Origin of the sequence: Flavobacterium cauense R2A-7, from assembly GCF_000498475.1 — a bacterium.
Taxonomy (GTDB): domain Bacteria; phylum Bacteroidota; class Bacteroidia; order Flavobacteriales; family Flavobacteriaceae; genus Flavobacterium; species Flavobacterium cauense.
In genome coordinates this window covers 1-57,671 of the sequence record NZ_AVBI01000012.1, presented here as the reverse complement: position 1 = coordinate 57,671, position 57,671 = coordinate 1, and the positions used below count along the sequence as shown (strand labels likewise).

Annotated in this window: 47 protein-coding genes (1 of these 47 running past the window's edge); 19 read left to right on the top strand and 28 right to left on the bottom strand. The window is 38.6% G+C overall.

Annotated elements, in window-relative coordinates:
• The 19 genes from FCR2A7T_RS04045 to FCR2A7T_RS03955 all read right to left on the bottom strand — a co-directional run.
• Positions 1–116 carry the 5' portion of an aspartate aminotransferase family protein gene (locus tag FCR2A7T_RS04045; protein ID WP_023570008.1) on the bottom strand. 1,081 nt of this gene lie to the left of the window's left edge, so only the first 116 of its 1,197 coding nucleotides appear in the window; it begins with the start codon at positions 114–116; the stop codon falls past the left edge of the window.
• Between the two features lie 197 nt (positions 117–313).
• Positions 314–1,960 (bottom strand): OstA-like protein, encoded by a 1,647-nt coding sequence (locus FCR2A7T_RS04040; protein WP_023570007.1) that lies wholly within the window; start codon positions 1,958–1,960, stop codon positions 314–316.
• 115 nt (positions 1,961–2,075) lie between these two features.
• A complete protein-coding gene (locus FCR2A7T_RS04035; protein ID WP_023570006.1) occupies positions 2,076–3,347 on the bottom strand; it encodes an adenylosuccinate synthase in 1,272 nt (423 codons plus the stop codon).
• Positions 3,348–3,401: 54 nt separating this feature from the next.
• Positions 3,402–3,842, bottom strand: a complete 441-nt coding sequence (locus FCR2A7T_RS04030; protein ID WP_023570005.1) for a Fur family transcriptional regulator — start codon at positions 3,840–3,842, stop codon at positions 3,402–3,404.
• An 84-nt stretch (positions 3,843–3,926) separates the two neighbouring features.
• Positions 3,927–6,149 (bottom strand): RelA/SpoT family protein, encoded by a 2,223-nt coding sequence (locus FCR2A7T_RS04025; protein WP_023570004.1) that lies wholly within the window; start codon positions 6,147–6,149, stop codon positions 3,927–3,929.
• Positions 6,150–6,319: 170 nt separating this feature from the next.
• Positions 6,320–7,096, bottom strand: a complete 777-nt coding sequence (locus tag FCR2A7T_RS14670; protein WP_023570003.1) for a T9SS type A sorting domain-containing protein — start codon at positions 7,094–7,096, stop codon at positions 6,320–6,322.
• Positions 7,097–7,114: 18 nt separating this feature from the next.
• Positions 7,115–8,302, bottom strand: coding sequence for a hypothetical protein (locus tag FCR2A7T_RS04015; protein ID WP_023570002.1), 1,188 nt, complete (start codon positions 8,300–8,302; stop codon positions 7,115–7,117).
• A 372-nt stretch (positions 8,303–8,674) separates the two neighbouring features.
• A complete protein-coding gene (locus FCR2A7T_RS04010; RefSeq protein WP_023570001.1) occupies positions 8,675–9,787 on the bottom strand; it encodes a hypothetical protein in 1,113 nt (370 codons plus the stop codon).
• A gap of 142 nt (positions 9,788–9,929) precedes the next feature.
• A complete protein-coding gene (locus tag FCR2A7T_RS04005; protein ID WP_023570000.1) occupies positions 9,930–10,685 on the bottom strand; it encodes a LytR/AlgR family response regulator transcription factor in 756 nt (251 codons plus the stop codon).
• 6 nt (positions 10,686–10,691) lie between these two features.
• Entirely contained in the window at positions 10,692–12,863 is a 2,172-nt protein-coding gene (locus FCR2A7T_RS04000) for a histidine kinase (RefSeq protein ID WP_035117288.1), read from the bottom strand.
• A gap of 388 nt (positions 12,864–13,251) precedes the next feature.
• On the bottom strand, positions 13,252–14,793 hold the full coding sequence (locus FCR2A7T_RS03995) for a serine hydrolase (RefSeq protein ID WP_023569998.1): 1,542 nt from the start codon (positions 14,791–14,793) through the stop codon (positions 13,252–13,254).
• A 52-nt stretch (positions 14,794–14,845) separates the two neighbouring features.
• On the bottom strand, positions 14,846–15,634 hold the full coding sequence (locus FCR2A7T_RS03990) for a TrmH family RNA methyltransferase (protein ID WP_023569997.1): 789 nt from the start codon (positions 15,632–15,634) through the stop codon (positions 14,846–14,848).
• Between the two features lie 53 nt (positions 15,635–15,687).
• Entirely contained in the window at positions 15,688–16,248 is a 561-nt protein-coding gene (locus FCR2A7T_RS03985) for a hypothetical protein (protein ID WP_023569996.1), read from the bottom strand.
• Positions 16,249–17,580, bottom strand: a complete 1,332-nt coding sequence (locus FCR2A7T_RS03980; protein ID WP_035117284.1) for a DUF58 domain-containing protein — start codon at positions 17,578–17,580, stop codon at positions 16,249–16,251.
• On the bottom strand, positions 17,580–18,647 hold the full coding sequence (locus tag FCR2A7T_RS03975) for an AAA family ATPase (protein ID WP_023569994.1): 1,068 nt from the start codon (positions 18,645–18,647) through the stop codon (positions 17,580–17,582). The genes FCR2A7T_RS03980 and FCR2A7T_RS03975 overlap by 1 nt, the downstream gene beginning before the upstream one ends.
• A 2-nt stretch (positions 18,648–18,649) precedes the next feature.
• Entirely contained in the window at positions 18,650–19,840 is a 1,191-nt protein-coding gene (locus FCR2A7T_RS03970; protein WP_023569993.1) for a DUF4350 domain-containing protein, read from the bottom strand.
• Positions 19,841–20,629 carry a hypothetical protein gene (locus FCR2A7T_RS03965; protein ID WP_051369499.1) on the bottom strand — a complete coding sequence of 263 codons (789 nt, stop codon included), beginning with the start codon at positions 20,627–20,629 and terminating at the stop codon, positions 19,841–19,843. It abuts the gene before it with no gap.
• Entirely contained in the window at positions 20,622–21,575 is a 954-nt protein-coding gene (locus FCR2A7T_RS03960; protein ID WP_035117282.1) for a hypothetical protein, read from the bottom strand. Before FCR2A7T_RS03960 ends, FCR2A7T_RS03965 begins: the two co-directional genes overlap by 8 nt.
• A complete protein-coding gene (locus FCR2A7T_RS03955) occupies positions 21,559–22,539 on the bottom strand; it encodes a stage II sporulation protein M (protein ID WP_023569991.1) in 981 nt (326 codons plus the stop codon). Before FCR2A7T_RS03955 ends, FCR2A7T_RS03960 begins: the two co-directional genes overlap by 17 nt.
• A gap of 20 nt (positions 22,540–22,559) precedes the next feature.
• On the opposite strand from FCR2A7T_RS03955, the gene FCR2A7T_RS03950 reads away from it, so the two are divergent.
• Together FCR2A7T_RS03950 and FCR2A7T_RS03945 are read left to right on the top strand one after the other, a co-directional pair.
• Positions 22,560–23,303 (top strand): RDD family protein, encoded by a 744-nt coding sequence (locus tag FCR2A7T_RS03950; protein ID WP_023569990.1) that lies wholly within the window; start codon positions 22,560–22,562, stop codon positions 23,301–23,303.
• 2 nt (positions 23,304–23,305) lie between these two features.
• Complete coding sequence (locus FCR2A7T_RS03945) at positions 23,306–23,908, top strand: trimeric intracellular cation channel family protein (RefSeq protein ID WP_023569989.1); 603 nt, start codon at positions 23,306–23,308, stop codon at positions 23,906–23,908.
• On the opposite strand, the gene FCR2A7T_RS03940 is transcribed toward FCR2A7T_RS03945, so the two are convergent.
• Complete coding sequence (locus FCR2A7T_RS03940; RefSeq protein ID WP_023569988.1) at positions 23,905–25,689, bottom strand: T9SS type B sorting domain-containing protein; 1,785 nt, start codon at positions 25,687–25,689, stop codon at positions 23,905–23,907. The two genes, FCR2A7T_RS03945 and FCR2A7T_RS03940, sit on opposite strands and share 4 nt — an antisense overlap.
• 122 nt (positions 25,690–25,811) lie before the next feature.
• On the opposite strand from FCR2A7T_RS03940, the gene FCR2A7T_RS03935 reads away from it, so the two are divergent.
• From FCR2A7T_RS03935 to FCR2A7T_RS03920, 4 genes are read left to right on the top strand one after another with little or no spacing between them, the layout of a single operon-like run.
• Entirely contained in the window at positions 25,812–26,777 is a 966-nt protein-coding gene (locus FCR2A7T_RS03935) for a GNAT family N-acetyltransferase (protein WP_023569987.1), read from the top strand.
• Position 26,778: 1 nt separating this feature from the next.
• Positions 26,779–27,858, top strand: coding sequence for a DegT/DnrJ/EryC1/StrS family aminotransferase (locus tag FCR2A7T_RS03930; RefSeq protein WP_023569986.1), 1,080 nt, complete (start codon positions 26,779–26,781; stop codon positions 27,856–27,858).
• A complete protein-coding gene (locus FCR2A7T_RS03925; RefSeq protein WP_035117280.1) occupies positions 27,858–28,427 on the top strand; it encodes an acyltransferase in 570 nt (189 codons plus the stop codon). Before FCR2A7T_RS03930 ends, FCR2A7T_RS03925 begins: the two co-directional genes overlap by 1 nt.
• A 43-nt stretch (positions 28,428–28,470) precedes the next feature.
• The gene (locus FCR2A7T_RS03920) at positions 28,471–29,706 is read left to right on the top strand and encodes an O-antigen translocase (protein ID WP_023569984.1); all 1,236 of its coding nucleotides are present in this window, start codon (positions 28,471–28,473) and stop codon (positions 29,704–29,706) included.
• Positions 29,707–29,719: 13 nt separating this feature from the next.
• On the opposite strand, the gene FCR2A7T_RS03915 is transcribed toward FCR2A7T_RS03920, so the two are convergent.
• A complete protein-coding gene (locus FCR2A7T_RS03915; RefSeq protein WP_023569983.1) occupies positions 29,720–30,598 on the bottom strand; it encodes a glycosyltransferase family 2 protein in 879 nt (292 codons plus the stop codon).
• A 54-nt stretch (positions 30,599–30,652) separates the two neighbouring features.
• Between FCR2A7T_RS03915 and FCR2A7T_RS03910 the strand changes: the two genes are divergently transcribed.
• On the top strand, positions 30,653–31,732 hold the full coding sequence (locus FCR2A7T_RS03910) for a glycosyltransferase (RefSeq protein ID WP_023569982.1): 1,080 nt from the start codon (positions 30,653–30,655) through the stop codon (positions 31,730–31,732).
• A complete protein-coding gene (locus FCR2A7T_RS03905; protein WP_035117278.1) occupies positions 31,722–32,114 on the top strand; it encodes a sugar 3,4-ketoisomerase in 393 nt (130 codons plus the stop codon). Before FCR2A7T_RS03910 ends, FCR2A7T_RS03905 begins: the two co-directional genes overlap by 11 nt.
• On the opposite strand, the gene FCR2A7T_RS03900 is transcribed toward FCR2A7T_RS03905, so the two are convergent.
• Genes FCR2A7T_RS03900 through FCR2A7T_RS03890 form a run of 3 tightly spaced genes read right to left on the bottom strand, consistent with a single transcriptional unit; the run spans position 32,111 to position 34,841 of the window.
• A complete protein-coding gene (locus FCR2A7T_RS03900; protein WP_035117276.1) occupies positions 32,111–33,262 on the bottom strand; it encodes a glycosyltransferase family 4 protein in 1,152 nt (383 codons plus the stop codon). The two genes, FCR2A7T_RS03905 and FCR2A7T_RS03900, sit on opposite strands and share 4 nt — an antisense overlap.
• Entirely contained in the window at positions 33,259–34,158 is a 900-nt protein-coding gene (locus FCR2A7T_RS03895; protein WP_035117274.1) for a glycosyltransferase, read from the bottom strand. Before FCR2A7T_RS03895 ends, FCR2A7T_RS03900 begins: the two co-directional genes overlap by 4 nt.
• Complete coding sequence (locus FCR2A7T_RS03890) at positions 34,158–34,841, bottom strand: cell division ATP-binding protein FtsE (protein ID WP_023569979.1); 684 nt, start codon at positions 34,839–34,841, stop codon at positions 34,158–34,160. Before FCR2A7T_RS03890 ends, FCR2A7T_RS03895 begins: the two co-directional genes overlap by 1 nt.
• Positions 34,842–35,093: 252 nt before the next feature.
• Here FCR2A7T_RS03890 and FCR2A7T_RS03885 point away from each other — a divergent pair, with 252 nt between their 5' ends.
• The 9 genes from FCR2A7T_RS03885 to secDF all read left to right on the top strand — a co-directional run bounded on the left by FCR2A7T_RS03885 (position 35,094) and on the right by secDF (position 51,625).
• Complete coding sequence (locus FCR2A7T_RS03885) at positions 35,094–38,108, top strand: tetratricopeptide repeat protein (protein WP_023569977.1); 3,015 nt, start codon at positions 35,094–35,096, stop codon at positions 38,106–38,108.
• 38 nt (positions 38,109–38,146) lie between these two features.
• The gene (locus FCR2A7T_RS03880; RefSeq protein ID WP_035117466.1) at positions 38,147–39,898 is read left to right on the top strand and encodes a TonB-dependent receptor; all 1,752 of its coding nucleotides are present in this window, start codon (positions 38,147–38,149) and stop codon (positions 39,896–39,898) included.
• A 99-nt stretch (positions 39,899–39,997) separates the two neighbouring features.
• Positions 39,998–40,447, top strand: coding sequence for a hypothetical protein (locus FCR2A7T_RS03875; protein ID WP_023569975.1), 450 nt, complete (start codon positions 39,998–40,000; stop codon positions 40,445–40,447).
• A 33-nt stretch (positions 40,448–40,480) separates the two neighbouring features.
• A complete protein-coding gene (locus tag FCR2A7T_RS03870) occupies positions 40,481–42,106 on the top strand; it encodes an amidohydrolase (protein WP_023569974.1) in 1,626 nt (541 codons plus the stop codon).
• A gap of 492 nt (positions 42,107–42,598) precedes the next feature.
• A complete protein-coding gene (asnB, locus tag FCR2A7T_RS03865; RefSeq protein ID WP_023569973.1) occupies positions 42,599–44,206 on the top strand; it encodes an asparagine synthase B in 1,608 nt (535 codons plus the stop codon).
• A 391-nt stretch (positions 44,207–44,597) separates the two neighbouring features.
• A complete protein-coding gene (gene gyrB, locus FCR2A7T_RS03860; protein WP_023569972.1) occupies positions 44,598–46,538 on the top strand; it encodes a DNA topoisomerase (ATP-hydrolyzing) subunit B in 1,941 nt (646 codons plus the stop codon).
• Positions 46,531–47,541 (top strand): DUF6588 family protein, encoded by a 1,011-nt coding sequence (locus FCR2A7T_RS03855; protein WP_035117271.1) that lies wholly within the window; start codon positions 46,531–46,533, stop codon positions 47,539–47,541. The genes gyrB and FCR2A7T_RS03855 overlap by 8 nt, the downstream gene beginning before the upstream one ends.
• Before the next feature lie 54 nt (positions 47,542–47,595).
• On the top strand, positions 47,596–48,531 hold the full coding sequence (locus FCR2A7T_RS03850) for a malate dehydrogenase (protein WP_023569970.1): 936 nt from the start codon (positions 47,596–47,598) through the stop codon (positions 48,529–48,531).
• A 139-nt stretch (positions 48,532–48,670) separates the two neighbouring features.
• Entirely contained in the window at positions 48,671–51,625 is a 2,955-nt protein-coding gene (gene secDF / locus FCR2A7T_RS03845) for a protein translocase subunit SecDF (protein WP_023569969.1), read from the top strand.
• A gap of 349 nt (positions 51,626–51,974) precedes the next feature.
• On the opposite strand, the gene lgt is transcribed toward secDF, so the two are convergent.
• The 4 genes from lgt to folE all read right to left on the bottom strand — a co-directional run bounded on the left by lgt (position 51,975) and on the right by folE (position 55,455).
• Positions 51,975–52,898, bottom strand: coding sequence for a prolipoprotein diacylglyceryl transferase (gene lgt, locus FCR2A7T_RS03840; protein WP_035117269.1), 924 nt, complete (start codon positions 52,896–52,898; stop codon positions 51,975–51,977).
• A gap of 85 nt (positions 52,899–52,983) precedes the next feature.
• On the bottom strand, positions 52,984–53,208 hold the full coding sequence (gene yidD, locus FCR2A7T_RS14950; protein WP_035119036.1) for a membrane protein insertion efficiency factor YidD: 225 nt from the start codon (positions 53,206–53,208) through the stop codon (positions 52,984–52,986).
• Positions 53,209–53,272: 64 nt separating this feature from the next.
• The gene (gene cysS, locus FCR2A7T_RS03835; RefSeq protein ID WP_035117267.1) at positions 53,273–54,754 is read right to left on the bottom strand and encodes a cysteine--tRNA ligase; all 1,482 of its coding nucleotides are present in this window, start codon (positions 54,752–54,754) and stop codon (positions 53,273–53,275) included.
• A gap of 29 nt (positions 54,755–54,783) precedes the next feature.
• The gene (gene folE / locus FCR2A7T_RS03830) at positions 54,784–55,455 is read right to left on the bottom strand and encodes a GTP cyclohydrolase I FolE (protein WP_023569965.1); all 672 of its coding nucleotides are present in this window, start codon (positions 55,453–55,455) and stop codon (positions 54,784–54,786) included.
• Between the two features lie 442 nt (positions 55,456–55,897).
• On the opposite strand from folE, the gene FCR2A7T_RS03825 reads away from it, so the two are divergent.
• Together FCR2A7T_RS03825 and FCR2A7T_RS03820 are read left to right on the top strand one after the other, a co-directional pair.
• Entirely contained in the window at positions 55,898–56,266 is a 369-nt protein-coding gene (locus FCR2A7T_RS03825) for a hypothetical protein (protein WP_131473118.1), read from the top strand.
• A 5-nt stretch (positions 56,267–56,271) separates the two neighbouring features.
• Positions 56,272–57,671: PKD-like domain-containing protein (locus tag FCR2A7T_RS03820; RefSeq protein ID WP_035117260.1), on the top strand; the 1,400-nt coding region annotated here is incomplete at its 3' end.

Genomic DNA, 57,671 nt, shown 5'->3' with positions numbered 1-57,671 from the left:
TCCAAATAGGCTTTTCCATTAGTGTCGTAGATATAAGAACCTTTGGCGTGGGAAACTTCCATGCCTAAAGGATAAGGGGAAGTTTGGGCTTGGTATTTATAGAAATCTTTTAACATGGTGGTAGGTATTCGTGTATTCGATAATTGGGTTGTTTGTAAACTCGCTATTGAAATATTATAACGGATTCTTAATTGTTGACTTCATGAAATTCTTCGACAAGCTCAGAATGACAAACGGGATGTCTGTATTTTCAATTTGTTATCTTCAATCTGCCTCATCTGCCTTCTGCAATCTGATTACTGAACACTGATTACTATTTCTTCTTCTTTTTGGCAACAGCTTTCTTAACGGGCTTGCCGTATTCCAGTGTTTCTTTTTTAATCTCCATCGGTTTTTCGTCTGCAATAGCATCTTTTTTGCTCTGAATCTGAGCCTTCTCGTCAAGGGCTAATTCTTCGGCTGAAAAAATATCTTCGAGTCGTTTTATTTCTTCATCGCCGCGCCAAACGAAACCGCGCAGTTTCCGTGCGTTTTCAGGCAACTCGGTTTCCGGATAGATTTGTCCTTCTGCATTAACCAATTTAGTTACCGTTTGTATCTGATTGTCTTGTAATTCGAGATGAATGTTACTGCAAACACCCTTGTCGATTCCAATCAATTCGTTTTTGTCGTTGTACATATAGTAAATCATCTCGGCATTTTTTACCATATCAACTTCGTACAATTTATTGTCCCGAAACTTTCCGTACAGGTTTTGTCCTTTTACCTGATTGTAGCCGTTGCCGATAGTGTCTTTTTGAACAATAAAAGCATTGTTCAGTACTTTTAAGGAATCCATTTTTTCGGTTTTATTATTACCGATAAGATGCATAATGTCGCCGGTTAATTGACTTTTCTGACTCCACAGCACGGGTTTTCCGATCAGTTGCGTCAGTCCTTTTTGTTGGTCGGAATGAATGGAATCACATTTTCCGCTCATGTCTGATTTGAAAATTCTGGCATTCTTAAAACCGCGTACGATGCGTTCTCCTTGTTTTCCGGTTACCAAGAGTTTTTCTGCGTGGATGTAAACAGAATCATTTTCCACAAAACTGGCAATCAACGCTTTTTTGGTGATGAACATTGAATCTTTCGCTCGGTGCATTTCCGCATAATGACCGGTAACGACCATACGATTGATGGTGTCGGTAATTTTTACATTATTGGTGGCTGACGAGAAATTCCGTTTCCCGTCGTAATAAATTTTATCGCCTTTTATTTTCCGATTCTGATAGTCAATAGTGGAGTTTTTCGATAGATTGGACGTTTGGTTCTTAGTGTCGTAAAACCCATTTTCAGTATAAATTATATTGCCTTTGTTGTTGATGGTGGAAGGTCCGAAAACATAGGCGTGACCTGAATCTTCATAATAATCCAGATGATTGGTTTTAATGGTGGATTCCGGACTGGTAACCGTAACAGCCGTTTTAAACTGGTATTTTTTTTCATTCAGAAAATAACGTCCCGATTTGCTTCGCAATGTATTTTCCTTATTGATAATGGTTCCGTAAGTGTTGTAATAGGCTTGTTGGATGCTTCGGTCGAAGTTAATCGTGTCGGTTGTTAAGGTAGATTCCGGTGAACGTAAAACCACATCTCCAGTTGCAAACGCAAACTTCTGATTTCCGTTGTATTCGGCATATTTACTGGTCATGGTAATGGAATCGCCCTGATTTAAACGTACGTTACCAAAAGCTTTTACGTAATTTTCATCTTTAAAATGATATGCTTTGTTGCAATTGATGATTACGCCATCGTGTTCCACCTGTACATTTCCGGTGAACAGAATCGCGCCGGGAATTTCGGTCTGATTCATATCAATGAAATCTGAGTTGATGATTCTGATGACTTTCTTTTCCTGAGCCAATGAATGGAAACCGATGAAAAGAACACTTATTATGAATAGAAAATAGTTTTTCAATGTCTGAAATTTTGTCCAAATTTAAGTAAAATCTGTGAAAGCCGATTTTTATTAAGAATTATTTATAACTGACTAATAATCAAAAAAAACGCCTTCCGAAGAAAGCGTTTTCATGTTATTTAAGAATTGTCTGTGTTCTGTCCGGTCCAACGGAGACCACTTTGATCGGCACTTCCACTTCTTTTTCGATGAATTCAATGTATTCTTTCAATTCTACCGGTAATTCGTCGTATTTCGTCATTCCGGTTAAATCAGCTTGCCATCCTTTTTTCTCTATGAAAATCGGAGTCACATTTTCTTCTTCAATGTTGTAAGGCAAATGAGAGATAACTTCGCCTTTGTATTTATATCCGGTGCATACTTTTAAGGTGTCGAAACCGGAAAGTACGTCGCCTTTCATCATGAACAATTGGGTCACACCATTTACCTGAACGGCATATTTCAATGCTACCAAATCCAACCATCCGCAACGTCTTGGGCGTCCTGTAACGGCACCGAATTCATTTCCGACTCTTGCCATCGTTTGTCCGTCTTCGTCGAACAATTCTGTTGGGAAAGGTCCGCTACCTACGCGAGTGGTGTACGCTTTGAAAATTCCGAAAACGTCTTTCACTTTGTTAGGAGCGATTCCTAATCCTGTACAAGCTCCGGCAGCAGTAGTATTAGAGGAAGTTACGAACGGATACGTTCCGAAATCGATGTCCAATAAAGATCCTTGAGCACCTTCTGCAAGAATTGATTTTCCTGCTTTCATGGCATTGTTCAGGTATTCTTCGCTGTCAATGAATTGTAATGTTTTTAAAACGTCCACCGCTTCAAAGAATTCGGCTTCCATTTCCTGTAAATTGTATTGCATATCAACATCATAGAATGCAATCATCGCTTCGTGTTTGTCGGCTAATGCTCTATAACGCTCTTTAAAATCAGCCAATTCGATATCCCCTACACGAATTCCGTTTCTTCCGGTTTTGTCCATATATGTTGGACCAATACCTTTTAAGGTTGAACCGATTTTCGCTTTTCCTTTAGAAGCTTCCGAAGCAGCATCTAATAAACGGTGTGTTGGTAAAATTAAGTGTGCTTTTCTGGAAATCAATAATTTGGATTTTACATCCATGTTGAATTTTTCCAAACCTTCCAATTCTTTTTGGAAAACCACTGGATCAATTACCACACCGTTTCCGATGATGTTGATAGCCGTTTTGTGGAAAATCCCTGAAGGAATGGTTCTTAAAACGTGTTTGATTCCGTCAAATTCTAAGGTGTGTCCGGCGTTTGGTCCGCCTTGAAAACGAGCAATAATGTCGTATTTTGAAGTAAGTACGTCAACGATTTTTCCTTTGCCTTCGTCGCCCCACTGTAAGCCTAGCAGTAAATCTACTGTCATTGTGTTGTTGTTTGAGTTGTTGTTTATTGTTGTAACGGTCTTTTGGACGGTTGTTTAATCCTGTTTTTTTGTAGCGTAGAAGTACAACGAATGGTTGTGAATGTTAATGCCGAAAATCTCTTCGATGGTTTGTTTGATCGTTTGAATTCTCGGGTCACAAAATTCGATTACTTCGCCGGTGTCGCTCATAATGATGTGATCGTGTTGTTTGTCAAAGTAGGATTTTTCATAATGTGCCTGATTTTGTCCAAACTGATGACGTCTTACCAAACCGCATTCCAATAATAATTCTATCGTATTGTAAAGCGTAGCACGGCTTACACGATAGTTTTTATTTTTCATTTTAATGTACAGCGATTCAATGTCAAAATGCTCCTGACTCTCGTAAATTTCCTGAAGAATGGCGTAGCGTTCCGGAGTTTTTCGGTGCCCTTTTTCTTCAAGGTATTTGGTGAATACATTTTTTACAATTTCCTGATTTTTATTATTTTCCATTGAGGTTTGCTATGAAAGACCGGCAAAGATAAGTTTAATTTTTGTGAGGTGAAAGTTTAATTTTGATAGTTTTAAATTTACGAATTATATATTGTTAACTCGTATTACCTTGTCCACTCCGTCAATTTTCTTGATATTGTCCATCAGTTTTTTCAGGATAACATTGTTCTGAACAATTACTGTTACCTGACCGTTAAACAAACCGGCTTCTCCGCTAAGGGAAATACTCTGTATGTTTACGTTCATTTGGTTGGAGATTACTTTGGTCAATTCATTGGTTAATCCAAGGGTGTCCATTCCGGTAATTTTCAGTGTGGCTTTGAATTCTTCCTGAGACGAGTCAATCCATTTGGCCTGAATAATCCGATATGCGAAATTCGACTGTAAGCTAATGGCATTCGGACAGTCTTTTCGGTGTACTTTAATGCCTTCGGTAATCGTTACGAAACCGAAAACATCGTCTCCCGGAATCGGATTGCAACACGTTGATAATTTATAATCCAGTTTGTCCTGTTCCGCACCGAAAACCAATAAGTCGTAGTTTTTGCTGAGTTCGTTTTTATGAATGTGCTCAGGTTGAACCGATGGCGAACGCTTCATGGTTTTCTTGAAGAAATTTACCAACGAATTGCTTTTCTGTGCTGCAAAATCTTTTAACTGCTGATTGTCAATAGTCCCCAATCCGGCGCGGTAAAACAAATCCAGACTGGTTTGCAGTTTGAAAAAGTTTACCAATTCGTTTACCGTTTGTTCGTTAAGTGCCACTTTTAAATGGCGTAATTTTCGGGTTAGGATTTCTTTACCGTCTTCGGCAATTTTCTTGGTACTTTCGTTCAGTACGTTTTTGATTTTATTTTTCGCTCTGGAGGTGGTTACATAATCCAGCCAGTGTGCGGTGGGTTTTTGGTTTGGTGAGGTAATAATTTCAACTTGGTCCCCGCTGTTTAAAACGTGATTCAGCGGAACCAATTTTCCGTTCACTCGTGTACCACGTGTTTTTACACCAATTTCCGAGTGAATACTGAAGGCAAAATCCAAAGAAGTGGCACCTTTTGGCAACGACTTTATTTCTCCTTTCGGGGTGAAAACGTAAATTTCTTTCGCATACAAATTCAGCTTGAAATCTTCTACAAAATCAACAGCGTTGCTTTCAGAATTTTCCAAGGCTTCTTTTAATTGGTTCAGCCAAACGTCCAGGCTGTTTTCTTCCGTGGCGCCTTGTTTGTATTTGTAATGGGCAGCATATCCTTTTTCGGCAATTTCGTCCATGCGTTCACTTCGCACCTGAATTTCCACCCAGCGGCCTTTCGGCCCCATAACGGTAATGTGTAACGCTTCGTATCCGGTTGACTTTGGCGAAGAAATCCAGTCGCGCAAACGACTTGGCGATGGACGGTAATGATCGGTTACAATCGAATAAATTTTCCAGGCCAGAAACTTCTCTTCATGAGGGTCGTCTGATTTGTAAATGATGCGCAGCGCAAATTTGTCGTATACTTCATCAAAAGTAACTCCTTGAGCCAACATTTTTCTGCGGATGGAATACACCGATTTTGGTCGTCCTTTCATCGTATACTCGATGTGTTCTTCGTCCAAAGAGCTTTTAAGAACATCGGCAATCGATTTAATGTAGGCTTGTTGTTCTTCTTTGCTTTCCTTCATCTTGCTTACAATGTCGTTGTAAACATCAGGCTCAGTATATTTCAACCCTAAATCTTCCAACTGGGTTTTGATATTGTACAGCCCTAAACGATGGGCAAGGGGCGCATAAATGTATAAGGTTTCCGAAGCAATTTTGGCCTGTTTGTAATCCACCATGCTTTCCATGGTTTGCATATTGTGCAGTCGATCGGCTATTTTAATGAGGATTACGCGAACATCATCGTTCAAAGTCAACAGCATTTTACGGAAATTTTCCGCCTGCATCGAAATTTCCTGATCCGTTTTTACCTTGGCCATTTTGGTTAGGCCGTCCACAATACGCGCTATTTTCGGGTTGAACATCTTTTCGATGTCTTCCACGGTAATGTCTGTGTCTTCCACCACATCGTGCATTAAGGCTGCTGCAATGGAAGTAGCGCCCAAACCGATTTCGGATGCTACAATTTTAGCAACGGCAATAGGATGGAAAATATAGGCTTCACCGGATTTTCGGCGTTGGTCTTTATGGGCATCAACAGCCACATCAAAGGCTTTTCGAATGAGTTTTTTATCGTCTTCGGAAAGGGTTTGATAACTGATGCGGAGCAGTTCTTTGTATTCTTTGGCAATAGCTTTGTTTTCAGCTTCTAAATCAATCTCGGTCATAGTAATTCATTCAGTACCTAAAAATAAGCTAAAGAAATGAAGTTTGCAAATGGATTCGTGTTTTAAATAGAAAAGCGCTTTTTCAGAAAAGCATTGTAGTTTATTTATATTTCAAAAAAAGTCTCAAATTCAAAAGAACCTGAGACTTAAATTTTTTAAAACCGTAATGCTTATTCTTTAATAATCTTTACCGTTTTGGCCTTTTCCTGAGATTGAATTGTTAGGTAGTAAGTCCCCGATGTCAGTCCGGATAAATCAATTGACGATTCATTAACCTGCAACGATTTTGACAGTACCTGCTGACCTAAAAAATTATAAACCGTAACCGCTGTAATGTCTTGGGCATGCGAAAAATTTAAAGTGTTTTTTACCGGATTTGGATAAACGGTTAAACCGTTCAAATCAAAATCAGTGTTGCCTAAGTTGGTTTGAACACTCACAACATTCCTGAAAACAGGTCCCCAGGTGCCCGTATTGTCTTTTACACGAACATTGAAAACATGAAGTCCGACAGCAGGTAAGGCGATTCCTGTTTTTGAAAGTTGCTCAAAAGCGCTGTCAAAGGTACCATCGGATGCCAGAACTGCAGTTCCATTGCCTTCTCCCGGGTCGGTGTCCCAAAAATATTCGGCTTGCAATACGGCCATTATGGGTGTAGTATTAGGTTGCTCAACATTAACAACGTTAATAAAAACAGGTCCCCATTGTCCTGTATTATCTTTTACCCGAATACAAAATTTATGTAATCCTGTACTTGGCGCGGTGATTCCGGTTTTGGTTAGTTGTTCAAAAGCACTGTTGAAAGTACCATCGGTAGCCTGAACAGCAGTTGCAAGTCCAACTCCCGGATCGTTATCCCAAAAATATTCGGCTTGTGTTAACGAGGTTTGTGCACTGCAAAATCCTACCGTTAAAATTGCCAGTACACTATATATAGTTTTTTTCATCTTACTTTAAAGTATAAATTATTTAGAATAAGCTGAACCACTAACATTTAAAGTACCGGTACTTAAAACGGCTCTCGGTGTTACCAAATAGTTTACCTGAGGTCTTCCGCCATTGTCTGCAGGAAAGTAATTAGCCCAACTGTTCGAACCACCGTAATGTCCGGCATCGTTTCGGGTCAAATCCAAATCGGTGTAACTTACCGCAGGGTTTCCGGCATTTACATTCATACCAGTTACCGTATAAGCCGTATTATTGAAGTTCATGTTGGCAGCTCCCGTATTATTGCTTTGCGAGATGGTTCCTTCGGTTACAAAGGCATTTGTAGATACGTTATAGGAAGCCGTTACCGTCGCAACACTATTAATATTTTGGATGCAGGCATTAGTTTGGGCCACAACAAAAGAAATCGCATTGTTCATGATGGTAATGTTTCCGCCAGTACCCGGATCGCCATTTAAGCCGATATAAATAGGTGCTATGTCTCCGCCATTAGGTTCATAAATAGTATTGTTTACGATTTCGTTAGTCCCGCTTGTTTTGGTATTATAAATTCCAAATCCACTTGTAAAGTTATTATAGAATTTAAAATTATAGCTGGTTTGTTGGCTTCCAATTGTAGAAGTGGTAGCATTTCCTATAATTTCAATATCGTTGGTTGCAAGGGAATTATCAGAAGAAGTGTTGTAAGCCATAATTCTCTGCGCGTTGTTACCGGTCATTCTGCCGTGTGAAAAAAATACGTAGCCGCTAACAGTACATCCAGACATGTTTGTTGTAGTGTTTGCAGGTGTTGTATCAACATTATTTAAATAACAGTTGTACAGATTGATGGTTGTTCTTCCGCCAGTTGTAGCGCCAGTTGCAACAATATTGTAGATGGTAAAATTACCGGAACTTAAGTTGCTTATGGTAACCACTCTTCCGGCGGCCGGATTGATGTTAATAGTTCCTCTGATGAAATATTTGTTGTAATTGGTTTCCGAAACAAAGGTCAACGATTTGTTGATGGTCAGGTTTTCAATATAAGCAGAACCGTCGGTTTTGGGCTGAATGATGATTCGGTCTCCGTTGTTAGCTGCTGTTATCGCTGCAGATACGGATGTGTAAGCACCGCCGGTACCTGTCGCCCTAACGTATAAATCAGCTGCATTTGCCATCGAGGTAAACAAGCCTGCGATTGCGATAAAAAGTAATTTTTTTTTCATTTCGTTTTTTGATTTTCCCTTAATGCCTTAAGGTTTTTAGTTAGTAAATTAGTTTTTGGATTAAAATTTTAATAATGAGTTCTTGTTAAAACCACCTAATTTTTTGGATTAGGGGTGCAAACATAAGATTATATTTTTATGTAAGATTAATCTTTTAATGCTGTTTTTTAGAAATTATGTTACAAAATTACAGGAAAGAAAAACAGGGATTTTGACTAATGAATATCCGTAGGTTTTGGGTTAATATTCGTTACGATTGGAAGGAAATTCGTTTTTTTGAGTTTAGCATGAAATGCAAGGAATGACAATGGAAAAAAAGCCAGTTAATTGACTGGCTTTTTAGGCTACTTTTGAAAAGAGGTGTTATTTTACTTATTTCAACCAGAAATAATCATTCCATCCTTCGATTAATCTTGTCGGATCAGTGTTTTTAGTTCTGTCTTGTTCCGGAATTAGTACAATCTTTTTATCTTTAACAGTAAAATTGTAGATTCTCGGATCGTTTTCACCTTCAATGGTAAGTTCAATTTTGTAAGCACCATCAGTAAGATCTGCAAATTTAATCTCTCCGGGTTTGTTCACCAGTTTAAAGGCACATGAAACTTCATTCCATTTTGCTTGTTCTACTTGAGCTGTGTTTGGTCCATTGCCATAATGTTGTGCATATAGTTTATTGTCTTTGAACATATTTACAGACCATTTCACACTTTTGTTGGTTTTTCTACTGTTAGAAGGATTTGGCATAAATTCTTCATGAGTAATATAAAAACCAAAAAGAAGATTACCGGTATTGGCATGATTTAAATAAGCAAAATTATTCCATGGTCCGCGTACCACATACATTTCATTCATGGCGGCATAAGGATCTGAATTCGTTAGTTTAGCCAACTCAAAATCAAAAGAATAAAACATTTTGTCTCCGGCATAAAAATCCAATCTGTAATTACCCGGCCCCCAATCTGTTATAAACGATTCTGAATGTCCAACCCATTCGCCATCACGTTGGTAACGACTACTTGGTTCATTGAATTTTGTTTTCTTACCGTCATCAAAAACCTGATCTCCGGAATACTCAAAATAGTTCATGTATTGATTGTCTTTGTATACCTTAATTCTCAAATACTGCGATTGATCCGAAAAGGCATGAACTGTTCTGCCGTCAACCGTTTTATTTGGGATAAAAGTTGCCGTATAACTGTTAATGGTTCCGGCAGTGGTTCCGTAAAGTAGGGAGTTGAAAGTTACGGCTGGCGTTTGTTTGAAAGTGGTCCAATCTAATTTTAAACCTCCAAAATCACCGCTTTTGCCGCCTTTTCCGGCTTTCCCTTTGGCAGATTTCAGTACTTTGTCTGCAGCTTTTGTATTTTCGATAACCGTTCCGGCATCATCGGCCCCTTTTTTAACCTTATTGAATAATTGTGCATTAGCAGCCGTAAAGGAAAATAATAATGCAATAATGAGTGCACTCGTTCTAATTTGTTTCATGTTTTACTGTTTTTTTTAAGTTATTAGCTTAATTGCAGGCCAAACATAAAGCAAAAGAAAATGGCAATTTTAGGCAATGAACATCTGTTTCCTTTTAAAGGAAATTCGTAGAAGATGAAAGGAAATTCGTTTTTCGAAAAATTTATACCTGAAGGTTTTCAAGAAGCACCATGAACTCTTCTTTTTTACGAACGGAAAGCGGTATGGTAACTTTGTTTTTCATTACGATGGTATTCCCGCCGTCGGTTTTGATGAAATGGTCGAAATAGGCCATGTTGATTAAATGCGACTGATGGGTGCGGAAAAAATTATGTGGCGTAAGCAGGGTTTCATACTCTTTAAGATTGGTAGAAACAATTAGCTTTGGCGCATTGATAAAATGAAACGTAGTGTAGTTTTTATCCGATTCGCAGTTTACAATATCCTGAATATTAACGGAGTAAATCCTGTCAGCGGTTTTTAAAATAAGGTTCTGAAGGTTTTTAGGACGTTCCAAGTTAGCAAACAAATTGCTGAGTTTCATATCAAAAACTTCTTTGCTAAGGGAGCTTTCTGCCTTTTTTACGGCTTCAACCAAATCATCAGGATCAAGTGGTTTCAGCAAATAATCAATGGCGGAAAAACGGAACGCTTTAACCGCAAAGTCCTCATAACCCGTAATAAAAATGACTTTAAAACTGAAAGGCTTTAATTTTTGAAGCAAATCGAAGCCGGTTCCGTCTGGCATTTCCACATCTAAAAAAACAAGATCGGGCGACAATTGTTTAATAAGTTTTACACCGGATTCCACAGAATCGGCCTCACCAATTAGGGTAACAGAAGGGCAGTTCATCTTAATCATGGTGCTGTTCTTCTTTCTAATGTTTTCTATATCGTCAATAATTACGGCTCGTAACATGGGTCTTTAATTTTCGTAAATATAAGGGATTTCAAAACTAACTTTGGCGCCAACAATATTCTCGTTAGTGTCTTTTATGTTATCAGTGTGTACTACAAAATCCTGATTTTTGGTGTAACTTACCAATCGTTCTTTGGTAATGGTCATCGCTAAAGATTTGTGGTTGGTTGTTTTCTGAACCGCGTCAAATCCTTTACCGTTATCACTTACCTCAAAAAATAATTTTTGATCCTTGAGGTAAAAATGAATGTCAATCTGTCCTTGATTAGTGGTATTGCTTAAACCGTGCTTGATGGCATTTTCGATGAAAGGCTGTGTAAGCATCGGTGGCAAAAAGATCGCTTCCTGATCGATATCGTCCTCAATGGTAATGTTAAAACTGAATTTGTTATCGTACAAAAGCTGCTGGATGGCCAAATAGTTTTGGGTCATTTCTATTTCTTCGGAAAGCGAAATGTAATTTTCATTGGAATTTTCCAGAATTTGACGCGTCAGTTTCGAGAATTTGGTCAGGTAATTTATCGCTTCGTTATCTTTTTCGTCATGAATTAATCCCTGAATGTTGTCAATGGAATTGAATATAAAATGTGGGTTCATCTGGGTGATTAGAAGCTTTTGCTTGATTTGTTCTTTTTCAAGAACAGTAATCGCTTGTTTCTGTTTGCTGTTGCGATAATAAAAATAAGCACCCACAAGTATCAGTAAAAGTAAACTTGACAACCCGATAAGCCAGTTGTTTTTAACAGCGGTTTTCTTTTCGCCTTCAAGTTTGATTGCAGCGGCTTTCTTTTCTCCCAAGAGTTTTACGGCCGATACTTTCTTCCCTTGTATGATTTTCTGCTGAAGTTCTTTTCGTTCAAAATCATACTTTAATTGCTGTTGCGCCAGTTTGTTTTTCGAAGTTTCGAGAGCCGTTTTCCTTTCCGATTCCAGTTTAATGGCCGCTAATTTCTTTTGTTGAATGATTTTTTGTTGGAGTTCTTTTTTTTCAAACTCATATTTGAGCTGCTGCTCCGAGATTTCTCTTTTTGAGGAGGCAATTCGGGTAGAATCCGTTATTTGTTTATCAAATTCATAATAGTGAAGTGCTTTTTCATAATTTTTGTTCGCTAAGTTTATCTTATACAACATCTCGGCAATATCTTTCTGAAGCGTCTTATTGGTTGTTTTTTTGCTCAACTCAAAAGCTTTTTCTTGATAATCACCTGCATTCTTTAGGTCTCCTTTATTAAAACTGATATTCCCAAGACCATAATAAGCCGCCGCCATACTCATACTATTTGTGGAAGCGGATTTCATGGCTAAGATTTCCTGAAATAGCTTTTCGGCTTCCTCAAAATTGGAAAGTTTCATTTGCATATCGGCAGCACCAGATAAAGTAAGAATTGTTTGTGTGTCTGCTCCTAATTTTCGGGTGATTTCAAGCGATTTGTAGCTGTTTGCTAAAGCTTCCTTATATTTTTTAAGCTTGCTGTTGCAGTAAGCCATATTCTGATAATTAGAAGCTTTCCAATTTAGAGTGAGATTGCTGGGATATTCTTTATACGACATGTCGCAATAGTGTATGGCTTTCAAGCTATTTTCAATCGCTTTTTCATACTCATTCTGATGTCTGTAAGCATACGCCAATGTAGTATAAGCATAATACAAGGAATGCACATAAGTCTTCTTATCCTTTTCATAAAATTTTAGGGCTTCAAATATCAACGCTATTTGTTTATCCGTCTCATTTGTTGTCTTATAAAGACCTGATTTTGTAAGATAAACGGTGTACATATCTTCATAAGACTTCGTTGCTTTATAAAGCGCTATGGCTTTATCATAATACTGTGCTGATTTGTCGTATTCTTCTTTCTGTAAATATCGGGTTGCAAGACTGGAATAATAGGTAGCGAGCCATTTGGAATACCTTGTTTGTAGTTTTGGGGTATTCTTTTTTTTATAATTTTTCAATGCAATCTCGCCTAACAGGTCCACTACTTGATGAAACTTCGGGTCAAAGTTGTTCGTAAATTTAGTGCGGGCAACATCATGAATCATTTGCAATCTTGTAGTGTCATGCAGTTTTGGGTTTTGCAGTGCAATTTTTAACGAATCAATAATCTTGTTCTGTGCGTAAGAAGTTGATAGCGTGATTATGAAAAAAAATAGAATAAAAAGGCGAGTGCTTTTGAACATATTTAATCGTTTGTCAAATTTTTGAAAGCCAAAAGTAAAGATATTTTTTGTAGTAAATTTATCAGTTTACTGATGATTTTGTTGGATTTTGGTCATCTGTAAACCCCTTACTTTTTTGGTTTTGTAATAAGAAAGTATGGAAAAATAATTTGCAAACAGTTTTTAATAGTGTTGTTGTTGAAGGTGTTATGGCGATTCGGAAATGTCGTTTCTGTGAAAAATACACTATTCGAAATCATCAAAATGGAATGCATTAACCAAACGTATTAGCCTATGCTTAAAACGGATATCTGATATCGTTTTGTAACTGTTGAAGTGTTTGGAAAGTCAATAGTAATGTATGCTGTTACAATAAAAAAGCGCCCATTTGAGAGCGCTTTGTAAATAATTATTTATTCCGGTTAAAATCCAAATCCTGAAAATCATAACTGAAATCCGTCAGTTCCGAAATCGGTTTCATCTTTAGGTTGGAGGCTTTCCCTGTCGAATCGTAAGTCGCATATACAAACGCATCGGCTTCCATATTTCGGTTGAACCATTTCACGGCAAAACTGTTGTCTTTGTAAAAGAAAATTTCACCGGATAATTGTGGCGAGCGTTTGGAAGTAAAATAATAGTTTCCTTTTTTCTCGCTAATGGTAATTTCACCGAGCCAGTTATCGGTATATGAACCTGTAATTTTGTTCAGATTAATTTTCTGAACAGTTTTGTTTTTTGCTACGGTTGCCCAAACTTCCTCTGTGGCTTTGTCTGCATTACCGGTCATTTCCTGATTTCGTTTGCTGTACATTTCCACATAATCCTTATACGGAATCTGCAGATAAGTGTTTTTGATGGTATTCGTTATCGCTGAAAAAGCCGCTCCGGATTGCTGATTGGTCAAAACCACAATACCCAAATTTAGTTCCGGTAGCAACGTAACCTGAGTTACCATCCCTTCCAATCCTCCCGTATGGGTAACTTGTTTATAACCTTTCACATCGCTCAAAAACCAACCCAAACCGTAAGCACTAAAATGGGTATTGTAAGGCGGAGTCGTGTTCGCAGGAATTAAGGTTTGCGGTGCCCACATTTCGTTATGCTGTTCTTCGCTAAATAAAACTTTATTCTCAGGACCGTATTTTCCTTTGTTCAGTTGTGCGATGACCCATTTACTCATGTCGGAAACATTGGAAAATATCCCACCAGCAGCATCCATAACCGAGTTTTTACTCTGCTTGGTAATTCTTAGTTTTCCGTTTAAAGGAACATGCGGCGTAACAACGTTTGTCGTGTCCGGTATTCTGTGCCAATTTCCTTTGCTTTTCTCCATCTGAAGTGGAAGCATGATTCTGCTTTCTACAAATTCAGGCCACGATTTTCCGGAAACTTTCTGAATGATTTCCCCGGCTACAATATAAAGTAAGTTGTCGTAATCAAATTTGGTTCTAAAACTCGAAACCGGTTTCAGATAGCGTAAGTTATGAATGATGTCACGGGTTGTGAAATCGCTTCCTTCCGGCCAAAGCATTAAATCACCGGCTCCCATGCCCAATCCGCTTCGGTGCGTAAGTAAGTCGCGGATGGTGAATTCTTTTGTGACATAATCATCATACATCTTAAAATCAGGAATGTATTGAATGACTTTATCGTCCCAATTCAGTTTTTTTTCATCCGCTAGAATGGCTAATGCCGCTGCTGTAAAAGCCTTACTGTTGGAGGCAATTCCGAATAACGTATTTTCGTTTACCTTATGTTTGGTGATGATGGAGGTAACGCCATATCCTTTTGAATGAATTACTTTTCCGTCTTTTACAATTGCAACCGCAATTCCCGGAACATTGAACGTTTTCATGGTTTTCTCTACCAGTTCATCCACTTGTGGAGCCGTCATTTGCGCCGAAACGCTAAAACCGATGAGAAGTGATATTAGGATTAATTTGTTTTTCATAGTTATATGTCTTGTCTCTTGTCTCTTGTCTCTTGTCTCTTGCCTCTATTCCTTAAAATCCTCTTTGTCGCTTCGCTTCAAAAATCAAAATCGCCGCCGCAACCGAAACGTTCATCGAATCGATTTCGCCCTGCATTGGGATAATGATGTTTTTGGTACTTGCGGTTCTCCATGCCTCCGTTAATCCTGTGGCTTCTGTCCCAACAACAAGAGCTGATGGAGTAGTGTAATCTTGTGTATGATAGTAGGTTGAATCCTGTAACGTAGCGCAATAAACAGCAATGTTGTTTTCTTTCAGATAAGCGATTACTTCTTCGGTAGAACCGGTTGCGATTTGTCGGGTGAACAAACAGCCAACACTGGATCGCACCACATTAGGGTTGTACATATCGCTTTTCGGATTGGCGATAATTACCGCATCTAGATTAGCTGCATCAGCAGTTCGTAAAAGCGCACCTAAATTTCCCGGTTTCTCCGTCGCTTCGGCAACCAATACCAGTGGGTTTTCAGACAGTTTTAAATCCGATAACTGTAACGATTTGGTTTTGGCTATGGCAAGAATTCCTTCGGTAGTATCGCGATAGGCTAATTTCTGATAGACTTCTTTTGAGATTTCAATCAGTTCGACTTTTTGACGTGTGAGTTGTCGGATGTCGTTTTCGGCGATCAATTCCGGCAAAAATAAAATGGTTTCCAATACATAACCGCCTTTTTGAGCGAGCATGATTTCGCGCTGTCCTTCAATTAAAAACGTTCCGGTTTGTTTACGGGTTTTGGCTTTTTCCTGAAGTTGAACCAAGGATTTTATATACGGATTCTGAACGGAAGTGATTTGTTTCAAGACGATTTGATAATCAGTTAGTACGCAAATTTACAAAGTAAAATCAGATTAGATTACATATTGCGGACAGATTGTTTTCGTAACCCGAAAAAGTAGGGTATAAAGGAAAGACCTACGAAAAAAACCATGCTCAAAAGCCAATCCATTGCTATTGAACCGGTAAGTGTTGAATACATGGTCCAGGAACTCGGAAGATAATCTCTGTGTAATGAGGTTACGATAATTGTAAATTTCTCAAAATTCAGCATCAGCCCTAATCCGAAGAGCAAACGCAAAGGGAAGAATCGTTTTACATACGGAATAAGAAACGCCAATGAAAAGATAATGTACAGAAACTGTTGAGCAAACAAGGCAAAAGCGTAGGGGCCGTTTAACCGTTGAAGGTAAGTCGTTTTATTTGTTGTATCAGCATCAATAAAAATCAGCAAGGTATCGTAGCCATAAAAAGCCAAATACGTCAATCCTAATAAAAGTAAGGTTTTTATCGCAGATTTGTCAAACTCACGATAAAAGTTGTTCTTTCTAAAACCGGTGAATCCTAAAAAAAGAAACAACAGATTGTACAGTCCGAAGCCTAAGAAAAGATTACTCAATACGCCGTATATCGAAAACATTTACAAAATTCCCCTTGCTTTAATTTCCAGATATTTGTTGATGGTGTCCAACGTAAGGTTTTCCGGTTGGGTTAACACCGAATAGATACCGTATTTCTTAAGTTCACTTACAATCAGTCGTTTTTCAAAGGCAAATTTTTCGGCAATGGTTTGATCGTATACATCCTGAATCGTAGTTGCCTTTTTGTTAATCAAATCGTTTAATTCCGTATTACTGAAGAACACCACCACCAACAAATGGTTTTTGGCAATTCCTTTTAAATAAGGTAATTGGCGGTGCAATCCATCAACGGTTTCAAAATTGGTGTACAGTAAAATCAGACTGCGGTGGTTGATGTTTTTCTTGATGTCTACATACAAACGACTGTAGTCGCTCTCGAAGAAATTCGTTTTGATGTTGTACAGACTTTCCAGAATCAGGTTCATCTGCGACTGGCGACGTTCGGCCATGACACGGTTTTCCACTTTTTTGGAGAACGAAAACAGTCCGGCTTTGTCTCCTTTTTTCAGAATCACGTTCGACAACACCAAACTCGCATTAATCGCATAATCCAGTAAGCTCAATCCGTTAAACGGCATCTTCATTACGCGTCCTTTGTCGATAACCATATACACCGTTTGCGATTTTTCATCCTGAAACTGGTTTACCATCAGCTGATTGCGTTTGGCGGTAGCTTTCCAGTTTAAGGTGCGGATGTCGTCGCCCTGTACGTATTCCTTAATTTGTTCAAATTCCATGGTATGACCAATGCGTCGGATTCGTTTCAGTCCGTATTGCAACAGATTGTTTGAGAATGCCATCAGATCGTATTTTCGCAACTGAATATACGACGGATAAGTAGGCACCATCTGATTATTGGCAAACGTGAAGCGTCGTGAAATTAGTCGTAACGGAGAAGAAATGTACACATTCAGGTTGCCAAAGAAATATTCTCCGCGTTCCGTCGGCCGTAAATGATATTGAAATTGATCTTTCCCGTTCGCTGTTAATTTGCGGTTGATTTCGAAATTTCGTACCTGAAATTGAAATGGAATTTCATCAATAACCTTAGCAAAAACAGAAAACGAATAATGGTTTTTCAGCTTGACAGAAATTTCATTTTCATCGCCGTTGGAGAATTTTTCCGGTGCGTTTCGGGTTGCTTTTATGTCTTGTTTTGTGGCAAACAACAATACGATGTCTAAGCCGGTAAACGAAATCAGAAGAAACAACAAAAGCCAGCAAACCTTGTATAAACTCGGGAAAAAATAAGCCAAAACAAACCCTGCTATAATGCCTAAAAGCACATAGAAAAACAGGTTGTTGAGGTATAGTTTTTTAAAAAACTGCATTAGCGCGGAATTTCTACGGTATCAATAATTTGTCGGATGATTTCGGTGGAGGTGATGCCTTCCATTTCTCTTTCCGGAGTAACCATTACACGGTGTTGCAATACCGGTACGGCCGCGTCTTTAATGTCTTCCGGCGTAACAAAATCACGTCCGCGAAGGGCAGCAAAACCTTTGGCAGCATTTAAAATCGCAATTGAAGCACGAGGAGAGGCTCCTAAATACAGGAACGCATTTTCACGGGTATTCATTACGATTTTGGCAATGTATTCCACCAAATGGCTTTCAATCTTGATTTGTTTTACCAAACGCTGATAATTTCCGATTTCGATTTTGGAAAGTATTTCACGAATATTTTCCAGTTTGTTGCGGTCCTGTAACTCGTTTTCTTTCTGAAGGATGTGAATTTCTTCGTTCAGATTCGGATAATCAATGCTTATTTTGAATAAGAAACGGTCCAATTGTGCTTCCGGCAAACGGTACGTTCCTTCCTGTTCAATTGGGTTTTGTGTGGCGATTACCAAAAACGGAGCGTCCATTTGATACGCTTTTCCATCCACGGTAATTTGACGTTCTTCCATCACTTCAAACAACGCAGCCTGAGTTTTGGCAGGAGCACGGTTGATTTCGTCAATCAGGATGAAATTGGAGAAAACCGGTCCTTTTTTGAATTGGAATTCCGATTTCGACAAATCAAATACCGAAGTTCCGATGATATCCGACGGCATCAAATCCGGTGTAAACTGAATGCGGCTGAAATCCAATGCCAATGTTCTGGAAAGTAATTTAGCCGTAATTGTTTTTGCTACGCCCGGAACGCCTTCCAAAAGTACGTGACCATTGGACAAAACGGCTACCAAAAGCTGATCAATCATTTTTTGCTGTCCGACGATAACGGAACTTAATTCGTTCTTGATTTCGGTAACACTTTGTAGCAATGGTGTCAGATTGATGCGGGTTTCAAAATTTACATTTTCGTTTGAAACGGCTGTAGTTGGTGTCACTTCTCCTGAAAATTCCTGATTTGAAATGTCGTTGTTTGGAATGTGGTTATTTTCGAAAGTATCCATAATTACTTTAATTTATCTATTGCTTTACTGATTTCGATAACGTCTTTTTCTGTACTTGGCAGATTGTTTCGGTGTCTTTTTATTAATCGGATGACATTTTCTATGTCGGCTTTGTCTTTTCCGGTTTTCTGATGCAAACGATTGATGAAGGTTTCGTCTAAATTAAACGTGTCAATCAGATAATCGGTGCGTATTTTTTCCAGAAAATAAATAATCTTTTTTTCAATGATGAGATGATGATTGCCTTCCTGAAGGTATAAATTCCCGATGGTTTTGGTAAAATCAACGGTTGTGTTTTGCAGCGGTACTTTTATCGGAATAATGCGTTGTCGTCGTTTTACATTGAAAATTATAAAAGTAGTCATTCCGATTAAAAACAAATACCAGGCCCATTTTAAAGCCGGCTGACTTAGGATGTAGCGCATCGGTGAACTCGAAAGTTCCTCATTTTTAAAACTTTTTGCCTGCCAGTAAACGGTTCCTTTCGGGATGTAGGAAAGAATGTCGGCACAATATCCCGCGTTGCTTTTATTCAGTAAATAATAATTGGAAAATGCCGCCGGTTGGGTGTGGAGGTAGAAATTTCCTCTTCCGAACGGGACTTTTATAAAATTCACGTGTTTTGAAGTATCAATTTCCTGATAGCCTAAAACAGTTGCGTTTAGGGTGTCAATTTTGTTGAAATAGGAAAGACTCGCGCCTTTTTTAAACGTGTAATTTTTATGTTTGAAGGCATCGTTGGTCAAATTGAAATACAGGCTGTCCGATAACGAATATTGGTTTCCGAAATCGGTATGCAGTGTATCCATCAGTTGTTCCGGAAAATCTTTCATGCTCAAGAATGCCGAGTTTCCGTGTTCCACAAACCAGATTAATTCGTTTAGGGATGCTTCGTCAAATTCGTTATTTTCCGAAACTAGTAGTAGATTTCCCTTAATGGAGTAAGTGGAATCGGCAAAATTGTATTTCGGATCTAAAAATTCGTAAAGCGTGCTACCGAAGCGTTCCACTTTTTGCCCTTTAAATAAGGTATCGCTCTCCTCATTAAAAACGTGCAGTCCAAATGGAATTTTGTCTTTTGTGGCATATGTGGGCGACCAGTCAATTGGTTTGGAGCGGTTGGCATCAATAACGATAATTCCGATGATAATCAGCACAAAAAACGCAATGTATATTTTGAGAGTTCTGTTCATTTATATCGAATTTATAGTTTTAACGAAGGCTTTTTCGGCTTTAGCAAACAAAGCGTCATCAATGGTAAATTCTCCGTACCAGCTATAATCATAGATATAGGAAAGGTACTGGAAATCTTCTTTTAAGGCAGTGCGTTTGATTTCGTAGAGATAATCGGAATTGGTTTTTTCAATATCCCATTCGATAATGCCGTTGTCCGACATGCGTTTCAGCAACCATAAATAGTAATAACGAATGGAGAGTCGGTGGTTGTTGGCCGCTTTGCTTTTATCGATAATGGTTCGAAAATCGATGCTGTGAATGTCTTCTTCTGAAAATTCAGTCGTAGTAATTTTCTTTTTGGATGATTTTCCGAAAATCCACCCGCCTTCTTTATTGATAATCGCTTTTACGATAAGGTACACTACGAAAAGGACAATTAAAACGGCAATTGTTTTGAGGATGATTTCAAAAACAGATGCATTTCCTTCGCCACCGAAAGAGAAAATACGATCCAGCCAATACGCCAGCCAGGCTTTGAAATTGTCCCAGCGGGAAGTGTCTTTTAGCACCGGTTGGTATCGAAATTCTTCTGATTGATAGTTTTTTTGGAAGTCTTCTCGGAAGGATTTCGATACAATACTGTCGTTGTCCTGATAAATTTCATAATCTTCCTTTTCGGTTTTGGGTAACGCGCTTTTATCAGTTGTAACAAACTGAACAGTTGTGTCTACAACAATTTCGCTTTCCGTTTGAGAGAATACGGTAAGCGAAAAAAAGAATAGTATGTAGGATAGTAGTTTATTCACTTTGGGTTCCAATCAGGTCGATTTCACTTTTTGAGGTATTGTTTTCGTTTTCTTCTCGAATGCTGTAGTAAATAATTCCTTGGTTTACCAACAGTAGATTCTGAAAAATAAAATTCAGTAACAGCGATAAAATCATGGAAATTCCCAGCATGAGCATTAAAAAAGAAAATTTCTCTGGTTGTATGTTTGGGGAAGTCTGATTTTCTAAATCGGTAAACATCGAGAAAATGCCTATCAGATAAGGAATCATCGATGCGAAGCCCACAACAATCTGCATGATAAGGTACATGATGGCGGTAGATCCCACGGCCGGCCAGAATTTCTGTTTCATTAGTCGGAATCCGTTTCCTAAGGCTTCAAAATACCCTTTTTCGGTAGAAATATAATCGAAAAAGCTGAGTGAAAACCAACACATCATTGCCGGAATGATGATGAATAACAACGGAATACCAATCAGGATGAAAACCAAGGCAAAACTCAGTACCATCACGATCAGCATAATCGGAATAAGCACAAAAAGCGAAGCGATAAAGAAAATGATGATTTTGCCGATTTTACTTTTTATTACAGCGATAATTTCACTGGTGGAAAAACCGGATTTTTTTTCGAGTAATTTCATATACGCCACCGGATAAGCATAACTTAAAATACTTAGAAATATAGCGGTTATGGCAATTAAAACTCCAAGAGTGATTACCAGTTCCAGATTGTCGTTTATGTAATGGTCGATAGTATTGTTTGTGCCGCCAAAACCTCCGTTAAGATTTGCGAATAAACCTTCAAAAAACACGTTCATGATGAAATATACCAATACTAAAAGCACCAGCAAAAAACCACCGTTAATGATGAAATAGTTGCGGAAATAGTGCTTTCCATTCATTTTAAAGAACGTGAAAGTATCGCCTACCAATTCGCTGAAGTTTCTTTTTTTAAAGAGCTGAAACATGTTTTCTGTTTGTTTTTCGGTTAACGATAAAAGGATACACTAAAAAATAATAAGCGATGATGGACAATGTGCCTAAAATGATAATAATATTCAGAACTCTCGGCATGTCAATTGAGTAACGGGTGATGAATCCTTCTAAAAATCCGGCCGCAATGGTAAAAGGAATAGTGCTTAAAAATATTTTCAGACTGTTTTTAAATCCGGTTTTAAACGAATTGAGTCGGGAATAGGTTTTTGGAAACAAGATGCTGGCGCCTAAAATAAATCCGCATCCGGCTTCGATAACCATTCCGAAAATTTCCATTGCACCGTGAATCCAGATGCCGCGTACACTTTCCCAAAACACATTTTCATGGTAAAAGAAATACTGAAACGAACCCAACATAATGGAATTCTGAATCAATACAAAAAATGTACCCACGCCACCAAAAATACCGTATACGTAGCATTTTGCGCCTACAATAAGATTGTTCAGTGTAATGCCGATGAAACTGCCCCAATTGCTGCCACTTTTGTAAACGGCCACCGGATTTCCTTTTTCGATGTTCTCCAAGGTCATGTTTACATAGCCGTCGCCCATAATCAAACGGACAAATGTCGCATCATTATGAGCCGAAATTACCCCAATTCCGGTGCAAAGAAAAAACAATAGAAAAGCATACAGAATATACCTGCGGTATTCATAAACGAGCAAAGGAACTTCTGTTTTGAAAAAATAAACCACCCGATTGGTTTCTTCACGTTTGGTTTTGTAAATCTTTTGATAAATCTGAGAAGCAAGGTGGTTGAGATACACCACGGTTTTACTTTTAGGATAATACGTTTGTGCATACGACAAATCATTCACCAAATGAATGTACAAACTGGCCAATTCATCAGGATTTTTTTTAGCTTTGCCAAAAATAGCCTGTTCAAATTCAAGCCATTTTTCTTTATTTTGTTTTATAAACGCAACTTCTCTCATAAAGGGCTAAAATATAAAATATGTCAGAATTATCCATAACGACAACGCAAAATGTGAATATAAATTTTCAGGCGGCTTCCGTGGGCGATCGTATCGTGGCACAATTGCTTGATTTGCTGATAAAAGCGGCGTATATAATTGTGGTTTATTACATTTTTTTTTATCTGATTGGATTAAACGAATATATGGATAGTGCCGACACTTGGTCAGTTATGGCGATTGTCATGATGTTTGGGTTGCCGGTAATTTTCTATTCATTGCTTCAGGAAAGCCTGATGGAAGGGCAAACCTTCGGAAAGAAGATAATGAAAATCAAAGTAATTAAACTGGATGGTTATCAGGCTGGATTTGGCGATTACCTGATGCGTTGGCTTTTTCGATTGATTGAAATCAGTATTGGCAGCGGAATTATCGGTTTGATTGCAATTTCCCTGAGCAGTAAAAACCAACGGTTGGGTGACATGGCTGCCGGAACTGCGGTTATATCGCTGAAAAATAATATCAATATCAATCATACGATTCTTCAGGAAATTGATGATGATTACGTGCCAACTTATCCTTTGGTTATCAAACTTTCGGATAATGATGCCCGAATTATCAAGGAAACTTTCGAATCGGCTTTAAAAGCTAAAGATTTCCGACTGATTTTCAAACTCCGACAAAAAATCGAATCGGTTACCGGAATTAAAAGCCAATCCGACAACGATACCGATTTTATGCGTACCGTTTTAAAAGATTACAATTACTATACCCGAAATATGTAACGATGTTTGAACTACTCGATATTTTAGGAACCATGGCGTTTGCTGTGTCTGGCGCTTTAACGGCAATGAACAAAAAAATGGACCCGTTCGGGGTGCTGATTATTGCTTTCGTGACTTCTGTTGGCGGCGGAACATTACGCGATATCCTTATCGGAAGAACACCAGTAGGATGGATGCTGAATATCAATTACGTTTATATAATTCTTATCGGTTTTGCATTTGCGATGATTTTTAGGAAAAAACTCGACCGGTTCCGAACTTCGATGTTTTTGTTTGACACTATCGGATTGGGCGTTTTTACCTTGATTGGTCTGGAAAAAGGTCTGGAAAAAGGTCTCGAACCTGCCGTTTGTATTATTTTGGGAACCGTAACGGCTTGTTTTGGAGGGGTAATCCGGGATATTTTGTGCAATGAAATTCCGGTGATTTTCCGAAAAGAGATTTATGCCACCATTTGTATTATTGGCGGTATTTTCTTTTTCTTTCTGAAGAGCCTTCACATTCCGGAAGATGTCTTGTATTTGATGACTTCCATGATTATTATCGCAATCCGACTGATGGCGGTAATCTTTAAATGGTCGTTGCCAACGGTTCAAAAAGATTAATGGTTTAGATACAAATAACCGTTCAGGGCATCAGGATAATCAGGGTCATTCAGATACAATATGTAAAAATAAGTTCCGTCAGGAGCCTGCTTACTTCCGATACCGTCTTTGATGTAACCGTCCCATTCTGGAGTACTATTATCGCCTTGCCATACTTCTTTACCCCATCGGTTGTAAACATATAGTTTGAAGTTAACAAAGACATCCCGTAAGCCTTCTATATGGAAGGTGTCATTCATTCCATCGCCGTTTGCGGAAACAGCATTGTAAACAATTGGCGGACAATTCTTGAGTTTCAGGAAAAAGGAAGTAATTGCAAAACAGTTTCTATCTTCAATTCGCACAAATATTTCTTTGGGAAGGGATGCCGAATAGTAATTTGTAGTGTTCACAATATTATTTATTCCTAACGTGGCATCGGAAAGGTTTTCGTAAAACGTAACTGTTTGGAATGAAGTGGTAGTAACGGCTTCTTCATAAGCAGAGAAATCAAAATATACGGGTTCTAATCCTAAATTGCAGGCCTCAACTTCCGGTATATTGTTGAATGAAGGCGAAACCATGAGATTAATGATTTGGAAGTCTTCGTTATTCGTTTCCAGTAATTCCGTAACAGCTCCATTTTCATCTACAATGATTTGCAGGGTGAAGGTATTTGGAATCCCCGGAGGTAAGGTTATGGTTTGTGTAAGCGTAACGCTTTCACCAATTCCTAGTATTGCAGGAGTAGTATTGGTTCCTACGAGCTGATCACCGGCGTAAATGGATATGTTAGTGTTGGCCGGAAGTGGGTTAGTGGAATCTAAATTGTAAACGGTAAAGGTTACCGGAATTTCCCTTACATTGCAATCTAAGGTGTAATCATCGATAGAAACCGTTGCATCGGGCAATTGACTGTTGAATTTTGTAACAATGGCATTGATCATAACAAAATCCTGTCCGGAAGTAAGGCGTATAGTTGCTTCCGTATCTCCAATCCGGATATTGTTTTCAACGTTGTAAATGTCCAGATCCATGTTGTAAAGCTGGCTACTATTGGTAATACTGTTGGTTCCGTTAAATGCGTTATTGGCAGGATTTAAAGGAGGATTACCAATTAATGCCGAATTGATAAACAGATTTTCGGACACACGAATATTTTCATCTCCTTCCCATGCCAGAAATCCTATTTTTGCATCTTGATTATCAATGACATTCAAATTGTCCAGAAGAATGTTTATTTCGTTAGGAACGGCTTGCAATCCATCGTAAATATTCAGTTGATTTAATGGTAAAGCGTTGTTTTTGTATACCACGATTAAAGCCCAACCACCAAAATTAGTTCTGTTGTTGTAATATTCGGCAATTAAAGAGGTTAGGTCTAAGTCTGATAGGGTGTAAGTGCCGTTTCCTGAGCTTTGAACCAATGATGTTACATCTGAAAAGGCACTGAAATGAGGCAAACCGGAACTTGTCTGAATAATCGAAAAAGTCCTGTCCGGTACAATATCTACGTTATTGAGTTTTACGTTAAAATCTCCGGTTCCAGAACCAGCCCAATATAAATAGGCGTTTTCGATGACATCACCCGAGTTTAGGGAAAGTGTTGCTGATGAGGACGTTAAAATTGTTGGAACAGGTTGGTAGGAATTTTCAAGAGGATTTAAAGTATTGCCAACGAAAGTAAAATCATACCTTCCGTTAAATTGCCTGTAAAGACTTACATTCTGTCCGAAAACAGAACTGGAAATCATTAAAAATATCAAATAGAAAAAGTAAAGTAATTTTGTTCTCAACAGCACAACCTTTTTTGTTAAAAGTACTAAATATTTGCAAACAAGAACACGCTGTGGAATAAAAAACAAAACCGCTTATTTATTATTTGGTTAAAAATTAGTACTTTTCCGAAGTTTATCAAGGCTTTGTGAAAAACTATACCATCCGAAAATACCAAAAAACCGATTACACACTCTGGAATGATTTTATACATCAGGCCAAGAATGCCACATTTCTTTTTCATAGGGATTTCATGGAATACCATTCTGATCGTTTTGAAGATTTTTCACTCCTGATTTTTCACGATGAAAAACTGCTGGCGGTTCTGCCTGCAAATAAAAAAGGAAACGAAATTCATTCACACCAAGGGTTGAGTTATGGCGGATTGGTGGTAAAAAAGAGTATTCGGATTAAAGAATATACTCAGGTTTTCCAAGCTTTACTGCTTTTTCTGTGTGAGAATGGAATCGCAACTTTAAATTTGAAAGCACTTCCCAAGATTTACAACCGAACTATTGCCGACGAAATCGACTATGTTGCTTTTTTAACGAAGGCACAAACCTATCGTTCCGACGTGTATTTGGTTATTGATAATTCCGAAACCTATAAGCCGAACCGTAATCGTAAACGTGCTTTAACATTAGCAGAAAATCGAAATATAGCGGTTAGGGAAGATGAAAATTACAAAGACTTCTGGAATCAGATTCTGACTCCGAACCTCAATAACCGTTTTGGAGTTCAACCCGTGCATTCGCTGACCGAAATAGAGAAATTAGCAACTGTTTTTCCGAAAAACATAAAACTTTTTAACGCTTATCAGGACGATGAGCTAAAAGCCGGAGTCGTAATGTTTTTAACCGAAACCGTGGCGCATTTTCAGTACAGTTCCGGAAGTGACGACCGAACCGATACCGCCGCTCTGGATATTTTATTTGATGAAATCATTCGAAAATATGCCGATAAAAAATATGTGAGTTTCGGGAGTGCTTCCGAAGAAAACGGTCGTGTTCTGAACGAAGGCTTAGCCTATTGGAAGGAAAGTTTTGGCGCCCGTGCCTCCGTTCAGAATTTTATTAAAATTGAAACGAAAAATTACTCGGAATTAACCATTTAGCATGATAAAATTCTTAGATATAAAAGCGATTAACGCTCCTTTTGAAACTGCTTTTCAGGAAAAACTAGCAACATTTCTGGAAAAAGGCTGGTACATTTTAGGCGATGAAGTTACCGCTTTTGAAGCAGAATTTGCGTCCTATTGCGGTTCTAAATATTGCGTTGGAGTAGGAAATGGTCTAGATGCTATTATATTGACTTTCAAAGCGTATGTCGAATTAGGAATGCTGCATGAAGGCGATGAAATTGTCGTTCCGGCCAATACGTATATCGCTTCCATTTTAGGAATTCTTCATGCCGGTTTGGTGCCTGTTTTAGTGGAACCGGATCCGGAAACGTTCAATATCGATCCAAAACGGATTGAAGCAAAAATTACCGCTAAAACCAAGGGTATGCTGATTGTTCATTTGTACGGGCAACTCGCGGCTATGGATGCAATCATGGAAATCGCATACAAGCACGATTTACTAATTATTGAAGACGCGGCTCAGGCACACGGTTTGCCATTTAAAGGCAGTCATGCCCGAACGTTCAGTTTTTATCCGGGAAAGAATTTAGGTGCTTTGGGTGATGGCGGAGCGGTGGTTACAAACGACGAAAAACTAGCTAAGACCATCAAGTCGCTTTCTAATTACGGTTCGCAGCAAAAATATTACAACGATTATCTGGGTTTCAATTCACGTTTGGATGAACTCCAAGCAGCTTTTTTACGCATAAAATTACCTTCTCTAGCGACTGAAAATGAGAAGCGAAGAGCAGTGGCAAAACGGTATTTGTCGGAAATTAAAAATGATAAAATTGTGCTGCCTTTTTACGATGGTTCGGACAATCATGTGTTTCATTTGTTTGTCATCCGAACGTCTAAAAGAGATGAATTGCAACAATATTTATTGGAAAACGGAATTCAGACCATGATTCATTATCCGGTAGCACCACACCAACAAAAAGCGATGCTTGACTACCATCATTTGTCCTTCCCGATAACGGAACAGATTCACGATGAGGTGCTGAGTTTGCCGATGAGTTCGATTTTAACGGAAGAAGAAATTACATTTATTGTAAACATCATAAACGCATATTAATGGGCATTTTCAGAAAAATAAGAAACCGGATTTTTGTAAGTCTGCGTATTTGGAAATATAAGGTGTTGTCCGACTGTAAATCGGTTTCGGGTACGCCTGAAATTTCATATCCGGTTTTACTCAAAGGTGAAGGGACTATCCTTTTTGGAAATAAGGTTAAAATTGGTGTGGAATTGTCTCCTGGTTTTTATTCGGGTTATGGTTACATCGAAGCCCGAAATCCCGAAAGTAGAATCGAAATAGGAAATAATGTCCGCCTCAACAATGGTTTTTCAATGGTAGCCTTACAGAAAATAAGCATTGGTGATGATGCACTTATCGGATTGAATTTTTCGGTTTCGGATAGTGATTTTCATCATTTGCGTCCTTCGGAAAGATTTCATCCGAATCCGCCTTCAGAGCAGGTAAACATAGGGAACAACGTTTTTATCGGTTCGGATGTAACAGTTTTAAAAGGCGTTACAATTGGCGATAATTCGGTTGTGGGAAGTAATTCGGTCGTAACTAAAAATGTGCCTGATAATGTAATCGTGGCGGGAAATCCTGCGCGTATAATCCGAGAATTGTAATTTGAGTTTTTTCAGGGAAAATAAGCTGATTAAAGTGCTGTCAATGAATTCCGTTTCCATTGGCATCAATTTTATTTTAGGAGTTCTTTCGGTTCGTATTGTTGCCCAGTTTCTCGGCCCTTCGGGAATGGCCCTTATCGGGAGTTTCAAGAATTTCACAGCCTTGTTCAAATCGTTGTCAACTTTAGGGGTAAACGCTTCGATGGTGCGTCTTTTCGTTGAAAACAAGAATGATAAAACCGAGTTATCTAAAATATATTCCACTTTCTTTTGGATTTTCTTAATAATTTCTGTGGTTTTGGGAGTGCTGATTACCTTGTTTTCAGGATTCTTTAGTCGTTTTCTGTTCACAACTTCTGATTACGGATTCGCCATTCGACTGTTCGGATTAGTGTTGCCGTTCATTGTTTTGAATACCTTTTGGATAGCCGTTTACAATAGTTTACAGCAATTTAGGAAAATCGTTTTCATTCAGATAGTAGCTTCCGTTCTTACTTTTGTACTGACGGTGAGTCTGATTTATTTCAAAAAACTGGAAGGGGCTTTAATCGCCACGGCAATATCAGATATCGTATTATTGTTGATAACGTTATTGTTTGTGGTAAATAACAAAGAATATTTCCAATTCGATTTGCAGAAAATTATCAATAAAAAATACTTTTCGGTTATCGGGAAATTTTCGATAATGTCTCTTTTGAGTGCCATAATTGTTCCGGTTACGTTGATTTCCATCCGAAATCTGTTAATTGAGACGAATTCAATCGAAAAAGCAGGAATTTGGGATGCAGTAAACCGTGTGTCCGGATTTTATATGTTGTTTTTCAGTTCCGGACTATCCTTGTACTATATGCCCAGATTGGCTGAATTAAAAACGGATTCTGAATTTTTAAACGAACTGAAAAATTATTTTAAAACGTTAGTGCCGTTGTTCCTTATTTTGGTGACCGGAGTACTTGTTTTCAAGGATTTTATTGTGGATATTGCTTTAACCAAGGAGTTTTCGAAAGTGAAAGAAATCATCATTTGGCAGCTCTTGGGAGATTTATTGAAAGTGATGAGTTTAGCTTTCGGGTACCAGATTTTGGTAAAAACGATGATGAAACGCTATTTTGCAGTAGAAATCATTTTTAATGTAGCTTATTTTGGTGTAGCCTATTTTATGATTCAGACCGAAAATGTTACGGGGGCGGTAAAAGCATATTTTTTGGCTAATTGCATTTCTTTCGTACTGATGCTGTTCTTTTTCAGAAAACTTTTAAAAAAAAAGAATTTCAACTAGTTAAGAGGTGATTTTATGCCAAACTTTTCCATCTCACTTTAATTTTCAACAGTAAAAGCTTCCCCAACAAAACAAAGTTCCGTGAGGTAATGAATTTATACATCTCAAACCGGATACGCCCTAAAAGTGCTTTGTGTTCCTCCTTGGTTCGGTTAAGTTGGAATGCTTTTTTTAGAATTTGAAAAGTCGATTCGTTCAAACGGTTGGTTTTCTTATTGTTTTTCTTAGTAAAATGGGCGCTTAAGGAAGTCGAAAGTTCTCTTTTTTTGGCCAAAATCTCTGGGATGTATTCGAAATCAAAAAACCGTGATGCCCTGATCCATAAATCCAGGTCTTCATAGGCCAGATTCTCATCATAATAGCCCACCGTTTCAAAAACCGTTTTCTTCACCATAGACGAAACAGAACAGATTTTTGTGGTCCGGCCCACCACCATTTTATAAATATTTCCGCTTTCCGGATGGTCTTTTTCAGTATAATAATCGTTTAGATATGTTCCGTTTCCATCCATCTGGATAAGATTTCCGTATACGATTCCCAAATTGGTATATTTTGTATTTTGAAAAGCAGTAATCTGACGCGAAACACAATCCGGCAGCAAAATATCGTCGGCAGCCAAGTCGATAATAAATTCGCCTTTAGCATGTTTAACCACATTGTTGAATGTTTTGGTATTACCTAAATTGGTTTTATTGGGAAAGAATTGAATATTAGGATGATTTTGCAGCCACTTTTCAATAACGGCAACTGAATGGTCGCTGCTGCAATCGTCGGCAATCAACAGTTCAATATTCGGGTAATTTTGATTTAAGACTGATTCCAATGCTTCCACCACATACGCTTCATGATTGTAAGCCAGACAAACGACACTAACCAGTGGGAAATTTTGCATATTGGGATTTTAAAACTATTTTTATGCTAAAATAAGAAACCTAGTCAGAACTGAATGGCAAACACTCAAAAAAAGAAGTTTAAAATTGCACTTGTGGGCTACAAGTTGGCCGAAGGCGGTTTGGAACGGGTGTTGGGTTCGGCTTCAGGAATGTTTCAGTCCTTAGGTTTTGAGGTGCATCTTATCGTATTGGAAGACAAAGTGGAGTACAGTTACGAAGGGAAATTGGTTAATTTCGGAAACTATTCCAAATATCAGAAATACTTCCGTTTGCGAAAATATCTTGCTCAGGAGAAATTTGATTTTGTGGTTGATTTTCGGCATCGGATTAATCCTTTTATGGAGTTGGTTTTCGCTTATTTTATTTACTTCAGAACAAAAACCATTTACACGCTTCACAGCAACCGTTTGGAAACGTACCTAACCGATAAAGCGTGGGTAGCTAAAGTTTTGCTCAGAAAAGCGAGCAAAGTTGTTGTGGTTTCCAAAGGATTGAAAGAAAAACTGGAAACCCAATATAATTTTGATAAAGCAACGGTTATCCCGAATTTTATTGATGTTTCAAAATTACCTGTTGATTCCGATGAAAATCCGCTTCCTTTTGACTATTGCATAGCTGTGGGAAGGTTGGTAAAACTGAAGCAATTTGACAAACTGATAGAAAGTTACCGTCAATCTGTTTTACCCGAAAAAGGAATTCATCTGGTGATTTTAGGAAAAGGGGAAGAGGAACATTATTTGAAAACGGTATTTGAAAATACGCCAATCGAACCTTTTGTTCATTTACTGGGCTTTAAAGAAAATCCTTATTTTTACATAAAAAACGCCAAATTTTTAGTGCTTTCAAGTTTGTATGAGGGGTTCCCGATGGCCGTTTTAGAATCATTAAGTTTAGGGCGACCGGTAATCTCTTTCGATTGTCCGACCGGTCCAAGTGAGATGATAATTGATGGCGAAAACGGATTTTTAGTGGAAAATCAAAATTTTGAAGCTTTAACTTCCAAAATGAATACCTTTGCTCAAGAAGCAATTTTGTACCGCAAATGTTGTGATAATGCAAAAGCCAGTGTCTCTCAATTTGAAACAAACGAAGTAGCCCAAAAATGGTTGCAATTACTAAATGATGAACAGTAGCATTATAAAAATACCAAAAATAGAAGACCCGAGAGGCAATCTTTCCGTTATCGAAAAAGACGTATTGCCTTTCGAAATGAAGCGCGTTTATTATTTATACGATGTGCCAAGCGGGGCAGAACGAGGCGGACATTCACATAAGGAACAACAGGAATTTTTAGTAGCGCTTTCCGGAAGCTTTGATGTGATTTTAAACGATGGAAAAGAAGAAAAAACCGTTACCTTAAACAAACCGTTTGAAGGCTTGCTGATTGCCAACGGCATCTGGCGGGAACTGAAAAATTTCTCCTCGGGAGCAGTTTGTTTGGTAGTAGCTTCAGATGTGTTTGAAGAAGCTGATTATATTCGTGATTTTGAAGAATTTAAAAGGAGTCTCGTTTAGTTTTTTTGAAGTAACGTATTGTAAACCTGCGTCAGTTCTTTAAAATGATTTTCAAAAGAATGACTTTCTGCATATGTAAAAGCATTGGTTTCTAATTCTTTTTTCAGCGTTTCATCGGCCAATAATTTTTCAACCGCTTCTTCTAATTTTTCTGCATTTCCAAAAGGGAAAATCAGTCCGCTTTTAGTTGTTTCCACTTCCTTGGCAATTCCTAATAAATTACTGATGACAACGGTTTTCTTAAAAGCAAAACTTTCCAAAATGACATTCCCATACGATTCTAAAAATTCGCTCGGAACAATAGTGAATTTAGCTTTTGAATAGAGATTTTCGAGTTCACCACGCTGCTGAGTTCCCAAAAATTGTACGTTTTGAAGTTGGTTTGCTTCAACATATTGTTCAAGTGCTTTTTTTTCGGAACCGGAGCCTGCAATGACCAGTTGCTCGTTCGGAAACTTTTTAACAACATTTTTAAAGGCTTTCAAAAGCGTGTGCACTCCTTTCTCTTTATCCAATCTTCCCACATAAAGCAAATAATTCGATTGATTTTCAAAGGATTGATTTGTAAGTAATGCCGGATTAGGCAACGTTTTTCCCGGAACATCAAAATCGTTCGCAATCAAATCGGTTAAATTGTCCGACGGCGTTAAAAAATAATCGATATGCTTTTTAAGAATTTGCTTGTGATAGTGTTGTTTCAGATACAGCAAACTGTCGTATACAATATTTTTTTTGGGATGGTGGTGTAAAATACATTCCATCGCACTTTCATGATAGGTGATAACTTTTCCGGTATCGGTTAGCATGTAGTTTTTCGGACAGATGTAATAATAATCCCGAAACGATTGAAGTACAGGAATGGATTTCGATTTCGCGTATTTCATAAAATGCGGCGTAACCGGCGCGCCAATGCTGAAACAATGAATCAAATCGGGTTGGAAGGTGTCGATTTCGGAAATAATTTCTTCGGTGCTTTCGCGATTATAAAATTTCTGAAACCAGTTTGTCTTTTTAGAATCCTTTCCGAACCATTTAAATTCGATATCCGATTGGCTTTTCTGAGCATAATTAATCAATTCATGCAGGTAGTTTTCCACTCCTCCAAGTTTGTTTTCGTTGCTGAAATTATTGATTACTAAAACTCTCATGTTGGTTGCTTTTGAGTGTCAAGAGCACAAAAATAGCCTAATTTGTACAAATCCAACAGGACTAAACTTGGGTTGGAAGATGTTAAATTGGAAAGCAGTCGTTTGGAACATCTGCGGAATAAAAAGGCAAGACTTTTATCCAATCCTAAACTACGGAATTGTAAATAGGTTCTTCCGATTCGCGTGTCTTCGTAGGCTAATTCGTTGCTTTCAAGGAGTTGTTTTAAAGTCTGAACCGCTTTTTCGGTTTTCTGAATGAAGACAGTGCTCGATTCCTGATTAAAATGTATCAACCGATTCTCGATATGCCGGATAGTTATGTTTTGCGTTTTTAATTTTTTTATAAAAGCCACATCTTCATAGCCGTATTCTTTAACCGAAACCGGAAAAGGATTTTGCGACAGCATTTCTTTTTTTACAAGTAAGTTCCAGGTAAAAACGAAATGATACGGATTTTTCAAACGGTCTTCAAGGGCGATGCTTTCCCGATTATTGCCATACTTCCAACGCAATAATTGTTCGCTGTTGGGTTGGGCTTTAGGATAAGTAACACCTCCGAAAATCACTTCTGTTTCGGGTGTAATGGTTTTGACGAAAGTTTCCAGGTAGTTCTTGTTTTCGGGTAAAGCGTCGGCTTCCATAATCAAAACGTAATCAAAACGGGCTTTTGAATTTAAAACATTGATGTTATTGCCTCTACCGAGATTTTCCCGATTTAAAGTGTAAACACAATTTTCCAAAGCGTTGATAGCTTCATTTTTCTTTAAAAATAAGGTGCTGGCATCGTCCTGAATCAAAATTTCATACGGAACGGAAAGGGAATCGGCCTGTTTTTTTAATTCCGTAACCAATGGATACACATTGTAGTTGTATGTTGGAATTAAAATCGAAATCATTATACCGATCTTTGAACCACTTCAAAAATTTTACCATCCTCACATTTTAATGTTTTAGATGGGAATTTCATCAGTAAAGCATAATCGTGCGTTGCCATAATGATGGTTTTACCGTTCTGGTTGATTTTTTTCAGTACTTCCATAACCTCCACACTGGTTTGCGGGTCAAGGTTTCCCGTTGGTTCATCGGCAAGGATTAATTCCGGGTCGTTCAGTAAGGCGCGCGCAATGGCAACACGTTGCTGTTCTCCGCCCGAAAGCTGGTGCGGCATTTTAGCAGTCATTGATTTCATGCCGACTTTATCCAAAACTTCTTCGATTTTTACCTGCATTTCTTCTTTTTCAGACCATCCGGTGGCTCTAAGTACAAATTCTAAGTTGTCATGAACGTTTCGGTCCGGTAACAATTTAAAATCCTGAAAAACCACGCCCAGTTTTCGTCTCAAATACGGGATATCGCTTTCTTTCAGCGTGTTCAGGTTGTAATCTACAATAGTACCTTCGCCTTCGGTTAAATCCAAATCAGCATATAAGGTTTTCATCAAACTACTCTTTCCGGAACCTGTTTTTCCAATCACATAAATGAAATCGCCTGATTTTACATCAAGATTAACATTGGATAAAATAGGATTGCGTTCCTGATATATAGTTACATCTTTTAAAGAAAGAATCGTTTGTGACATGTTGAATGATTTTGTTTTGGTAAAAGTAATAAGTACAACGAACTTAATCAAAAAAAAGTGTTTAAAAGAAAACAGATAAAAGAAAATAGCGGACAGAAGCTAACTCTTTGCTCCAGATTGTATTCTCTTTATTCCTTTTTCCGTCAAACTTTGGCTCGAAATTTGTTGAAAACATCCATAATAAACGAATGAAATTCCGCGTTATTACCACAGGAATTTGATATATTTGAATTTTAAACAAAGCCAAACACTATGCGAAAACTGAACAGGTTACTATATACCTCTCTCATTTTAAGTGCTATAAATCTATCCGCGCAACAATCCAACATCTACACTCACGAATTAACCGACTTCGACAAAGCGGTCGACCTCTATAAAAACAAACAATATCAGGCAGCCCAGATTTTATTTAATAAAGTCAAAACCGCTAATTCCAATTACGAAGTAAAATCGGATTGCGCCTATTACAGTGCGAATTGTGCGATACGTTTAGAACAATCCGGCGCTGATGCGATGATGGAAGATTTCGTAAAAGACTATCCAACGTCTTCCAAACAAAATCAGGCGTTTATTGAAGTGGCGCATTATTATTTCGAACAATCGAATTATCCGCAAGCGCTGAAATATTTTGAAAAAGTAGACGAAGGTTCGATGTCTAATGAAGAGCGCGAAAAATTCAATTTTCAAAAAGGATATTGCTTTTTTTCGGCCAAAAATAAAAAAGAAGCCGACAAATATTTTAACAAAGTAGCCAATTCCAAAGAGTTTGGTTCCCAGGCGAAATATTATTTAGGCTACATGGCTTACGAAACCGATAACTACAAAGAAGCGACTCAATATTTCGATCAGGTGCAGGATCAGGACAAATACAAAGAGAAAATGTCTTACTTCCAGGCGGATATGAATTTCAAACTGGGAAATTTTCAAAAAGCCATCGATTTAGGAGTACCACAATTATCGAAATCCAATGCCGAAGAGAAATCGGAACTCAATAAAATTATCGGGGAAAGTTATTTCAACCTGAAACAATACGATAAAGCACTGCCATATTTAAAAGAATATCGCGGTAAAAAAGGAAAGTGGAACAACACGGATTTCTACCAGTTGGGTTATGCTTATTATAAGGCCGGCGATTACGAAAATGCTATTGGTGAATTCAATAAAATCATCAACGGACAGGACGGCGTGGCACAAAATGCGTATTACCATTTAGGGGAAAGTTATCTGAAACTCGGAAAAAAACAGGAAGCGTTAAATGCTTTTAAAACGGCTTCCGAAATGGAGTTTGAAGCAAAAATTCAGGAAGACGCTTATCTGAATTATGCGAAGTTGAGTTACGAAATCGGAAATCCGTACCAAAGTGTTCCTGAAGTGTTGATGGGTTATCTGAACAAATACCCGCAAACGGCCTACAAGCAGGAAATTGAAAACCTGTTGATCAATTCGTACATCACGTCTAAAAATTACAAAGAAGCCTTATCACTTTTAGAGAAAAATAAAAATCCTCAAAACCGTCCGGCGTATCAAAAAGTAGCTTTTTACCGAGGATTGGAATTGTATACCGACGGAAATTACAAAGAAGCTTTGACGTTATTCAAAAAGTCGATTGCCGAGCCTCGTGATCCTAAATTTACAGCACGCGCCACATTTTGGAAAGCTGAAACAGAATACAATCTGGATCAGTTCAGTGAAGCGTTAATCGGATTCAAACAGTTTACAGGTTCCACAGAAGCGAAAAACGTTCCCGAAGCCAAAAATGCCGATTATAACTTAGCATACACGTATTTCAAACTGAAAGAATACGAAAACGCGGCCAAACATTTTCAGGAGTATATCAATGTTTCCAAAGACGATAAAGTGCGTCTGAACGATGCTTACCTGAGAATGGGAGATAGTTATTTTGTTTCAACGAAATACTGGCCGGCCATGGATGCGTATAACAAAGCCATCGAATTACGAAGTGTGGATGCCGATTATGCACATTTCCAAAAAGCGATTTCTTATGGATTTGTAGGGAAGAATGATTTGAAAATCGAAAACCTAAATTCGTTTATGAAAGCGCATCCGGACTCAAAATATGCCGATGATGCTTTATACGAATTGGGGAATACTTATGTGACGCAAAACAATGTAACTAAGGCGGTAGAAACCTACGACCGACTGGAAGACGAATACAAAGGAAGCTCTTATATTTCCAAGGCAATCTTGCGTCAGGGCTTGGTGTACTATAACAATGATAAAGACCAGCAGGCTTTGGTAAAATTCAAAGAAGTGGTTGCGAAATTTCCACGCACCGAGGAAGCGAATGAGGCCGTTGCAACTGCCCGTTTGATTTACATGGATAATAATAAAGTAGATGAATACGCGGCGTGGGTAAAAACACTCGATTTCGTGGAAGTTTCCAATGCTGATTTAGATAATGATACTTACAATGCTGCCGAAAAACAATATTTACAGAATAACAGCAAACAGGCAGTTTCCGGATTCAGCGGTTATTTGGCCAATTTCCCGAACGGATTACACGCTTTAAAAGCCAATTTCTATTTAGCACAATTGTATTTTGCAGATGGTTTGGGAACCAATGCAATTCCGAACTACGAATACGTTATCGGAAAATCCCGAAATGAGTTTACAGAACAGTCGTTGGCGCGTTTGTGTGAAATTCACCTGAAAAACAAAACGTACGATAAAGCGATTCCGGTTTTACAGCGTTTGGAAGCCGAAGCCGATTTTCCGCAAAACGTCACTTTCGCTCAGTCGAATCTGATGAAATGTTATTACGATCAAAAAGAGTATGCCAATGCTGTGGTTTATGCCGATAAAGTATTAGCGAATGCCAAAACGGACGATAAGGTTAAAAGTGATGCGCAAATTATCGTAGCACGCTCTGCCATTAAAACTAATGATGAGGTAAAAGCGAAAGAAGCCTATGCCAAATTGCAGAAAATCGCAAAAGGAGAATTGGCTGCCGAAGCATTATACTATGATGCTTATTTTAAAAACAAAGAAGCAAAATTCGAAACGTCAAATGTTTTGGTTCAAAAATTGGCCAAAGATTATTCGGGTTATAAATATTTCGGAGCCAAAGGATTGATTGTCATGGCGAAAAATTTCTACGGACTGAAAGATAGTTTCCAGGCAACTTATATTTTAGAGAGTGTAATTAAAAATTTCGCTCAGTTTGAAGATGTGGTAACCGAAGCCCAAACCGAACTCGATTTCATCAAAGGAGAAGAAGCAAAACGAAATTCGTCGATAACTAATTAACGCTATTTGCCATTTCTAATTAAAATTCAGCAATGAAAATGACTAAAACATATCAAAATATATTCGCCATATTCTTTCTTTTCATAGGATTGCAAACTTTCGCGCAAAAGAAAGATGAAAACATCGGTACCGAAGTAGTAAACGTGGTAAAACCATATACGCCAACCATTTCCGATGCCTTTAAAGTAAAAGAAACTCCGGTTATCGAAGACGAAGTGAATACCGACAAAGAGGAAATCAAATACAATATTTTCTCGTTTCCGGTAGCCTCAACGTTTACGCCCGCAAAAGGAAAAGCGGCTGCTGTGGATAAATCGGCTAAAGAACGTATTTTTAAAAATTATGCCACTCTAGGGGTTGGAAACTACGGAACGGTTAACGGAGAAGTGTTCATTACCGAAAATTTAAGTAGCACCGATTATGTGGGCGGAATGTTACGTCATTTGTCGTCTCAGGGCGGAATTAACGATGTGAAATTAGATGATAAGTATTACAATACCGCATTGGATCTGACCTACGGAAGTCGCACCCGCGAAATGGACTGGAATGCCGATTTAGGTTACAAACACCAAATGTACAACTGGTACGGATTGCCAACCGATTTCATTTCTTTTACTGATGATGAAATCAATGCGATTAATGAACAACAAACCTATCAAACGCTTAGCTTAGGGGCAAAAATAGGGATGAAAGAAAGTTTTATGAACGAAACCTCGCTGCAGTTCAAACGTTTCTGGGATTCTCATGGTTCTCAGGAAAACCGATTTTTCATCAAACCGGGAATCGATTTTGAAATCGAAAACTATAAATTCAAAGCCGATTTCGTTGCGGATTATGTTGGCGGGAGTTTCGAAAAGGACTATTCCGGAATTACGGATATTTCATACAGTTACCTAAACTTTGGCGTACAGCCAAGTATTTTACTGCAACAGGATGATTTGTCGGTTCAGGCCGGAGCTGGGTTTTTCTATAGTGTCGGGAAATACAATGATGGAAGTGACAACAAGTTCTATATTTTTCCTCAGGTAAAAGCTTCTTATAAAGTCGTAGGTGATATTATGATTGCTTATGCCGGAGCAGAAGGGACTTTGAAACAAAATACATTTGCTGATTTTGTAGAGGAAAATAAATTTGTTTCCCCAACATTAGCCATTGCGCCAACCAATCAGCAATATGATGTGTATGTTGGTTTGAAAGGAAAATTAGCGAATACCGTGGCGTTCAATGTAAGAGGTTCTTATATGGCGGAAGACGATAAAGCTTTCTTTACGGCGAATCCTTATGAAATATCAAGTGCCAATGTGTTGGGATATACTTATGGGAATTCTTTCGGAGTGGTATACGATAAACTTACAACTATAAGTGTTTTTGGAGAACTAAAAATGGATTTTTCAAAAAACACTACATTCGGAATCAATGGGACTTTCAATAGTTATACTACAGACCAAGCCGAAGCGTGGAATTTACCAAGCATGAAAATCGGAGCCAATTTAGATGTGAACATTACCAAAAAATGGTACGCTGGAACGAATATCTTTTTTGTAGGCGAACGCAAGGATGTTTTTACTACAGTTGACAGTATGGATCCGTTGAATCCTTTTGTGCAAAAAGTGGTGACTTTGGACAGTTATTTCGATTTAAATGCCCATTTAGGATACAAACACAGCGAGCGTTTAACAGGTTTCCTTAAACTGAATAACATCGCTAACCAACAGTACGAGCGTTGGATGAATTATCCGGTGCAGGGCTTTCAGTTCTTAATCGGAGCGAACTATAAATTTGATTTCTAAAAAAGGTTCTAAGGTGCTGAGGTTCTGAGATGCTAAGAATTTTAGCCAAACTCATAACCTCAGTTCCTTAGTACCTCAGAGCCTTAGCACCTTTCAAGAATGACATTCAAACAAAAAATACTCCACCATCATATCGTAATGCTTCAGGATAAAATTGATGTATATCGCGACATGATTTCCGGTTTAACCGAAGATGCACAAAACGATGCCAAAGGTTCTGCCGGCGACAAACACGAAACGGCTTTGTCGATGATGCATTTAGAGCAGGAAAAACTCAGCGCCAAGCTCCAAGAAGCCATTCATCTGAAAGAAATCCTGACTAAAATTGATGTAACTGTTGAAAGTGAGAAAGTAATTATGGGAAGTTTGGTTAAGGCTAACGGACTTCATCTTTTAGTTAGCGCGGCTTTGCCAAAAAGTACCATAGATGGGATATCAGTTTTGACTTTATCACCGCAATCGCCGTTAGGTTCACAATTAATCGGAAAAGAAGCCGGTGCGGTTGTTGAAGTAAACGGTTCAAAGTTTGTAATCGAACATGTGGCGTAATTCACTATTTTAGCATTTCAAAACTGCTGAAAAATGAAATTTAAATTCGTATTCCTTTCTTTTGCACTTGTCCATTTTGCCAACGCGCAGAAAAAACAACTGGCTGATTTAATCGTTACCAATGCCAAAGTCTACACTGTAAATAAAAACTTCGATAAAGCCGAAGCTTTCGCGGTTTCAAACGGTAAAATTATGGCCATCGGAACTTCAGAGGCAATCCAAAAGAAATACACTTCTCCCAAAATCATAAACGCCAAAAACAAATTTGTTTACCCGGGTTTTTATGATGCGCATGCTCATTTTTACAGCTACGGCATGAATCTTCAAACCGTAGATTTGCGCGGCACCAAAAGTTTTGAGGAAGTCGTTGAAAAAGTAATCGCCTTTCAGAAAGAAAAAAACCTTCCCTATATTCAGGGACGCGGTTGGGATCAGAACGATTGGGCAATCAAAGAATTTCCCAACAAAGAAATACTGGATAAATTATTTCCGAACACTCCGGTTGCGCTTACCCGAATCGACGGTCATGCGTTATTGGCTAATGCCAAAGCTTTAGAATTAGCCGGAATCAGTCCGAAAACCAAAGTCGAAGGCGGTCAGATTGAAATCAAAAACGGAATCCTAACCGGAATCGTAATCGATAACCCCATGGAATTAGTCTATGCTAGTATTCCGAAACCTTCCAAACAAACTCAGGCCAATGCTTTAAAAGCAGCGGAAAAAGCCGTGTTTGATTACGGTTTGACGACCATCAACGAAGCCGGATTGGAACGCGAAACCATCGATTTAATCGACAGTCTTCAACAAGCGAATCAACTGGATGTCAATGTTTACGCCATGGTGATGGCTTCCAAAGAAAACGTCGATTATTACACTCAATTAGGGACTTATAAAACGGATAAGCTTAATGTGCGTTCTTTTAAATTTGTGGGAGATGGTGCCTTGGGGTCGCGTGGCGCGTGCCTGCATAAAGCGTATTCCGACAAACCCAGACACTTCGGTGCTTTATTATCCCCGATAAAAGACATCCGTCAAATCGCACAGCAAATCGCTGAGTCGGACTATCAAATGAATTCCCATGCGATAGGCGATTCCACCAACACGGTTTTATTAAAAATTTATAAAGAGGTTTTAGCCGGAAAATCTGATCGTCGCTGGAAAATCGAACACGCGCAAATCATGCAGGAACCGGATTTCGAGTATTTTAAACTCGGCATCATTCCTTCTGTACAACCCACGCACGCCACGTCCGATATGTATTGGGCGCAGGATCGGGTAGGTAAGGAGCGCATCAAAAATTCCTATGCCTATAAAAAGTTATTGAACAAAGCCGGAATAATAGCGCTGGGAACCGATTTCCCGATTGAAGAAATCAACCCGATGTACACGTTTTATGCTGCAGTAGCACGAAAAGACCTCAAGAAATATCCAGAAGGCGGTTTTCAGTCTGAAAATGCCTTAACACGCGAAGAAACACTGAAAGGGATGACCATTTGGGCTGCTTATTCCAATTTTGAAGATAACGAAAAAGGAAGTTTGGAAGTGGGTAAATGGGCTGATTTCACGATTTTCGATTCGGATATTATGATCATGGACATCGATGGTGTGCCGTATGTGAAACCCATCAACACTTTTGTTAAAGGCAAACAAGTGAAATAAATCAATATCCCAAGCTTAGGTTTGGGATTTTTTTTGGAGCGACCCGAACGATAGCGAATTGGCGAAGCAATGGTTCGGGTTTATTTGCAATGGTAATTCCTGCTGTCAGCTCTATCTTTTCCGGTGACTTCGAGAGTACTTCGACAAGCTCAGCATGATACCTTAGCCACCGAAAAAGGATGCCGCTCCCATCAGGGCTAAAAAGGAAACTATTTTATTTTTTTGTTGTGGTTTGTTACAAGTGCATCTCCATTGCGACCTTCGCGTAAAACCTTGCGCTCTTTGCGGTTAAAAAAGAACAATCTCCACAGTCAAGTAACCCATAAATTACAATTTGTAATCCAAAACGCCTGTTTTTAATAGTAAATATTTCATTTTAATTGTAAAATCGTTTTTTAAGTGATAAATTATAATTAAATATAAGTTTATGATTTTCAAATAAAACTTTAAACCGCAATTTTGTTTCAGAATAAAACATAAAACGAAATAATTATGTGCGGAATATTGGCAGTAATAGGAAAAGGAGCAGACGAAACTTTAGTGAAAGAATTGTCCAAACGAATGTCCCACCGCGGACCCGATGAAAGTGATTTACATATAACTGAAAAAGGACATTTTTTAAGCCACGAACGATTATCAATTGTAGATTTACATACCGGAAAACAACCCATTCAGGGAACGGCTTCCGCTTGGATGGTTCACAACGGTGAAATCTACAACCGCCAACAACTGCGCGAAACGGTATTAAAACATCATACGTTTCGTACCACTTCTGATTCTGAAGTCATTGTGCATTTGTACGAGGAATTCGGCTACGATTTCTGTGATAAATTAGACGGTATTTTTGCTTTTGTGGTCATCGATGGCGATGATTTTATTGTCGGTCGGGACCCGTTGGGGGTTAAGCCTTTGTATTACGGAAAAGATAAAGAAGGACGCCTGTATTTCGCTTCCGAAATGAAAGCCGTTGCCGACCAATGCGAATCGTTCGAAGCTTTTCCTCCGGGCCATTTTTATACGCCTAAAACCGGTTTTGTGAAATACTACAAACCCAAATGGGAAGACGAATCATTGGCGGTTGAAAAACTGGATTTGAAAGCTATTCGCGAAACCTTGACCGAAGCGGTACGAAAACGTCTGATGAGCGATGTGTCTATCGGTGTGCTGCTTTCCGGTGGTTTGGATTCGTCGTTGACGTCTTCTATCGCTTCAAGAATTATGAAAGAAACGGGCGGACAAAAACTGCATTCCTTTTCGATTGGTTTGGATGCTGAGGCTCCGGATGCAGTTGCAGCAAGAGAAGTAGCCGATTTTTTAGGAACGGAACACCACGAAATTTATTTCACGATTGAAGAAGGAATTCAGATTTTGGATAAATTAATCTGGCATTTGGAAACCTATGATGTGACTTCGATTCGTGCCAGTACGCCCATGTATTTCCTGTCAAAAGCAATTACGGATATGGGAATCAAAGTAGTGCTTTCCGGTGAAGGTTCGGATGAGATTTTCGGAGGGTATTTGTACTTTCGAAACGCGCCAAGCGTAGTCGATTTTCAGAAGGAAACGATCGAGCGCGTGCAACGTTTATTCACTGCGGATTTACTTCGCGCCGACAAATCCACCATGGCACATGGATTGGAGGCCCGAGTGCCGTTTTTGGACAAAGCTTTTTTGGAATTGGCCATTAAAATTCAACCGGAAGAGAAAATGCCGAAAACCTACGATGGCATTGAGAAATACATTCTGCGTAAAGCGTTTGATACACCAGAACAACCATATTTACCGGAACAGATTTTATGGCGTCAGAAAGAACAGTTTTCAGATGGCGTGGGCTATAACTGGATTGATACGTTAATTGACTATTGCACGTCTCAGGTAACGGACGCTGAATTTGAAAAAGCTGTCGAATTGTTCCCTTACAACACGCCGGCAACCAAAGAAGCGTTCTTTTACCGAACGATTTTCCATAAACATTTTCCGCAGGAAAGTGCCGCCAGAACCGTTCGCAAATGGATTCCGAAATGGCAGTCCAACCAAGATCCGAGCGGAAGGGCTAATGCGGCACACGTAAAAAGCGATTTAGCCCTTGCAGCAGTATGATTTTATATAAATGTGATTAGTTTGTTTGTTTAAAGGCGTCGGTAGCAATACCGGCGTTTTTTTATTTTCCACATTAAGCGTTGTGCCGTTGTGGTGTTTTTTGCTTCCAAACCAAAAAGTAATAAGGCAGCTCCTTAGCCCTGATGGGAGTGGCATCCTTTTGTGGAACAAAAGATAGAACGGACAGCAGGAACTGGGTTTCCCGACAAGCCCGAACGATTCGCTCCCAAAAAAAATGAAACCAACATTTATGTACTCGAAAAAAGGTTGATAAAAACGGGTCTTTTTGTTAATAACTTACACAGTCAAATCGCTATTTTTAGTGTGAAATCGTCTTCAATTTCATATATTTGCTCGTTAGTCAAAAAAATACACAATCAGAATATAGATTATGAGCGAAGAAGTAAAGAAACACAATTATTCGGCAGACAGTATTCAGGCGCTGGAAGGAATGGAGCACGTAAGAATGCGTCCTTCGATGTACATTGGGGATACGGGAGTGCGAGGACTTCATCACTTGGTTTATGAAGTAGTGGATAACTCGATTGATGAGGCGTTGGCCGGACATTGCGATACTATTCATGTAACCATTAACGAGGACAATTCGATTACTGTTGAAGACAACGGTCGTGGAATTCCGGTAGATATTCACAAAAAAGAAGGTGTTTCCGCATTGGAGGTTGTAATGACCAAAATCGGTGCAGGAGGTAAGTTTGATAAAGATTCTTATAAAGTTTCCGGTGGTTTGCACGGGGTTGGGGTGTCGTGTGTGAACGCGCTTTCCAATCATTTGCGTGCGACAGTTTACAAAGACGGGAAAATTTATGAGCAGGAATACGAAAGAGGAAAAGCGCAATATCCGGTAAAACAAATTGGTGAAACGGATAAAAGAGGAACAACGGTTACGTTTACTCCGGATGATACGATTTTTACGCAAACAACAGAGTATTCGTATGATACTTTGGCGGCGCGTATGCGTGAATTGTCGTTCTTGAATAAAGGAATCACTGTTACGTTAACCGATAGAAGAGAGGTTGATAAAGATGGGAATTTTGCAGGTGAAACTTTCCATTCGAAAGAAGGATTGAAAGAGTTTGTTAAATTCCTGGACGGAAACCGTATTCCGATTATTACCCATGTAATCAGCATGGAGAATGAAAAAGGCGAAATTCCTGTGGAAGTGGCCTTGATTTATAATGAAAGTTATTCGGAGAATATTTTCTCTTACGTAAATAATATCAATACGCACGAGGGAGGTACGCATTTGCAAGGTTTCCGTATGGGATTGACCCGTACGCTGAAAAAATATGCGGACGCTTCCGGTTTATTGGAAAAATTGAAGTTTGAAATTTCCGGGGATGATTTCCGTGAAGGTTTAACAGCAATTGTTTCGGTAAAAGTTTCGGAGCCTCAGTTTGAAGGGCAGACGAAAACCAAATTGGGTAACCGTGAAGTGGTTTCTCCTGTAAGTCAGGCAGTAGCCGAAATGTTGGAAAGTTATTTGGAGGAGAATCCGAATGATGCAAAAATTATTGTTCAGAAAGTAATCCTTGCGGCACAGGCGCGTCATGCGGCGAAAAAAGCCCGTGAAATGGTACAACGTAAAACCGTTATGGGTGGTGGGGGATTACCTGGTAAGTTATCCGATTGTTCTGAGCAGGATCCGGCAAAATGTGAAGTGTTCTTTGTCGAGGGAGACTCGGCGGGTGGAACGGCGAAACAAGGTCGTGACAGAGCATTTCAGGCGATTATGCCTTTGCGTGGTAAGATTTTGAACGTGGAAAAAGCGATGCACCACAAAGTGTTTGAAAACGAAGAGATTCGAAATATTTTTACGGCTTTAGGGGTGACTATTGGAACTCCGGAAGACAGTAAAGCGTTGAATCTTGAAAAATTGCGTTACCATAAAGTGGTAATCATGTGTGATGCCGACGTCGATGGTAGTCACATTGCTACGTTGATCTTAACGTTCTTCTTCAGATACATGCGTGAATTGATTGAAAATGGATACGTTTATATTGCTACGCCACCTTTATATATGGTGAAAAAAGGAAATAAAAAAGAATATGCATGGACCGATGCGCAACGTGATGAGATTTCATCAAGAATGGGAAGCGGTTTTGCAATTCAACGTTATAAAGGTCTTGGAGAGATGAATGCGGAGCAATTATGGGAAACAACAATGAATCCGGAGTTCAGAACGCTACGTCAAATCGGAATTGATAGCTTGGCAGAGGCAGACAGAGTGTTCTCAATGTTAATGGGTGATGAAGTTCCGCCACGTAGAGAGTTTATTGAGAAAAACGCGGCTTACGCTAATATTGATGCGTAAATCGGTTAAAATATCGGTATTGTTGGTTGCTTTTTTGTGTTTTGCAAATAAGGCAAAATCGCAAACATCGCAAACCTTTGAGGATATAGGGCATTTGCTTAATGACGCTATACTTTTTTCGGATCAGTACATAACTCCGGCTACGGATGCGGCGGTATATCAGGCGGCGTCCGGTTGGATGACCTCTCCTAAGAAACGGAAACTTTGGGATGTAACTTTAGGGTTGCATTCCAATGTTTTTTTTGTTCCGAAGCGTGACCGTAGTTTTGAAATCAAAAACAGTGATTTTTCTTTTTTTCAGATTGAAGGCGCTACTTCTGCAACCGTGCCAACGGCTTTGGGAAATGATTCTCAGGTGTATCTTGTGGGGGATTTGGATGGTGAGCAGATTCGCTTGAAAAGCCCGGAAGGGATTGATCAGGAAACCGTTTTTTATCCGTATTTACAAGGTTCGGTTGGATTATGGTTCGGTACGGAAGCTCTTGTGAAGTATTCAACCAAAACAAAATTAAAAAAAGGCGATTATCAAGTTTATGGCTTTGGTTTGAAGCACAATTTTAGTCAGTATTTTAAAGTGCTGGAGGCTAAAAAGATTAATTTGGCTGGTTTGGTTGTTTATTCTAAGGAAGATATCAGTTTTGATTTTATCAGTATTCCGACACAATACGGAAGTCTTGGGATTAATAGGTTGAACGGATTGGTAGATACCTGGCAGTTTCAGGTGAACGGTTCGAAAGAATTCAAAAATTTTGAATTGATGGCCGGAATTATTGCCAATACCAGTAAATTCAAATATGTTGTTGGTGGAGATAAAGGAGAGATTGAAGATGTCATTCCGTTGCAGGAAATCCTGAATAAAAAGCTTGAAGAAATTTACAAAACCAAAACCAATGTCATTGGTGAGATTTCCGGGCGATATCAGATCAAAAAAGTGTATCTGCAATCGGTTGTCGGATTCGGGAAGTTTGTTAATACCAACTTTTCTGTTCAATATGAATTTTAAATTTTATATATTTAACACCTTTATAAATAACCAACCCAAAAATTATATAATATCATGAAAGTAACGATAGTTGGCGCAGGAAATGTAGGAGCCACTTGTGCGGATGTAATTTCATACAGAGGAATTGCAAGTGAAGTAGTTTTGTTAGATATCAAAGAAGGTTTTGCTGAAGGCAAGGCAATGGATATCTCGCAATGTGCCACGACAACAGGTTTTAATACACGTGTTTCGGGAAGTACAAACGATTATTCGAAAACAGCTGGAAGTGATGTAGTGGTAATTACATCTGGTATTCCTAGAAAACCAGGGATGACTCGTGAGGAGTTAATCGGAATCAATGCCGGAATTGTAAAAACAGTTGCGGATAACGTGTTGGCACACTCTCCAAACGCCATTATAGTGGTGGTTTCTAATCCGATGGATACTATGACGTATTTAACCTTAAAAGCAACAGGATTGCCTAAAAACAGAATCATCGGAATGGGTGGTGCTTTAGACAGTTCGCGTTTCAAATATTATTTATCAAAAGCGTTAAATAAACCGTCGAATGATGTTGACGGAATGGTGATTGGTGGTCATGGTGATACAACTATGATTCCTCTAACGCGTTTGGCATCTTATTGTGGAACTCCGGTTTCAACGTATCTTACCCAAGAAGAAATGGATAAGGTAGCGGCTGATACTATGGTAGGGGGTGCGACTTTAACAGGATTGTTAGGAACTTCTGCGTGGTATGCTCCGGGCGCTTCTGTAGCATATTTGGTTGATAGTATCTTGAACGATCAGCGTAAAATGATTCCATGTTCGGTTTTCCTTGAAGGCGAATACGGTCAGGAAGATATCTGTATGGGAGTACCTTGTATTATCGGTAAAAACGGAATTGAAGCTATTGTTGATGTTAAATTAAACGATACGGAAAAAGCTGCTTTTGCTAAAAGTGCAGACGCCGTTCGCGCTATGAATGCCGATTTGAAATCGGTTTTAGCATAATATCACATCAAAATAATAAGAAGGACTGCTTCGTGCAGTCTTTTTTTTGGATATAATTAAGAAATAAATTGGTAAATATTTCGGTATAGTATATATTTGCTCGTTTTTGAAAAAAAAGAATAATTAATTTTTAGTAATAATGCAGAATAAAGGACTTATTAAATTTTTTGCAATTTTATTTGCATTGGTAAGTATTTACCAACTTTCCTTCACAGTTGTTACCAATAATATCGAAAGTAAAGCAAAAGCATTTGCGAACGGCGATTCTAAAAAAGAGCTGTTTTACTTAGACTCTATTGGTAAAGAAAAAGTGTTTTTGGGTCATACATTTAATGATGTAAGAGCTAAACAAATCAATAAAGGTCTAGACCTTGAAGGAGGAATTAACGTAATTCTTCAAATCTCGGTTAAAGATGTATTGAAAGGATTGGCAAACAATTCAAAAAATCCGGTGTTTAACAAAGCGCTTTCAGATGCTACCAAAAACAGAGAAGGAAATCAGGATTACCTGGATGCTTTCTTTATTGCTTTTGATCAGGCTTCTAACGGAACAACAAAATTATCATCACCAGAAATTTTTGCTAACAGAAATTTAAGTGAGATTAATTTTAAAATGACTGATGCGCAGGTTAAAACAATCATCAGAAAAAAAGTTGCTGAATCTGTAGAAAGTGCCTTCCGAGTATTAAGAGAGCGTATCGATAAATTCGGTGTAACGCAGCCTAATATTCAGAAATTAGGAGAGTCCGGAAGAATTTTAGTGGAGCTTCCTGGTGCTAAAGATATTGATCGTATTCAAAAATTATTACAAAGTACTGCTCAATTAGAGTTTTGGGAAACGTATAAATCGGATGAGATTGCTAATTTCTTAATGGCAGCTAACGAAGCATTAAAGAAAACCGAGAAACCGGTTCTTGATAAAGCAGCTCCAAAAGGATCAGACGTTGATTCATTGTTGACTTCTAAAGCAAATGATTCTGCATCGGTTAAAAAAGGAAATAATCCGTTATTGGATTTGGTTAAAGGCGGTGGTCAGCAAGGCGGTCCGGTTTTAGCATATTTCAATCCAAAAGATACAGCGAAAGTTAATGCTTATTTAAAAAGAGACGACATTCGTGCTTTGTTGCCTGCTGAACAACGTTTCGCACGTTTCGTTTGGGGGAAATTAAATTCAAAAACTCCGGATGTAGTAGAGTTGTATGCTCTTAAAACCAACAGAGAAGGAGTGCCTCCAATGAGTGGTGGTGTGATTACGGATGCTTCCGAATCGTTTGACCAAATGGGAAGACCATCTGTAACCATGCAAATGAATGCTTCCGGAGCAAAAACTTGGGAAGACTTAACAGGAAAAGCATTTACACAACAAAGCAATATTGCTATTGTATTGGATAATATCGTTTATTCGGCTCCGGGAGTTTCTTCAGGACCAATTGCCGGAGGACGTTCTGAAATTTCAGGAGTTTTCGATGTAACGGAAACAAAAGACTTAGCAAACATCTTAAGAGCAGGTAAATTACCGGCTTCTGCAGAAATTGTACAATCAGAAGTAGTGGGTCCATCATTAGGACAACAGGCTATTGATAACGGTATCATGTCGTCAATCGTAGGTTTGTTATTGGTATCGCTTTGGATGATTGTTTATTACGGAAAAGCGGGTTGGTATGCTAACATTGCATTGGCTGTCAACTTATTGTTCTTATTCGGAATCTTAGCAAGTTTAGGTGCAGTATTAACATTGCCTGGTATTGCCGGTATCGTGTTAACAATGGGTACGGCTGTGGATGCGAATATCATTATCTATGAAAGAGCAAAAGAGGAATTGCGTGCCGGAAAATCATTACCGGAAGCCATTAAAGAATCTTATAGCTGGCATGGAGCTATGCGTTCTATTATTGATGCTAACGTAACGCACATCTTAACCGGTTTAATCCTTTTCATCTTCGGAACAGGACCAATTAAAGGTTTCGCTACTACGTTGTTGATTGGTATTTTTACGTCATTGTTTACGTCTATTTTCATTGCGAGAATCTTCTTGGACAGAGCGGCAGCGAAAGGAACTAACATTACATTCGTAACCGGATTGTCTAAAAACTGGTTCACAAACTTCCATTTTGATTTCATGGGCATTAAAAAATGGTCGTACATGATTTCTGCTATTGTAATTATCGGAAGCTGCGTTTCATTTGCAGTGAACGGTTTGGATCAGGGTGTGGATTTCGTGGGAGGTAGAACGTTTCAGGTGAAATTTGAAAAACCGGTTGTTCCATCTGAAATCTCAGAAGAACTTGGAAAAGAATTTGGCGTTAATGTAGAGGTGAAAGAGTTTGGTAACAGTAGCCAAATGAGAATCATCACGAAATATAAAGTACAAGACCAAGGCGTAGGTGTAGATAAAGAGGTTAATGAGAAATTGTACAACGGTTTGAAAAAATACTATTCAAACAACCTTTCTTACGATCAGTTTATCAATACGGCTGAAGGTAAAACATTAGGAGTAGTGTCTGCTTCAAAAGTAAGTGCGTCGGTATCTGATGACATTAAAACAAATTCTTATTGGGCAGTATTAGGAGCAATGGCTTTGGTATTCCTTTACTTAATGATTTCCTTCCGTAAATGGCAGTATTCATTAGGAGCGATTGCAGCGGTAGCACACGACGTTGTTTTCGTATTAGGTTTATACTCTATGTTGTATAAGTTTATGCCATTCCACATGGAAATGGATCAGCATTTTATCGCTGCAATTTTAACGGTTATCGGTTACTCGATGAATGATACCGTAATTGTATTCGATAGGGTTCGTGAGTTCATCTTAGGGAACAGAAAAGGTGATTTCAACCAAATCGTAAACGATTCAATTAATACAACTTTGTCAAGAACCATCAATACATCATTAACCATGGTATTGGTATTAGGTATTATGTTCGTGTTCGGAGGAGAATCCATTCGTGGCTTCATTTTCGCGATGTTGGTTGGTATCGTGGTAGGAACGTACTCTTCATTATTCATTGCAACTCCGGTATTGGTGGATACTATGCCGAAAGCAGATAAAAAAGAAGTGGAAAGATTACACGCGGAAGCAAACAAAGAAGCTTAATCAAGAACTTCAATATACTATTAAAAGCTGCTCATTATGGGCAGCTTTTTTTGTTTCAGGACCAAAACACTTGGGCTTTTTTGGGAAATGAAATTCCTGCCATTCGCTGCAATCTTTCCTTTGTTAAAGAAACAAAGCAAAGGATTTCTGCTGCTGTCAGGAGTAAGGGCGGTCTGTGTGATTCTTCGGTGATGTTTTTTTAAAGGTTGTCGGCTTTGATTCCTGTTTGGTTTATTTCGGGTTTTTAGGATTGTGTAATCAATCGTTTTTTGATTATGGTGAAATAACGTTTGTAAAAACAGAAAACCCGGCTCAATGCCGGGTTTTCTGTTTTTATTATTTAGTGATTCTAAACCGTTTTTTTCTGCGCTTTAAAAATCAAATAAAACCCTATAAAGATAAAAGGTATGCTTAGCCATTGTCCTGTGGAGAAAACGCCTAAAGCGTTCTCAAAACCACCCTGGCTCTCTTTTACAAACTCCACAATGAAACGTACGGTCCAAAGCATTACTAAAAACAAGCCAAAAAGGTAGCCTTGTTTTTCTCTGGCATTCGTTTTCCAATACAAATACAGTAAAATTGCAAAAACAAATACGTACCCGAAAGCTTCATACAACTGTGCGGGATGTTTTGGTAAAACATGCTCCAAAAGTGAGGCAAATTGCGGATTGCTTTCTATTGCTTTGTAAGCCTCATTTGGATTCTGAAGCCCGGTTGCCTGCATTGCTTCTCTTGGAGTGTATTGATCTCTAATAAATCGGATTCCTAAAGAAGAATTGGTTTGATTTCCAACGATTTCTGAATTGAAAAAGTTGCCCAAACGCACAAAAATTGCGCCACTGGAAACTGGAATGACAATACGGTCTAAAATCCAAAGTATCGGTTTGTGGATGATTTTTTTGCTGTAAAAATACATCACCAAAATAATGGCAATCGCTGCACCATGACTGGCTAAGCCTGCAAATCCGGTAAATTCAAACTCCGGACTGAATCGAAAAGGTAATAAGATTTCCGCCGGATGCTCTTTAAAGTAATCCCAATCGTAAAAAAATACATGTCCCAAACGGGCGCCAATCAATGTGGCAAACACAGTGTAGATGAATAATGAATCCAGTTTCTCCAATGATTCTCCTTCTCTTTCATAGATGTTTTTCATCAGGTACCAGCCCAGTCCAAAAGCGATGATGAACATTAAACTGTAAAAACGAATCATGAAAAATCCTAAATCTATTCCTTCGGAAGGATTCCAAATCATATGTAAAGCGTGTGTCATGTTGAAAGTATATTCTTTGATTTCGGTAAATTTAATAAATGAAAAATAGTTGCGCTGTAAAAATAGGTTAATTTAATCAGAAATTTTACGGAACAGGGTCGTAACCACTGCCGCCCCAAGGATGACAGCTTACAATGCGTTTCATGGCGAGCCATCCTCCTTTAAAAAGACCGTGTTTTTTTAGTGCTTCAACCGTATAATGGGAGCAGGTAGGAGAGTAGCGGCAAACCCCCGGAGTAAAAGGTGAAATCGCTACCTGATAAAACCGAACCAGTAGTACAAAAGGGAATATGATTATTTTTTTTAGCATTGTATCAAAAAAAATGATGAAGTAAAGGTACTCCATCATTTATAATTTTTTATAAGAATTAGTATTAAAGACTAAAAGTAGTTCCTTCTTTTCCGTCTTTTAACTGAATGCCTAATTCAAGTAATTTATCGCGGATTTCATCGGAAAGTCCCCAGTTTTTGTTGGCTCTCGCTTCGTTTCGCATCCCAATCAGCATGTTTACTACGCCTTCCAGTTTATCGTTATTGGTTGCCATTTCGTTTTTATCTTGTAAGCCTAAAATATCGTGTACAAAGGCGAACATGGTTTTTTTGAAAACGTCGAAATCGGTTGGATTCAGACTTTCTTTGCCATCTTTCATCAAGTTGGTATAACGAACTCCTTCAAACAATTGGGCAATTAAAATCGGACTGTTGAAGTCGTCATTCATCGCGTCATAACAGGTTTGTTTCCAGACGTTAACATCGAATGTTGATGTTGCAGCCGGCTGAATAGCAGTTAAATCAGAAAGGGCTTCCATTAATCGGTTGTATCCTTTTTCAGATGCCAACATACCTTCATTGGAAATGTCCAATATGCTTCTGTAATGTGCCTGTAAAAAGCAGAAACGAACTACGCTTGGATGAAAAGCTTTTTCGAAAAAGTCATTGTTTCCATGAAATAATTCCATCGGAAGAATATAATTTCCGGTAGATTTACTCATGCGTTGCCCGTTCATGGTCAGCATGTTGGCGTGCATCCAGTAATTTACCGGAGACGTTCCGTTGCAGGCTTTTCCTTGAGCGATTTCACATTCGTGATGCGGGAATTTTAAATCCATTCCACCTCCATGAATATCGAAAGTTTGTCCTAAATATTTTGTACTCATGGCTGTACACTCCAAATGCCATCCAGGGAAACCGTCACCCCATGGGGAAGACCAGCGCATGATGTGTGCTGGGGAAGCTTTTTTCCACAACGCAAAATCAGCGGCATTTCTTTTCTCGTCCTGACCGTCTAGATCGCGGGTATTGGCAAGCAATTCGTCAATATTTCGGTTGCTTAATTCTCCATAATTTAGGCCTCTTTTGTTGTATTCTAAAACATCAAAATATACAGAACCGTTACTTTCGTAGGCAAAACCGGTTTCGATTAATTTCTGGGTGATTTCAATTTGCTCCAATATGTGTCCTGTGGCAGTTGGCTCGATGTTTGGAGGTAGCAGATTGAACATTTCCAATACTTTATGAAAGTCAACCGTATACTTTTGAACGACTTCCATCGGTTCCAGTTTTTCAAGACGGGATTGTTTTACAAATCGGTCGTTATCGACATTACCATCATCGGTTAAATGTCCGGCATCGGTAATGTTTCGGATGTAGCGCACTTTGTACTCCAAATGTTTGATGTACCTGTAAATCATATCGAACGACATGAAAGTTCTACAATTTCCTAAGTGAACATTGCTGTAAACGGTTGGTCCGCAAACATACATTCCCACATGACCTTCGTGTATAGGGGTGAAAAGTTCTTTTTCTCCGGAAAGCGAATTGTAAATCTTCAACGTCTGATTTTGATATAAGTGCATATAATTTATTGCTTTAGCTATTGACTAAATTAAAATGAAGTATCTAATTTGATATAATCTAAAAACTCACGACGTACTTTGTCGTCTTTGAATTTTCCTCCGAATTCGGCCGTTACGGTACTGCTTTCGATGTCGCGGATGCCACGGGAATTCACGCAAAGGTGTTTGGCATCAATTACACAAGCAACATCATCTGTATTTAATACTTTTTGTAATTCCTGAACAATTTGGATTGTCAAACGTTCTTGAACCTGAGGTCTTTTGGCAAAGTAATCCACTATACGGTTCATTTTGGATAGTCCAACAACGGTACCATTGGAGATATAAGCCACATGAGCACGTCCTACAATTGGTAAAAGGTGATGTTCGCAAGTTGAATAAACGGTAATGTTTTTCTCTACTAGCATTTCGCCATACTTGTACTTGTTTTCAAAGGTCGAGGAGCTGGGTTTTTTATGAGGATGCAATCCTCCAAAAATTTCTTTCACGAACATTTTGGCTACACGGTTTGGAGTGCCTTTCAAACTGTCGTCAGTTAAATCTAAGCCCAGTGTGTTTAGTATGTTTTCGACGTCCTTTTTAATAAGGTTGATTTTCTCGTCATCAGTTATGTTAAAAGCATCAGAACGTAAAGGAGTTTGAGCATTGGTGCCTATATGGTTTTCTCCTAATGGGTCGTTCAAATCATCGTTATGAATCATTATGGATATTTTGAGTTAAAAAGTTACCACGCAAAGATAATTAATTAATATGAAATGCCCATTATCGGTAAAATGTTTAATAAAATGGATGAAATGGATTACAGAGGTATGGTTGTTTTTAACAAAAAAAGGTTTTTTTGTGTAATCAGATCTGTCGTCAACTCCTTTTTTTGTTGGTGATTTTAATGATGTTTGTGTAAAATTTAAATATTTATAGTAATATATTTTTTTTATTCATAAAGTTTTGCATATTTGTTAATTAACAAAATATTAATATTTCGTTTTTAAAAATTATTATAGACAAAAAATTACTCTTACTTCAAACTACACTTCTTCAAAGTTTTTACTGGTTAGTAAATGGAATTTTCATGTCTTTTTTTATTGTGATTTTTAAAAATGGGATACACACCGTAAATTATAATTCCAAATATTGAAAACCATTATGAAAAAAGTTTTACTACTTATTTTGACGATGTTTTGTTTTTCTCTTTATTCTCAAACCAAAGGAGAAAAATTTACAATCTTAAAAATTGGAAACAAATACTCTAAAGAGACTATCACTACTGCTTTTGAAAAAGCAGATATGTGTGGGAACTTTTATTTGTCTAAACCCAATGATATTGTTTTGGATGACGGAGCTGTAGTTCGGTTTTATTCGAAAGCTGAACAAGGAGCGATGACAACTTTGTCCAATCAATGTTTTGTCGCCGACAGTTTCAAATTTGATAAGATTACATGGTCGATTTTACCAAATGGTTTTGTGGCCAAAGGTCATACGGCCCGTCCTAATAAAGCATACATAAAAGAATAAGTAGTATGAAGAACTTTATAACTAAAATTGTTTTATCGGTTATATTCATAACTGTTTTCGGCTCATTATCATGGGCTCAACCTGCTAATAATAACTGTAGTACGGCAACTAGCTTCGGTTCGCTGCCTACGCCTGGAGCATGTTCTTCGGGTTTGCAGGATGGAGCTACTGTTACATTAAGTAATCAGACTACCGTTGGAGCAACAGGTGCTAGTCCGTATGTTTATTTAACAGGTTGTACAGGGGGAGGACCGATGCAGGCTCCAGCTTTGGATACTTGGTATAGTTTTACGGCTACAGGTACGATTTTGAATTTAAGCATTGCAGGCTTTCCTAATGCCAGTGTTGGTATATGGGGTGGTACTTGCGGGACACCTACGGGTATTGCTTGTTTAAATGTTCCGGCTGGAGGTAATGGCACTATAACCATTCCGTCACTTACTATAGGGAATACCTATTATATTCAAATTAGTGGAGGGACTTCATCCGCAACGGATAGTAATTTCTCCATAACATTAGATAATGATATTGATTGTAACGACTGTTTAAGAGCAAGTACTTTAACCGCTACTCCGGCACCTGTAAACGGAACTTATGCTCCGGGACAGGTAGTTCGTTTTTGTTATACGGTTACACAATGGGTGGAAACGAGTGCAAACTGGTTTCATGGAGTTCAGATTTCAATGGGGCCCGGATGGACTGGAGCTATCACAGGAACAACCCCTGCAACTCAATGCGGGTATAACCCTCCCGGTCCAGGAGATCCTGGTGCAGGTGTATGGGCTTTTTATAATTCAGTAACGAGTTCAGCAACAGGTAGTACATTTGGTCCCGGATTCTTTTTTGATAATGCGAATGTTGCAGGTTCTGATCCAGGACAAAATTTCGGAGATGTTACTGATGGAACTTGTACTTGGACCTTTTGTTGGGATTTAACAGTAAGTTCTACATGTGTTGCGGGGCAAAGTTTAAGTGTTTCTGTTAATACCACTGGAGACGGTGAATCTGGTTCTTGGTCAAGTGTTGCCTGTCAATCGGATCCCGCGAATACTTTTAATGCAGTAATGTCGCCTGGCCCAGTAATGACCAGTGCGAATGCTGTTACAATTTGTAGTAATCAATCAGTTGGTCTTGCGTTAACTGCTAATATTCCCTCAACTTTTTCATGGATAGCAACAGCAAATCCGAATGTGACAGGAGAAAGTACTACTGCACAAAGCGGAAATACTATAAATAATGTATTGGTTAATACTACTAGTGTAACACAGGTGGTTACTTATACGGTAACGCCAACATCAAGTCCGGGAGGATGTCCGGGTACTCCTCAGACTGTTTTGGTAACGGTGAATCCGACCCCAACAGCGACAATCAGCTATGCGGGTACACCATTCTGTACAACAGTTGC

Coding starts and splice junctions, on each gene's coding strand:
- FCR2A7T_RS03885 (WP_023569977.1), top strand. CDS start 35,094: ATGCGAAAACTGAACAGGTTACTATATACCTCTCTCATTTTAAGTGCT.
- FCR2A7T_RS03910 (WP_023569982.1), top strand. CDS start 30,653: ATGGCAAACACTCAAAAAAAGAAGTTTAAAATTGCACTTGTGGGCTAC.
- cysS (WP_035117267.1), bottom strand. CDS start 54,754: ATGCACTTATATCAAAATCAGACGTTGAAGATTTACAATTCGCTTTCC.
- FCR2A7T_RS03905 (WP_035117278.1), top strand. CDS start 31,722: ATGAACAGTAGCATTATAAAAATACCAAAAATAGAAGACCCGAGAGGC.
- FCR2A7T_RS14670 (WP_023570003.1), bottom strand. CDS start 7,096: ATGAAAAAAACTATATATAGTGTACTGGCAATTTTAACGGTAGGATTT.
- FCR2A7T_RS03875 (WP_023569975.1), top strand. CDS start 39,998: ATGACATTCAAACAAAAAATACTCCACCATCATATCGTAATGCTTCAG.
- FCR2A7T_RS03920 (WP_023569984.1), top strand. CDS start 28,471: ATGAATTCCGTTTCCATTGGCATCAATTTTATTTTAGGAGTTCTTTCG.
- FCR2A7T_RS03915 (WP_023569983.1), bottom strand. CDS start 30,598: ATGCAAAATTTCCCACTGGTTAGTGTCGTTTGTCTGGCTTACAATCAT.
- FCR2A7T_RS03900 (WP_035117276.1), bottom strand. CDS start 33,262: ATGAGAGTTTTAGTAATCAATAATTTCAGCAACGAAAACAAACTTGGA.
- FCR2A7T_RS03995 (WP_023569998.1), bottom strand. CDS start 14,793: ATGAAAAACAAATTAATCCTAATATCACTTCTCATCGGTTTTAGCGTT.
- FCR2A7T_RS03825 (WP_131473118.1), top strand. CDS start 55,898: ATGAAAAAAGTTTTACTACTTATTTTGACGATGTTTTGTTTTTCTCTT.
- yidD (WP_035119036.1), bottom strand. CDS start 53,208: ATGCTAAAAAAAATAATCATATTCCCTTTTGTACTACTGGTTCGGTTT.
- lgt (WP_035117269.1), bottom strand. CDS start 52,898: ATGACACACGCTTTACATATGATTTGGAATCCTTCCGAAGGAATAGAT.
- FCR2A7T_RS03930 (WP_023569986.1), top strand. CDS start 26,779: ATGATAAAATTCTTAGATATAAAAGCGATTAACGCTCCTTTTGAAACT.
- folE (WP_023569965.1), bottom strand. CDS start 55,455: ATGATTCATAACGATGATTTGAACGACCCATTAGGAGAAAACCATATA.
- FCR2A7T_RS03870 (WP_023569974.1), top strand. CDS start 40,481: ATGAAATTTAAATTCGTATTCCTTTCTTTTGCACTTGTCCATTTTGCC.
- gyrB (WP_023569972.1), top strand. CDS start 44,598: ATGAGCGAAGAAGTAAAGAAACACAATTATTCGGCAGACAGTATTCAG.
- FCR2A7T_RS04015 (WP_023570002.1), bottom strand. CDS start 8,302: ATGAAAAAAAAATTACTTTTTATCGCAATCGCAGGCTTGTTTACCTCG.
- FCR2A7T_RS03960 (WP_035117282.1), bottom strand. CDS start 21,575: ATGTTTCAGCTCTTTAAAAAAAGAAACTTCAGCGAATTGGTAGGCGAT.
- secDF (WP_023569969.1), top strand. CDS start 48,671: ATGCAGAATAAAGGACTTATTAAATTTTTTGCAATTTTATTTGCATTG.
- FCR2A7T_RS03980 (WP_035117284.1), bottom strand. CDS start 17,580: ATGCAGTTTTTTAAAAAACTATACCTCAACAACCTGTTTTTCTATGTG.
- FCR2A7T_RS03880 (WP_035117466.1), top strand. CDS start 38,147: ATGACTAAAACATATCAAAATATATTCGCCATATTCTTTCTTTTCATA.
- FCR2A7T_RS04025 (WP_023570004.1), bottom strand. CDS start 6,149: ATGACCGAGATTGATTTAGAAGCTGAAAACAAAGCTATTGCCAAAGAA.
- FCR2A7T_RS03890 (WP_023569979.1), bottom strand. CDS start 34,841: ATGTCACAAACGATTCTTTCTTTAAAAGATGTAACTATATATCAGGAA.
- FCR2A7T_RS03950 (WP_023569990.1), top strand. CDS start 22,560: ATGTCAGAATTATCCATAACGACAACGCAAAATGTGAATATAAATTTT.
- FCR2A7T_RS03945 (WP_023569989.1), top strand. CDS start 23,306: ATGTTTGAACTACTCGATATTTTAGGAACCATGGCGTTTGCTGTGTCT.
- FCR2A7T_RS04005 (WP_023570000.1), bottom strand. CDS start 10,685: ATGTTACGAGCCGTAATTATTGACGATATAGAAAACATTAGAAAGAAG.
- FCR2A7T_RS03985 (WP_023569996.1), bottom strand. CDS start 16,248: ATGTTTTCGATATACGGCGTATTGAGTAATCTTTTCTTAGGCTTCGGA.
- FCR2A7T_RS04030 (WP_023570005.1), bottom strand. CDS start 3,842: ATGGAAAATAATAAAAATCAGGAAATTGTAAAAAATGTATTCACCAAA.
- FCR2A7T_RS03975 (WP_023569994.1), bottom strand. CDS start 18,647: ATGGATACTTTCGAAAATAACCACATTCCAAACAACGACATTTCAAAT.
- asnB (WP_023569973.1), top strand. CDS start 42,599: ATGTGCGGAATATTGGCAGTAATAGGAAAAGGAGCAGACGAAACTTTA.
- FCR2A7T_RS03895 (WP_035117274.1), bottom strand. CDS start 34,158: ATGATTTCGATTTTAATTCCAACATACAACTACAATGTGTATCCATTG.
- FCR2A7T_RS03850 (WP_023569970.1), top strand. CDS start 47,596: ATGAAAGTAACGATAGTTGGCGCAGGAAATGTAGGAGCCACTTGTGCG.
- FCR2A7T_RS03955 (WP_023569991.1), bottom strand. CDS start 22,539: ATGAGAGAAGTTGCGTTTATAAAACAAAATAAAGAAAAATGGCTTGAA.
- FCR2A7T_RS03925 (WP_035117280.1), top strand. CDS start 27,858: ATGGGCATTTTCAGAAAAATAAGAAACCGGATTTTTGTAAGTCTGCGT.
- FCR2A7T_RS03970 (WP_023569993.1), bottom strand. CDS start 19,840: ATGAACAGAACTCTCAAAATATACATTGCGTTTTTTGTGCTGATTATC.
- FCR2A7T_RS04035 (WP_023570006.1), bottom strand. CDS start 3,347: ATGACAGTAGATTTACTGCTAGGCTTACAGTGGGGCGACGAAGGCAAA.
- FCR2A7T_RS03855 (WP_035117271.1), top strand. CDS start 46,531: ATGCGTAAATCGGTTAAAATATCGGTATTGTTGGTTGCTTTTTTGTGT.
- FCR2A7T_RS04000 (WP_035117288.1), bottom strand. CDS start 12,863: ATGTTCAAAAGCACTCGCCTTTTTATTCTATTTTTTTTCATAATCACG.
- FCR2A7T_RS04010 (WP_023570001.1), bottom strand. CDS start 9,787: ATGAAACAAATTAGAACGAGTGCACTCATTATTGCATTATTATTTTCC.